Below are 57,671 nucleotides of genomic sequence, written 5' to 3'. Positions count from 1 at the left end.
CGACGTATGGCCTGGTGTTCAATCACACGCCGCGCGATCCGGAATATTTTCCGCTCGATGAGGACTACCCGGTCGATCCGCGCGACAGCTATGCCCTTTCCAAGATCTGCAACGAGAAGACCGCGCAGGCCTTCGCCGGTCGTACGGGGATGGATATTTATGCGATTCGCATCGGTAACGTCATCGAACCGCATGAGTACGCAGGTTTCCCCGGCTTCTTCGCCAAGCCCGATTTCCGCAAGCGCATCGCCTGGAGTTACATCGACGCCCGCGACCTCGGCCAGATCGTGGACCTCGGCATCCAGAAGGATGGCCTCGGCTTCCAGATCTTCAACGCCGCCAACAACGACGCCTCGTCCGATCTTCCGACCGCCGAACTGCTCCGCCGCTATTTTCCGAACGTGCCGGTCAAGGGCGAACTCGGCGAGTACGAGACGCTGCTCTCCAACCGCAAGACACGTGACGTGCTGGGTTTCCAGGAGGCGCACAACTGGCGCCGTTACGTGAAGCCCTGAATCCGACGGAGGATGAAACCATGCCTACTCAGACCACGCTCGTAATCGTCCATACCGGACCCGTCACCGTTCAGCCGTTGAGTTCGCTCGGGCCGGAGTTGTTGCCGGGTGTGCGTATCGTCAATCTCGTCGACGACAGCCTGCTCAAGGACACGATGGCGGCCGGCCACGTTACCCCGGCGGTAACCCGCCGCCTTGCCCAGTACATGATGATCGGGCAGGAAATGGGTGCGACCCTTATCCTCAATGCGTGCTCGTCCGTGGGTGAAGCGGCGGACACGGTGCGCCCGCTGCTCTCGGTGCCGATACTGAAGGTGGATCAGGCAATGGCTGAGCGTGCGGTCGCCAGCGCCACGCGCATCGGCGTCGCGGCGACGGTGCAGACCACGCTCGACCCCACGGCGCGGCTCATCGAGCGCGTGGCGCATGAAGCGGGCAAATCCGTACGTGTCACGCGAGCCCTGTGCGAGGGCGCGTTCGATGCCCTGCTTGCGGGTCGTGCCGATGAGCACGACATGATCGTCGAACGGGCGTTGCGTGAACTGGCTGCCGATGTCGATCTCATCGTGCTCGCGCAAGTATCGATGGGGCGCGTCGTCGACAAGCCGGGTGTCCGCTTCGATGTGCCGGTGCTGACCAGTCCGCGCCTTGGCATGGAGCGCGTCGCGGAGCTGCTGCGCGGCCAGCTGGAACGAGCGGCATGAGTCAGTGGGAGTGATCGTCATGCGGCGACACTGCGCCGGTCGTGCCGAACGCACGGGAGAGATCATCGACCTGGGAAGGCGAGAGGATGCGCGGATCGAGGCCGCGAAGGAGCATGTGCAGCTTCGCGGTTTCCTCCAGTTCCTCCATCGCGTTCACGGCCGCCGCGAGCGAGGTGCCCGCGACGACGGGCCCGTGGTTGGCCAGCAGGACGGAAGCGTAGCGCCCGGCCAGGCCGCGGATGGCGTCGGCCACGGCGGGATCGCCCGGGCGATGGTAAGGAATGAGAGCCGTATCGCCGACGCGCATCACGTAGTACGGCGTCAGCGGTGGCAACACGGACGATGGATCGAGGCCGGGAAGCATGGACAGCGCCACGGCGTGCGTGGAATGCAGATGGACCACGGCGCCCGAGCCTGTACGCGATTCGTACAGCGCCTTGTGCAGCGGCGCTTCCTTGGTGGGCTTGTCGCCATCGACGAAGCGGCCTTGCGCATCGAAACGCGAGAGGCGCGCAGGGTCGAGGAATCCCAGCGATGCATCGGTAGGCGTCATCAGCAGCCCGCCATCGTCAAGGACGGCACTGATGTTGCCGGACGACCCATGGGTAAGGCCGCGTTCGAACATCGATCGGGCGAAGAGGCAGATCTGCTCACGCAGGCGTGACTCGCTCATGGCACCGGCTCCTGTGGGTAACGCGATGGTAGCGCAATCAGTCCAACAATCTTCTGGAGAACCGTATGTCGATGAGCGGATCGGACACGATCCCCGGCGTTAATTCGACGAGTCCCCCCACGGCGGACCGATGGGCTGGCCTGAGCGTGGTCGTTGCGGGACTTGGCTCCATGGGGCTCGGTGTCGCTACGAGTCTGCTGCGTGCCGGCGCGCACGTCACGGGCTTCGATCCCGGCGAGGATCGGCGTAATGCCTTTGCCTCGCTCGGCGGACACGTCGCCACATCGGCGACAGCCGCCGCCGAGCTCGCTGACGTCGTTGTCAGCGTGGTCGTCAACGCTGATCAGACCGAAGCACTCCTCTTCGGCACCGACGGCATCGCGACGCGCATGGCGCCCGATGGCGTGTTCGTTTCATGTGCCACGATGGCACCGGGCAGGGCGCGCGACCTGGCGCGGCAGGTCGAAGCCAGTGGCCGCCATTACCTCGATGCACCCATCAGCGGAGGAGCAGGGCGCGCGGCCGATGGCAGCCTGACGGTCATGGCATCCGGAAGCGCCGCTGCCTTCGACCGTGCAGAGTGCGTACTCGACGCGATCGCCGGCAAGGTCTACCGGCTCGGCCATGTCGCGGGGCAGGGCGCAGCGTTCAAGATGGTCAACCAGCTACTGGCGGGCGTGCACATTGCGGCAGCCGCGGAGGCTATCGCCTTCGCTGCCAACGAAGGCCTCGATCTCCAGCAGGTGTACGAAGTGATCACGGCCTCGGCAGGTAACTCGTGGATGTTCGAGAACCGCGTCCCGCACATGATCGACGGTGACTACTCGCCGCGAAGCGCCGTCGACATCTTCGTGAAGGACCTCGGGATCGTCCTGGACATGGGCCGGACCAGCGTCTTCCCCGTACCGCTCGCCAGCGCCGCGCTGCAACTCTTCGTGATGACATCCGCGGCGGGAATGGGGCGCGACGACGATGCCTCGGTGGCCCGCCTGTACGCGCGCATCGCAGGCATCGGCCTGCCGGGTGAACCCGCCACATCCATCGACCGCCGCTAAGGGAATTGCCATGCCGCGCTTTGCTGCCAACCTCACGATGATGTTCAACGAGCACGACTTCCTCGACCGCTTCGATGCGGCGGCGGCGGCAGGTTTCGGTGCGGTCGAGTTCCTGTTTCCCTATGACCATCCGGTGGAGCACGTGGTCGACCGCGTAGAACGTAACGGCCTGGCCGTGGTGCTGATGAATCTTCCCGCCGGCGACTGGGCGGCCGGAGAACGCGGGATGGCGGCCATCCCCGCGCGCGCCGCCGACGTGCGCGCAGCCTTCGAACGCGCCACGCCTTACATCCGGGCGCTACGCGTGCCGCGTGTACACCTGATGGCAGGCATTGCCCCGAACGATGACCACCATTGGCGCGCCTACCGTGAATCGATCCGATGGTGCGCTGAGCGCGCGATGGGGCTTGGGATCGACGTACTGCTGGAGCCGGTCAACCGTCGTGACATGCCCGGCTACTTCATGAGCGACGTCGACGCCGCTCTCGCGCTTATCGAAGAACTGCGCCTGCCGAACCTGAAGCTTCAGCTCGACCTGTATCACGCGCAGATCATTCATGGGGACGTGACCATGCGCCTGCGCCGTGCGATGCCTGTACTTAGTCACATCCAGGTCGCGAGCGTACCGTCGCGCCACGAGCCCGACGGCGAGGAGCTGAACTATGCGTTCCTGTTCGCCGAACTGGACCGGCTCGGGTACATCGGGCATATCGGCTGTGAGTACCGTCCACGCGGACGTACCGAGGATGGCCTCGGCTGGCTGGCACCCTGGACGAACGGCGCAAAGGTGGCAGCATGAGTCTCTATCTCGGCGCCATTGCCGATGACTACACCGGCGCCTCGGACCTGGCCAGCACGCTGGCGGGCAATGGCCTGCGGGTGGTGCAGACGATCGGTGTACCGCCCGAGGGCATGGTGCTGCCCGACGTGGACGCCGTTGTCGTTGCGCTGAAAAGCCGTTCGGTTTCCGCCGACGTCGCCGTGCGACAGTCGCTCGCCGCGGACGCGTGGTTGAGGTCGCACGGCGCGGCACACGTGTTGTTCAAGATCTGCTCGACGTTCGATTCGACGGCCGAGGGCAACATCGGACCGGTGACCGAAGCCCTGGCTATGCCACATCGTGCCATGCCCATCGTTTGCCCGGCCTTTCCGCGCAATCGACGCACGGTCTACCAGGGGCATTTGTTCGTGGGCGGCGACCGCCTCGATGAGAGTCCCCTCAAGGACCATCCGATCACGCCCATGCGGGACTCCAGCCTGCTCCGCCTGATGACTGCCCAGAGCCGTCTGCCGGTAGGGCTGCTCTCGCTGGCGGTGATCCGCGCCGGTGACGACGTCGTGCGGACCGAGCTGTCACGGCTGCGACTAAGCGGCTGCGGTAGCGTGATCGCCGATGCCGTGACCGACAGTGACCTCGAGGTGTTGGGGCGTGTGGCGTTGGACGACCATGTGTCGACAGGCGCGTCGGGCTTGGGTCTTGGTTTGGCCCGAGCCATCGTCGTCGACCGGGAGAGCCTTGGTGATGTCGGCATGATGCGCGCCCCCGACGACTTGCGAGGATCGCTGGTGCTCGCTGGCAGCTGCTCGGCGGCCACCCTCGAGCAACTGGACATCGCCGAACACGAATGGCCAGTGCTGCGTCTTGGCGCCGAAGAGTTGATTGCGGGCACCGCGAGCGTGAAAGCCGCGGTCGACTGGGCCCGTCGGCATCTGGCGGAGGGTCCGGCCATCGTCGCGACCAGCGCCTCCCCCGATCGTGTCGCCGCCCTCCAGGCCTCGCACGGCGTGCAGTGTGTGTCGGCCCTGCTTGAGGGAGCGATCGCCGAGATCGCCTCCCAACTGGCGGACGAAGGGCTCTCGCGGCTGATCGTCGCGGGCGGTGAGACCTCGGGCGCGGTCGTCGACCGGCTCGGCATCGAAGCCTTCCTTATCGGCCGCGAGCTCGCGCCGGGTGTGCCGATGCTGCACGCGCTCGGGCGACGGCACGCGAACCTGCGCCTCGTGTTGAAGTCGGGTAACTTCGGTAGCCCGGGATTCTTCACCGAAGCGATCATCGCCGAGTGAGCGGGGTTCTGGCGGCAGCGCAGCCGTGGCCATGCGGTGAACCGGTGGCCTCAAGGCTTGCGAAGAACGCCCGTACCTTCCTAAGCTTCGCGGATACGCTTCGTGCCGCGTAAGGAAAGGGCACGCACTTCGCTCTTGCAGGTGATCAATGGAACAACGGCATCGCTCGGGCCTCACGTTGTTGGCAGCACTTCTTCTGTTTCCGGTGGCGCATGCCACCTCGACCGACACGCCCGCGGCACGCATGGCGGAACAGCTGAAGATCAATCAGCAGCGTTATGGCATTGCCGGGCAGGCGGTCATTGTCACCCACAACGACGAGGTGCTGTTCCGCGGGGCGAGCGGCAGCGCAAGCGTGGATAGCGTCTTCGAGATGTACTCCGTGGCCAAGCTGTTCACCAACACCCTGGTGATGCAGCTGATCGAACAAGGTGACGTGGAGGTCGACCAGCCGGCCAGTCGATACGTTCCGGATCTCCCCGCCAGCTGGAAGGCGATCACCGTCCGTAACTTCCTCGATCACACCTCGGGCATTCCGGATTATTTCGACAAGGACCATCCGTCCGGGCCGTATCCACCGACGGTGAAAGCGATGTTCGCCGCTCTGGCAGACAAACCGCTGCAGTTCCCCCCGGGAACCCAGACGCGTTACACGCAGGCCAACTACGTGGTCCTTGCAGCGCTGCTGGAGGCACACTACGGCAAGCCCTATCCACAGATCGTGGCCGAACGCATCGTGCGTCGGCTTGGGCTGCGTGGAACGTTTCTCGGTGCATCCGCCGTGCCCGCTGACCGGGCCGTCACGGAATACATCGGGAAGAACGGAAAACTGCAACGTGATCCGCCGATCGTGTGGCCCCTGTATGGTTACGGGCACGCATCGCTGTTCTCGACCGTGGACGACCTGCGCGTTTTCCTCGGTGCCATGGCACGAGGTGAGCTGGTCGACAAGGTGACGCTCAGCAAGCTGTGGCAGAAGTCGACGCTGCCAAACGGCCGAACCGGCGATTTCGCCACGGGCTGGGAATACGGTAACAGCGACCTCTATTGGAACGTCGGGCACGACGGGGGCACCAAGGTCAGGGTGCGCCTCCTCTTCAGAGGTGACCTCGGCGGCGACAGGTACACTGTCATCTACGTCACCAGCGGGAGCGCCAAAAACGTCTGGTCACGCGTACTGGTGGACAGCGCGATGGCCGCCGTTGCGCCCGACGATTTCCCAGCGGAAGCACTGCAGGAGCGCCTCATCGCTTTCGCAACAGGGCCATCCACCGACAGCACCATGGCCGCCATGGAGCGATTCCTTGGCAAGCAGTCCGCGCTCAAGGGGAAGGACCTCGAGCGGGCCGTCAATGCGAGTGGTTATACGATATGCGAGAACCTCGGTGTCGACGCATGCATTCGCGTATTCATCCTCAACACGCACCTGTTCGCGCAGTCGTCGAACGCGTGGGATAGCCTGGCCGAGGCGTACCAGAAGAAAGGCGATCGGGAAAAGGCGCAGTCGCTTTACGACAAGGCCCACCGGCTGGCGGCGGGACAACAGTAACGGCGGGAGACCCCAAGAATTGAGGACTCCAACCAACCTTCTACCAGGCAAGCCTGGCGTGATCCCGGAAGAACCCGCCGTTCGCGGCTTCGCGCTCCGAAAGGAGTGCGGCCCAGACGATCCCTTCGGCACTGTCGGCGACGGGGCGTCCGCCGCTACCTCCGAGCGAGGTGGCCGTCCAGCCCGGACACACCGCGTTCACGAGAATGCCACTGCCCTCAAGCTCGCGCGCCGCCACTTGTGTATAGGCATTGAGCGCTGCCTTGGAAATGCGATAGGCGGGAGCCGTTTCGCCACACATGTTGCTCACGGCGCACTCGCTCGAAACGTTGACCACGCGTCCATACCCATGACGCCGCATCAGCGGTACCGCTGCGGCGGTGAGGCACCACGCTCCGAGCAGGTTAGTTTCGAGTGCGCCGCGAATGAGTTCAAGATCAGGCTTCGACACGCGGGCATCGTGGTCGAAGTAACCACCCGCATTGTTGACGAGAATATCCAGTCGCCCGAAACGGCCATCGATGTTGGCGACGGCCGCCTCGATATCGGCTGCACGTGTCACGTCGAGCTTGATCGCGTACGCGTCACCGCCCATGTCTCGCACCGACTTCAGGGCCTTTTCGCCCTTGCCCGGCTGGCGCATGCCCATGAAGACGGTAACGCCGAGCGATGCAAGCTGCTTCGAAACCTCAAGTCCGATCCCGCGATTGGCGCCGCTCACCAGCGCGATGCGCTGGGTGAGCGGCGGTTCCGCGGCGGTCGGGTTCGATCGCTTCGTCTGCACGGGCAGGCGATGAACCTTCGCGGCGCTCATGGGGCTTTCGCAACCTCGCTACACGCGTTGTTGCCGCAGGCCTGCCAGCCGCCACCGAGCGCCTTGTAGAGCGACACGGCGCGGGTGTTGATGCCGGCTTCGGCTTCCGCCAGCTGATCTTCCGCCGAGAGCTGCGTACGCTCGGCGTCAAGCAGTTCCAGGTAATCCGTACGGCCCGCGTCATAGCGAAGCTTGGCAAGCTCCGCGGCACGGCGGCTTTCCTTGGCCTGCACGACCAGCTTTTCGACGCGGATACGCTGCTGGTTGAAGCCGACCAGTGAATTGTCGACGTCCTCCAGGGCGGTAAGCACCGTGCGGTCGTAGTTGGCCTGCGCCTCTTCGGCCCGTGCACGCGCACCTCTCACGCCAGAGGCCACGCGCTGCACATTGAGGCCCGACCAGGAGATGCTGGGCGCAAGCTGCCATGCGCGCGAATCCGCACCGCCGAAGTCATTGCTGCGGCCGGCAAGGAAGCCGACGAATCCGCCCAGCGTGATATGCGGAAAGTAATCCGCCTTGGCCACGCCGATACGGGCGTTCGCGGCGGCGAGCTCGCGCTCGGCGATGCGGATATCCGGGCGACGCTGCAGCACTTCATCGGCACCGCCGATGGCGAGGCTGACGTCGATCGGCTTGAAGGTAGCCGGCGAGAGATCGATGTCGAGCTCACCCGGGCGCGCGCCGAGCAGCACCGCGATGCGGAACTGGTCGGCCTGGGCCTGGGTTTCGAGCACGGGTAGCTGCGCTTCGACGGAAGCCAGGCGCGCCTTGGCCGAAGCGAGGTCCTGCTCGGCACCCGTCCCGACCTCCACACGCGCATTGATCACCTTCAGCGAGTCCTGCTGGTTGGTGATGTCGCGCTTGGCCACATCGATGCGCAGCTGGGTGCCGCGCAGGTCGAAATAGTTACGTGCGACTTCGGCGAACAGCGTGACCTGGGCGTCCTGCAGGGAGGCCTCACCGGCACCGGCATCGGCACGCGCGGCTTCGACCGAACGGCGGATGCCGCCGAACAGGTCGAGCTCCCACGACGCATCGAAACCGGCCTGATACGAGGTGATCGTCTGGCGCTGGTCGGTGAAGCCCGGTTGTTGTTCCCGGGCACGTGAATAGTCCACGCCGGTCTCGATATCCGGAATCTGCTGCGACTTCGCGGTACCGAGGGCGGCGCGCGCCTGTTTCAGGCGGGCTACCGCGATCCTCAGGTCCGGGCTGCCCTGGGCAGCCCGGACGATCAGGTTGTCGAGCGTCGGGTCACCGAATTGCTTCCACCACTGTGCCTGGAAGGCCGCGCTGGTCTGCTGCGCCGGGTCCACACCTTGCAGTGTGACCGGCGCTTCTTTCGGGGCGTGGTAATCGGGGCCCACGCTCGCGCAACCGGCGAGGACGAGGGCCGCGAACAGGGCCGTACTACGGAGAATGGTTTTCATGATCACGACTCCCGAGCCGCGTGTTCAAGGAGACGACGCTCACGACGTGCAGCACGGTTCGCTGCCGAGCGTTCGTTCCAACCGCGGATCAGCACATAGAAGAGCGGGGTGAAGATCAGGCCGAAGAAGGTGACACCGAGCATGCCGGCGAATACCGCCACGCCCATCGCATGACGCATCTCCGCACCGGCACCGTGCGAGGTCACCAGCGGCACCACACCCATGATGAAGGCGAACGAGGTCATCAGGATCGGACGCAGTCGCAGGCGGGCCGCTTCGAGCACGGCGTCCACACGGTTCATGCCTTCGATCTCGGCCTCGCGAGCGAACTCGACGATGAGGATGGCGTTCTTGCAGGCCAGGCCCACCAGCACGATCAGGCCGATCTGGGTGAAGATGTTGTTGTCGCCGCCAGTGACGATCACGCCGGCGATAGCGGACAGCAGCACCATCGGTACGATCAGGATGACCGCCAGTGGCAAGCTCAGGCTCTCGTACAACGATGCCAGCACCAGGAAGACGAGCAGTACCGACAGCGGGAACACCAGTACCGCAGTGTTACCGGCAAGGATCTGCTGGTAGGTCAGCTCCGTCCACTCGTAGCTCATGCCGTTGGGCAGGCTCGTGTTGACCAGCTTCTCCATCGCTTCCTGCGCCTGTCCCGTGCTGTATCCCGGTGCCGCGCCGCCGTTGATCTCGGCGGTCGGGTAGCCGTTGTAGTGCTGCACGCGATCCGGGCCGTTGGTCTGGCGCATCGTCAGGAACGAGCCGAGCGGCACGAGGTCACCGGCGGCATTGCGGGTCTTGAGGCCGACCACATCGGACGGTTCGTGACGGAACGACGGCTCTGCCGACACGTTCACCTGGTAGGTGCGACCGAAGCGGTTGAAGTCGTTGACGTAGAGCGAGCCCAGGTACGCCTGCATGGTCTGGAACACGTCGCCCAGATCGATACCTTCGGACTTGGCCTTCTCACGATCGATGTCGGCGTCGAACTGCGGCACGTTCACCTGGAAGCTGCTGAACAGATGAGCGAGCTCCGGCGTTTTCTGGCTGGCCCCGATGATGCCCTGGGTCTGCTTGTACAACTCGTCGAAGCCGAGGTCACCACGATCCTCGAGCTGGATGCGGAAACCACCGATCGTACCGAGGCCGTTTACCGGCGGCGGCGGGAAGATCGCGATGTACGCACCCTGGATCGAAGCGAACTTCGCGTTGAGGCGTGCAACGATGGCGTCCGCGGAGAGATCCTTGTCGCGGCGCTCCTCGAATGGCTTCAGCGTAACGAAGACGATGCCCGAGTTGGTGCTGTTAGTGAAACCGTTGATCGACAGTCCCGGGAACTGCACGGCGTTCGCAGCGCCCGGGTCTTTCAGGGCGATGTCGCCCATTTCGCGGATGACGGTTTCGGTGCGGTCGAGCGAGGCGGCATCCGGTAGCTGCGCGAACGCGACCAGGTACTGCTTGTCCTGCGGCGGGACGAAACCGGTCGGGGTCTTCGCGAAGCCGAGCACACCCAGGCCAACCAGGCCGGCATACAGCACCAGCATCACCACCGCGAAACGCAGGATCTTCTTCACGCCGCCGACGTACGAGTTCGAGGCACGCTCGAAAACGCGATTGAACGGACGGAAGACCCAGCCGAGGCTGCGGTCCATCAGTACGGTGAGCTTATCCTTCGGCTCATCACGGCCCTTCAGCAGCAGCGCGGCGAGTGCCGGGCTCAGGGTCAGCGAGTTGAAGGCGGAGATCACGGTCGAGATAGCGATCGTCAGGGCGAACTGGCGATAGAACTGGCCGGTCAGACCACTGATGAAGGCGGCGGGGACGAACACGGCACACAGCACCAGCGCCGTGGCGACAATCGGGCCGGTCACTTCGGTCATGGCCTGGCGCGTGGCCATTTTCGGATCGAGACCATGCTCGATATGTCGTTCGACGTTCTCCACGACGACGATCGCATCGTCGACGACGATACCGATGGCCAGCACCAGCCCGAACAGCGACAGTGCATTGAGGGAAAAGCCGACCAGGTACATCACCGCGAACGTGCCGATCAGTGAAACCGGCACGGCGACGAGCGGAATGATCGATGCGCGCCAGGTCTGCAGGAACAGGATCACCACGAGCACGACGAGGATGATCGCTTCGAACAATGTGTGCACGACCGCTTCGATCGAGCCACGCACGAACACGGTCGGATCGTAGACGATGGTGTAGTCGACGCCTTGCGGGAAGTCCTTCTTCAGCGTTGCCATCTCCGCGCGCACTTCATCGGAAATCGCGATGGCGTTCGAGCCCGGGCGCTGGAAGATCGGAATCGCCACGGCTTCGCGGTTATTCAGCAGGCTGCGCAGGGCATAGCTGCTGGAGCCCAGTTCCACGCGAGCGACGTCGCGCAGGTGGGTGACCGAACCGGTGGGGTCGCTACGCACGATGATATTGAGGAAGTCGTCCTCGGTGACGAGGCGGCCTTGCGTGTTGATGTTGACCTGGAAGGCATTCGAGTTCGGGCCGGGAGGCGCGTTGAGTGCACCGGCAGCCACTTCGATGTTCTGCTCGCGCACCGCCTTGATCACGTCACCCGTGGTCAGGTTGCGGATGGCCAGCTTCTCCGGGTTCATCCACACGCGCATGCTGTACTCGCCCGCGCCGAACAGCTGAACATCGCCCACGCCGTCGAGACGGGCAAGCTGGTCCTTGATGCGCGTACGGGCATAGTTCGACAGGTACAGCATGTCGTAACGGTTATCCGGCGAGGTCAGATGCACGACCATGGTCAGGTCGGGCGAGCTCTTGGTCGTCGTGACACCGAGACGCTGCACTTCCTCGGGCAGTCGGGGCAGGGCCTGCGCGACGCGGTTCTGCGTCTGCACCTGCGCGTTGTCGAGGTCGGTGCCGAGGGCAAAGGTGACCGTCAGGGTCATCTGGCCATCGCTGGTGGACTGCGACGAGGTGTAGAGCATGCCTTCCACGCCGTTGATCTGTTCTTCGAGCGGCGTGGCGACGGTTTCGGCGATGACCTTCGGGTTGGCGCCGGGATAGCTCGCCTTGACCACGACGGTCGGTGGGACGACCTCCGGGTATTCGCTGATGGGCAGCTTGAACACGGCGATACCGCCCGCGATCAGGAACAGCACCGACAGCACGCCCGCCAGGATGGGGCGTTCAACAAAATATTGCGCGATTTTCATGAGGAATCAGTCCTGGGTCTTCGCCACGCTGTCGACGCCGGCGGGACGGGCGGCGGCGACGTTACGCGCGCTTTCCGGCACCAGCGAGGCCATCGCCACGCGCTTCGCATTCACTTCCACGCCCGGGCGCACGCGCTGCAGGCCGTTCACGACCACGACGTCCTCGGCGTTGAGGCCGGAGTCGACCACGCGCAAGCCATCCACAAGGGCACCGGTCGATACGCGGCGGTATTCCACCTTCTTGTCCTTGCCGACGACGTAGACGAACTTGTTACCGAGGTCGGTACCCACAGCCTTGTCGTCGATCAGGGCGCGCGGCTGGGTGTTGCCGCTACGCAGTTCGACGCGCGCGAACAGGCCGGCGGTGTACTCGCCGTCGGTGTTCGGGAACACGGCGCGCAGACGGATCGTGCCGGCACCGGCGCGAATCTGGTTGTCGACGAAGTCGATCTTGCCGATGTGCGGATAGCCCTGTTCGTCGGCCAGACCCATTTCCACGTCGGGCGCATGGCCACTGGCGCGGCGCAGGCGATCGAGCTTGAGGAAGGTCTGCTCGTCCACGTCGAAGTAGACATACATCGGGTCGACGGTGACGACGCTGGTCAGCGTGTCGGTCGGGGTGACGAGGTTGCCGGCGGTGATCTGGGCATTGCTGACCTTGCCGTCCACGGGGGCGCGAACCTCGGTGAAGGAAAGATTGAGGCGGGCGTTATCCAGCGCTGCCTGTACCGAAGCGACCTGCGCCTTGGCGCTGGCGGCGGCGGTATCGAGACGGTCGGCTTCTTCCTGAGACACGGCGTGCTGCTGGACCAGCTTGCTGCCGCGGGCCGCATTGGCGTCCGCATTCTTCGCTTCCGCCCTGGCCTGGGCGAGGTTGGCGGCAAGGCGGTCAGTCTCGGCGCGGTACGGGCGGGGGTCGATGGTGAAGAGCAGGTCGCCCTTCTTCACGGCGGCGCCCTCGCGGAAATGCACCGAGTCGACGTAGCCGCTGACACGCGGCTTGATCTGGATCGTATCCACCGCCTGGATGCGGCCGGTGAACGCGTTGGCATCGGAGACGGGACGCAGCAACACCTGGGCCACGGTGACTTCCGGTGCGGGCTTGGCGGCGGCGGGCTCGGCGGCGTGCGTCGGCGAGCTGCCGGCGCTGAGCCAGAGCGCCGAAGCGATCGCGACCGCGAGCGCGGACGAACCGAACAGGAGTTTCTTCTTCATGACGATGTCCTGAGAGCTTGATAAGTAGGCGGGAAAGTCGTGCGGCGGTGCAGGATGCAACCTCAACCTTGGTTGAGATCAAGCCGGTCCGTCTCAGGGGGCGTAATCTAAGTCTTGCTCGTCAAGGCTTAAATGGGTCTACAATCATCGCGCCTGTGATTCACAGTCACGAATGAAGACCCCCGGAGTCCGCGATGGAAGACTTTTCCGCTATCAGCGTTTTTGTGCGCGTGGTTGAGGCCAAGAGCTTTTCTTCCGCAGCGCAGCATCTTGAGATGACGCCGTCGGGTGTCAGTCGGGCGATTTCCCGCCTGGAGGAAAGCCTCGGTGCCCGGCTCTTTTTTCGCTCGACGCGTTCACTGCGTTTGACCGACGATGGCTCCGCGTTCTACGCACGTTGCAAGGAGATCCTCGCCGATCTGACCGAGGCCACCGAAGCCTTGGGGTATGCGAAAACGAAGCCTGCGGGCAAGCTCAGGGTGGCGGCGTCGTCCGCTGTCGGGCGTGCGGCGCTCATCCCGAACCTCGCCGAATTCGAGGCAAAGTTTCCCGATATCCGCCTCGAGCTGACCATGTGCGACTTCCCGTTCGACCTGAACGAGGAAGGATTCGATTGCGCCATTCGCATGGGTGAGCTGGCCGATTCCAGCCTGATCGCGCGCAAGATCGGTCATTTCAGCAACGTACTCTGTGCCTCGCCGGCCTACCTGGCCCGCCACGGCGTGCCGACGACCATCGAACACCTGAAGACCCATCGCACGGTCAATTTCGTCCACCCGAGCACGGGCAAGCCGTCCCAGTGGCAGTTCGACTCCCCGAGTGGTCGCGTCGCCGTGGACGTGGATGCCCACATGATGATCAACGACGGCGAATCGGTGATCCAGGCGGCCATTGCCGGTCTGGGCATCATCCAGGCACCCCATTGCCTCGCTGCGAGCGCGCTCGACAAGGGCCTGCTCGAGATCATCATGACGGACACGATCTCCACCGGCTCCAACCTCTGGATCGTCTACCCGCAGAAGCGCCACCTCTCGGCGCGCGTGCAGGCCTTCATCGAGTGGACCAGTGAGCTGTTCCAGCGCACCAGCACGCCGCAATGCCAGATCGTGCAGCAGCAGATGGCCGAGCTGGAAAGGATCCGCAGGGGCGAGCCGGCGCGTATCGCGGCGGTGGCGTAAGCGAGACTTCACAAAACTTCACCCGGACGTCAGGCGCTTCATGACGCAAGGCAGTCCACTCGGGGCTCTTCCCAAGGAGCCCCACCATGCGCCGCACCTTTGCCGCCCTGATCCTCGTCGCCGCCTTCCCGGTCGCGGCCAGCCAATACCAGCCGCCCGTAGCCTCCCCTGACGGCTGGTCAGTCGCCGACGCCGCGAAGCTTGGCTGGGACACCGCCACGCTCGCCAGCCTCGACGACAAGATGGTCGACGGCAGCTTCAAGCAGATCACCAGCGTGCTGGTGGTCGACCACGGCCAGCTGGTCTACGAGCACTATTTCAACGACGGCTCGGCCGACCTGCTCAACGACGTCCGCTCGGCCAGCAAGAGCCTGACGGCCATGCTCGTCGGCGCCGCCATCCAGCGCGGGGCGATCCGTGACGTGTCGGCCCCCGTGTACGCATACTTTCCCGAGATTTCCATCGCTCATCCGGACCCGCGCCGGGCGGCGATCACCCTCGAAGACCTCATCACGATGAGCTCGATCCTCGAGTGTGATGACGAGAATGAATTCTCCGCCGGTAACGAGGAGCGCATGTACGTCTCCGAACGCTGGCTGGACTTCGCCCTGAACATCCCGATTCGCGGTTACGCGCCCTGGGTCACCCGTCCGAAGGATTCGCCGTATGGGCGCACATTCTCCTACTGCACCGCCGGTGCCTTCCTGGCCGGCGCCGTGGTGGAGCGGGCGACGAAGATGCCGCTGGCCCGGTTCGCGCACGAAGCGCTGGAACAGCCGCTGGGCATCACCCAGGTGAAGTGGAATACCTCGAGTGAGGGCGTCGGCATGGGCGGAGGCGGCACGCGATACCGGTCCCGCGACCTCGCCAGAATCGGCCTGCTCGCTGCCGATGGCGGTCGGTGGCATGGCAAGCAGGTGCTGCCGAAGGCGTGGGTGACCACCATGCTGACGCCCCATGCCCAGGCTCGCGACGATGCGGACTATGGCTACCTGTGGTGGCAGTTCCGCTTCCCGATAAGCGGTGTGGAAACGAAGGTCTGGGCCATGAGCGGCAACGGCGGCAACTATGTGTTCGTCCTGCCCGAACGCGGCCTGGTCACCGTCGTCACCAGCAAGGCTTACAACAAGAGCTTCGCCCACCCCCAGTCCCAGGCCATCTTCCGCGATTACATTCTTAAGTCCCTGCCGCGCTGATTGCTTTCCTGCATAAGCTGCCGGGTTTTCAGGTCGGCGGGGCACCAGGGCGCCGCAAGCACCCTTTCCCGTTCCGCCGTGACCCGGCGATCGATAGCAGCGAGCACCGCCTCGAAAGCCGGATCCCCGGCGATGGAGGCGAACAAGGGCGAGGCGCGGAGGTAGCCCGCGTCTCGCCACCCCTTGTCCACCGCGTCGGAAAGGGCGGCAATCGCACCGCGCCGATCGCCGGTTGCCTGCAGCAGGACCGCCAGTTCGAGCCGGCTGGATGGCCATGGGTCGTCAACCAGGCTGGAGCGGGTCTGCGCAATACGATCGGCGAGCCACGCCGGGCTGGCAGGAACGCGCCCATAGACGGCCGCGAGTGTCGTCTGGAGCCTTGAGTCGGGGCGAATCGCATGGGCTTCGGCGAACGCGTTGGCCGCGGCGACCGGGTCATTGCGACGCAGGGCGAGTTCGCCATCCAGCTGCGCCAGCTCAGCGCGCGGCGTACCCCGCGCCCGGGCCTGGTCCAGCGCCGCGCGCGCTTCGTCGAAGCGACCGTGCGCGAAAAGGAAGGCGGGCCAGGCAAGGTTGGAGAAAACGTTGTCTGGCGACAGTTCGAAGACGCGTCGATAACGGACCTCGGCCGCCGCGCCGAAACCGAGCAGTTCGTACTCGCGCGCGACCTGGACGTCGCGGAAACGTACGCGTGCCGGGTCGCCGTGCAGGTCGAGATTGGCTCGCAAGGCATCCGCCAGACGCCCTTGCTCCTGATACAGGTAGGCGGCCGACGAGCGGCTGGCGTCGTCGGAAGGTTCCAGTCGCACGGCTTGTTCGTATCCGGCGATAGCGCCGGAGATATCGCCAAGGCAATCGCGCGCATAGCCCAGTGCGGACCACGCGTCGGCGAGATCGGGCCGCAATGCGACGGCGCGCCCCGCCAGCCGTAACGCATCGCGCGCGTCATCCGCCCCGGTGTTGTAGAGACAGGTGCGTGCCGACCGCGTCCGACTCGCACCGGTCAGCGCGTCGGCATCGTCGGGGGCCTCGTGCAAGGCACCGTCGTAGAGGGCGAGCGCGCGTTCGTTGTTTTCGCGCTGGCCCATGGCGGCATACCAATGGGCGCGCTGGAGAAGTTCCTCTTGCGCGGTCGGTACTGGCTTCTGTTCGCGGCCAAGGAAACCGGCACCCAGCGCGACGGCGGCCAGTACGCCAACGGCGGCGAGTGCCGGCCAGATCGCATGCCGTCGCGGCGCGATTTCCTCGGCGAGAGGTTCGGGCGGCGCACCCAGCTGGTATCCGCGTCCGCGCACGGTGCGGATATAGCGTGGCTGGCGCGCATCGTCACCCAGCGCCTGACGCAGCAGGCGAACGCGCTGGGTCACGGTTTCCTCGTTCACCACGGCGGGCGCCCAGACGACCTCCATCAGCTCGTCGAAGCCAACGACGCGATCGCCGCGTTCGATCAGGCACGCCAATAGCTGGAAACTGAGTCCGGCCACATCGAGCGCGATGTCACCGCGCTCCACCCGCTGGCGCGCGAGGTCGATCGTCAGATCGAGCAGCCGGTAGCGGGTGTTCATGGCCGGGCCGGTGACTCAACCACCCGCAGGAAGCAGAAGCAACAGCGCGATGCCGAGGATGATGCGATACACGGCGAACACGGTGAACTTGTGCGAGCGGATGTAACCGAGCAGCCACTTCACCGCGACGAAGGCGACGAGCGTGGAGACGACGAAAGCGACGCCGAGTCCGGTCCAGTCTTCGCCGGCGGCACCGCCCTGCCTGAAGGTCTTCAGCAACTCGTAGCCCGTGGCGGCGTACATGGTCGGAATGCCGACAAGGAAGGCGAACTCGGTGGCGGCCGCGCGGTTACTGGTGCCCGCAAGCATGGCGACGAAGATCGTCGACGCGGAGCGCGATGTACCCGGGAAGATGCCCGCAACAATTTGCGCCAGGCCAACCAGGATCGCCACGCGCCACGTGATCGCCACCTGGTCGGGACGGTGCATCGCGACCTTCTCGGCCGCAATCATCCAGATGCCGCCGATGATCAACGCCCAGGCAATCGGGGTGATCGTCTCCGGCAGTTTGAAACCGAGTTTGGTCACGACCAGGCCGAGGGCTGCCGTGATGAGGAACGCCACGGCGAGCTTCATGACGTAGTCGCGCGTCTCCGGGCGCCGCCAGTTCTGGACCATGCTCCACAGGGTGCGCCAGTAAATGAAGGTCACCGCGAGGATGGCGCCCGCCTGGATCGCTACGTTGAACAGGTCCGAGCGCGCGCCGAGCCAGCGCTCTGCGATGAGCAGGTGACCGGTGCTGGAGACGGGAAGGAACTCGGTGATCCCTTCGACGATGCCGAGGAGGATGGCGCTGATCAGGTCGTTCACTGGCTAAGCATTCCGGGCGAGGGGACGGCGCATAGCTTAGCCGCTGACGGCCACCGTCACGCGGTGCGCACGCGGTGCGCTGATATTTTTCACCGTCGTAAGCAGCCTTCACCTGGAATGCCATGGCGTCCTCCCCAAGCCGGTTCCGTCGCCGATGCGGCGGTGTCCGTATCGCCGTTCTCGGCACCGCCCTGTTCGTCGCCGCCTGCGCGCCAGCGGTGCGCCCGCCTGCCTTCGCGCCTCGGGAGGAGGTGCCGATCGCCGGCTTGCCTACGACCCAGGCCGGTTGGCCGCAGCCGGAGTGGTGGAAGCGTTACGGCGACGCACAGCTCGATCGGATCGTCGATATCGCCATGCGTGGCTCGCCGGACCTGGAGCAGGCCGAGGCACGCTATCGCACGGCGACGCGCGCGGTGGATTCCGCGCGGGCCGATCTGAACCCGCAGGTGCGCGGCTTGCTCAGTGGGACCCACGGATACAGCGATGTCGCCGTCAAAGGCGACGTGCCGGGTGCAGCCGGCAGCGCCCAGAGCTTCCAGCTCAACCCTGGCAAGAGCTGGAGCAACAGCGGGGCAGCCGGCGCGCTGGCCACCTGGGATCTCGACATCTGGGGCAAGCAGAAGGACGCCGTATCCGCTGCCGTCGGCCAGGCCCGTGCCGCTGAAGCAGAGCGCGCGTCGGCGGCGACGTCGCTGCAGTACAACGTGGTCAACACCTATTACGACTGGCAGGCGCAGCAGGCGCGGCTCCAGGTCGCCCGGCACGCGGCGGACAGCTCGGCGCAATACCGCGAGCTGGTCGAGCTACGTGTGCACGCCGGCCTCGACGATCCCACCTCGCTCGACCAGGCCGATGGCCAGCTCGCCCAGCAGCGACGCGCTGTGGCCCAGCTCGAAGGCGCGGCGAGCCTCGACCTCGTGCAGTTGGCCGCGCTTGCCGGCGTCTCGCCCAAGGATCTCGGCACGCTCACGCCGTCTCCCCTGCCGACGCCCGACACCACGCTGCCCGCCGACGCGCGGTTGGGCTTGCTGGCGCGGCGTCCCGATATCACCGCCGCCCGTTGGCAGATCGAGGCCTCCTCGAAGAACATCGACCAGACCCGTAAGGCTTACTACCCCGACGTGAGTCTCACGGGACTGGCGGCCTTCCTGCGGACCTATCCGGATCTTGGGTCGGGCACGCGTACCGACCTGAAGCTCGCAAACATCGGTCCGTCCATCCAGCTACCAATCTTCAGCGGTGGACGCCTTCGCGCCCAGTTCGAGAGCGCCCAGGCGCAGCTCGACACCGCCGTGGCGCAATACGACGGTGCCGTCGTGCAGGCGGCCGGCCAGATTGCCCAGAGCGTCACGACCCTGCAGATGCTCGACGACCAGCGCGTGCAGGTAGACCGGCAGTACGACGCCAGCGCGGCCCAGCGGACCAAGGCGGCCGACCGTCGCTCGAAAGGTCTGATCGACGATCGCACCTGGCTCAACGCCGACATGCAGCTCGACCAGCAGCGCGACGCGCGCCTGCAGCTCACCAGCCAGATGCTTTCGGCAAACCTTTCCCTCATCCACGCGCTCGGCGGCGGTTACTACGCTGACGACGCTCCCGCTCTTCCGGCTGGCAACACCGGCAAGGACTCCCCGCGATGACCCCAGAAAACGACGAGCCGCGCGACGACGGCGAAACCGGCACCGCGCCGCTGCCTTTCAAGTATCGCTACAAGTACCTGCACAAGTACGGTGACGAGTCGCCGCGCGGCGAGCGTGACGAGGAGAAGCACGACGAGAAGGAGGGCGACGACGACGGGGAAGACAAGGACGGCAAGGACAAGGAGAAAGACGGCAAGGACAAGGATGGTAAAGACAAGGACGGCAAGGACGACGACAAAAAAGAAGACCCGAAAGCCAAGCGCAAGAAGGTCATCGTCCTCTCCATCATTGCCGCGGTCTTCATCCTCGCCGCCCTGGGCTGGTTGCTGTTCTATATCTTCGTGCTCTCCAAACGCGAGACCACCGATGACGCTTACGTACAAGGCGACATGGTGACGATCTCATCGCGTGTTGCCGGTACCGTCATCGAGGTGGACGCCGAGGAAACCGAGCGTGTCCATGCAGGCCAGGTGCTGATCAAGCTCGACCCCGTGGATGCCAACGTTGCCCTGATGAACGCGGAGGGCCAGCTCGCGCAGGCCGTACGCGAGGCCCAGGCAAAGATGCAGCAGGCCAACCAGGCCGACGCCGCGATCCCGCAGCGGCGTGCCCAGTACGAGCAGGCGCGCGACGAATACAACCGTCGCCATCCGCTGCTTGAGCGCCGTGCCGTATCCGCCGAGGAAGTCGATAGCGGCAAGCGCCAGATGGAACAGGCGAAGGCCGCACTGGACGCCTCCGAGCGCGAAGCGGCAGCGGCGCATGCGCAGGTCGACGGCACCACCGTCGATACCTATCCGGCGGTGATCCAGGCGCGTTCCCAGTTCCGTAACGCGTGGGTCAACAACGGCCGCAACGCCATCGTTTCGCCGATCGAAGGTTATGCCGCGCGCCGCCAGGTGCAGGTGGGCCAGCGCATCCAGGCAGGCCAGGATCTGCTCACCGTCGTGCCGTTGTCGGACCTGTGGGTGGACGCGAACTTCAAGGAGACGCAGCTCGAGCACATCCGCATCGGTCAGCCGGTAAAGATCACCACGGACATGTATTCCGACGTGGAATATCACGGCAAGGTGATCGGCCTTAACGCCGGCACGGGCAGTGCGTTCTCATTGCTCCCGGCCGAGAACGCCACCGGTAACTGGATCAAGGTGGTTCAGCGCCTGCCGGTACGCATTGCGATCGATGCCGAGGACCTGCGCAAGCATCCGCTGCGCATCGGCCTGTCCACCGACGTCAACGTCGATACGCACGACCGCGATGGTCGCGTGTTGTCCGATACCGCTCGCGGCAAGCCGTTGGCAAGCACGAATGTCTATGAGCAGGAGATGGGCGAAGCTGACCAGCACGCCGAGGAAATCATCCGCGCCAACACCGTGGATGCGACCCCGAAGCCGGTCCCGGCCAAGCGCGGCGGTTGATCGATGGCAGGGCAGAACGGCAACGGCGCATCGAGACCACCGCTGACCGGTGGTGCGCTCGTGTTGCTCACCGCGGGCGTGGCACTGGCCACCTTCATGGAGGTGCTCGATATCTCCATCGTCAATGTGTCGGTGCGAACCATCGCCGGCAATGTCGGCGTGAGCAGCAACGAAGGCACCATGGCCATCAGTGCCTACTCGATGGCAAGCGCGGTCATGCAGCCCCTGACCGGTTGGGTCGCGCGTCGCTTCGGTGAAGTGCGTACGTTCATGATCTCGGTCACACTGTTCGTCGTGTTCTCGGCGCTTTGCGGGTTCTCGACGAGCATGCCGATGCTGATCGTCTTTCGCCTGTTGCAGGGCGCTGTCTCGGGCCCCATGGTGCCGCTGTCGCAGACCCTGTTGCTCAACAATTATCCCGTGGCGAGACGACCCATCGCGTTGGCGCTATGGGCCATGACCGTCGTTGTCGCGCCGGTGTTCGGACCCATCCTCGGCGGTTGGATCACCGATAACTATCATTGGTCGTGGATTTTCTTCATCAACATCCCGGTCGGCATCTTCGCTGTTGTCGTCACTTATGCGCTGCTGCGTGATCGCGAGTCGAAAGTGGTCAAGATGCCGATCGACGCGATCGGACTGTTCCTTCTGGCCGTGGGTGTGGGCTGCCTGCAGTTCATGCTCGATAACGGCAACGACGACGACTGGTTCACTTCGAAGACCATCGTCGTGTTGGCCATCGTATCGCTGGTCTGCATCACCTTTCTCATCGCCTGGGAGCTCATGCACAAGCACCCCGTGGTGGAACTGCGACTACTGGGAAGACGAAACTTCTTCGTCGGTGTGCTCTGTCTTTCGCTGGGCATGTTCGCCTTCTTCGGCGGTACCGTCGTCATGCCGATGTGGGTGCAGGAGGTCCTTGGTTACACGGCGACCTGGGCCGGCTTCGTCGTCGCGCCCATCGGCATCCTTGCGATCGTGCTGTCGCCCATCGTCGGCGTGTTCCAGAGCAAGTTCGATCTGCGTCTGCTGAACACCATCGGCTTTGCGGTGTTCGCGGGTGCATCGTTCTACATGTCCGCGCTGAGTACGAATGCCGCCTACAGCGACATGGCCCTGCCGCGTCTTTGCATGGGTGCGGGCATCGCCCTGTTCTTCGTGCCGGTGAACCAGATCATCCTTTCGGGCATGCCGGACGACGAAGTGGCCAGTGCGTCAGGCCTGTCGAATTTCTTCCGGACGCTGGCGGGCAGCATCGCTACGGCAGTGAGCACCACGATGTACTCGCATCGAACGACTTACCACCACGCCGTGCTAGCGGAAAATGTCAGCGCCGGAAGCCGAACGACGACCGAATACCTGGACCGGTTCCAGGCGCTGGGTGTGCAGGGGCCGACCGCGAACGCCGCGCTCAACCGTATCGTCGACCTGCAGGCTGCGACGCTGGCGGTGAACGATGTGTTCTTCGGGTTCGCGCTGATTTTTCTGGTCGCGATGGTGGCGATCTGGTTTGCGAAGCCGCCGTTTGCATCGGGTGGTACGCCGGGGCATTGAGGGGCGTGCCTGGCGCTGAGGGGTCGGGTTATCGCCGCTGAAGCGGCTCCCACAACGAGCTAAGCGCCTCCTGTGGGAGCCGATTCATCGGCGATGCTCTAACCGACCGCCGGAAAATCCAGCGTCTCCGTAAGATCACCCGCCGCCGGTCCACCCGCCGCAACCATCGCATCCTCTCGCATCTTCAACCCCGGCAACTTCTCCAGCTTGAACCGCCGCGTCAGCAACCGCGCAATCGAGCCCGTGTCGTAGATCGTATGCTCGACATGCCCCTTCTTCGCATACGGCGAGACCACCAACGCCGGAATACGCGTACCCGGTCCCCAACGATCGCCCTTCGGCGGAGCGACGTGGTCCCACCAGCCACCGTTCTCGTCGAATGTGACGATGACGAGCATGTCCTTCCACTGTGGACTCGAGCGCAGCGCATGCACGACGCCCGCGATATGGCGGTCGCCAGCTTCGACGTCCGAATACCCGGCATGCATGTTGAGATCGCCCTGCGGTTTATAGAACGTCACGGGTGGCAGCTTGCCGGCGGCGACGTCGGCAAGGAACAGATTGGTCTTCGCCGTCTCACCCAGGCCACCGTCGCGCAGGTGCCGTTTGCGCGCCTCGGTACCCGGCGCGAGCGTGACGAAATAATTGAGCGGTTGGTGGTGCGGCTGGAAATTCGGCGTCTGCGGGAACTGCTTGTCGTCGCTATCGCCCTCGCCCTTGCCGTCCAGAGCGGCCTGGAAGCCACCGCCATACCAGGCCCAGTCCACGCCCTTCTCCGAGAGCACGTCACCGATGTGCTTGTGCTTCTGCGGAACCAGCGTGTTCGCACTCGTGGCGTCGGCGAGCAACGGATTCTTCGGATCGACGTTGAAGCCCGGCGAATAGGGCGGCCCGATGGTATTGACGGCGAAGAAGTCGGGCGTGAGCTGGCTGTGGTGAGCGAATTTCGGCTTGCCCTGCATGGCGCTGGCCGGGGACTCCTCCGCCATCTTCAGGCGATAGTCGAGCGGATCACCGCTCTCGGTCACCGCGATACCGAACTGCGAGGGACTCTTGTCTGCATCCGGATAGAACGGCGGCTGCGCGGCGACGAGATACTGGTGGTTGAGGAACGAGCCGCCGAAGGCACCCATGAAGAAGTTGTCGCACAGGGTGTACTGCTCGGCGAGGCGCCACAGGCGCAGATGCACCGGCGAGGACGCGTAGTGACCCATCGTCATCGCGCCGTTGTCGCCCCAGGCGACGAATCCGTCGTTCTTGCCGCCGTTGATCTGCAGCTGGTTGTTGTAGAAGGCGTGCACGAGATCGCGGGTGACCACGCCGTGCGGCAGCGGCGTGCCGTCTCCCGTGTGCAGGGCCCACGGCGCGTTCGGAAGGCCGGTGATGTCTTGCTCGCCGACCTTGTAAGGCTTGTGGTCGACCACCTGCTGGTGCGGTACAAGGCCGCCCCATATCGGCGGCAGCGTCGTCAGCGGCTTTCCATCGCGGTCGCGCTGCAGGTAACGCTCCGGAGGCACGGCACCCAGCGGCTGCTGAAGTCCCGGGAACTCGGCAAACAGGTTATTGAAGCTACGATTTTCCGCGTAAATCACGACAACGTGCTGTACGTGCTTTTCCAGCAGCGCGTCGAGTTCCTTGCCGCCCGGCGCAGGCGCAAGTCCTTTCGATTCGCCAGCGGCGACCTCGGCCACCCCACCCAGCGCAAGCACCGCGCCGGTCGTGGCAATGCCGCCCAGCAGGCGGCGTCGGCCGGCATCCGGCGTGTCGTTCTCGGTTTTCTTCGTCATGGATGGATTCGCGATGGCAGGGGTGGGCGCGAGCTCCTGAGGGGGAGAGCTCGATTACGGCTGTACCGGCAGGGTAATCGATGTGTGTTTCAGGCAAAACCTTTCCCTGGGCAGCCGCGGGGCGATGCGATCAGCCCGTCGAGGGCTCCGGGTTCGCCGCAAGCCACGCACGGATCTCCGATGCGGGACCCTGCTGGTCAGCATCGTTCCCGAAGCGAGTGAGGAAGTCCTTGGCCGAGCGATAGCGATTAGGGCTGTTCGTGTCCTTGTCCACGCACGCGCGAATGACGTAACCGTCGGGGTTGGCGGGATTGTGTTGGATCAATTCGTCGGCGATCGCGCCGGCCTTCGCGTAGTTCCTGCCTTCGTGCGAATAGAAATCGCCGAGCGTCGCCAGGACCCAGTCATCGGCGCCATGTTCCGTCGCATACACCAGAAGAGGCTCCGCCAACGCCGGCTCGTGGAGGCGACGCAGCGCGACGCCCGCACTTCCGGTGACCTCAACGGAGCGCGGATGTTCGTGTGTGGCGCGGATGAGTTCCGCCTTCGCCCATTCTCGGTAGTAGCCTTTGCTACCCAGGTTGCCGACGACGTAGAGTGCGTCGTCCTGCGAGTTATCGAATCTCAGCGCCTCCACCGCCAGCACGAAGGCTTCTTCGCGCTGCCCGGCGCGGTTGGCGTCTGCGGCAAGCTGGCTGAAGTCGTGGCCCGTGGCTACGTCACTAGCCAGCGAAAGATATCCGTCGTCAGCCGGTGGGGTGAGGTTCCCGTCCGTCGCGGCCTGAATACGCGCATGGCTTGCCGCGACCCAGAGCAGAGGCGTGTGCTCGGCAGCGGCGGCTGCCTCCTTGGCTTGTTGGTCGACCCAGGCCGCGCTGCCACCCCACTTCCTGCCGGTGAAACTGGCCTGGTCGAGGCGTAGGACGAAATTGTTCGGTTGCACGACATGCCCGCGTTCGATAGCCGCCGTCGCATAGCGACGATCGCCGACCAGTACGCCCATGCGAAGCATGTCGGCGTAGATCGTCGGAACGACCGGCGACATGGCCGCCGCACGATCCAGGTCGCGACGTGCGAACGCCGCCAGCTGTCGTGCTGCGCGCCATTGTTCCTCGCGGGTTTTCGATGCGAGATCGGCGCCGCGCGCCTCAAAGGCCGCCCGCTGGTACTGCATGCCGCTGGCTGCCACGGCGAAGACGCTATCTGGCCGCTGGTGCATCCAGGCATCGATGGCTGCGCGCATTTCCGGGTCGGCATCATCAAAGCCCGCACGGTTTACTGCCTGATCGAAGATGGCCGGATACCGGGCGTCGTGCATCTGCATTTGCAGGTAGCCGGCCAGGATGCGGTCGACTTCGGCGCCTTTGCCGGCGGCGATAAGCGAACGGAATCCCTTGATATCCGCCATTTCGGTAAGGCGGTATCGGCAATACGCGGCCACGCCGTCCGCATGCCAATGCGAGCCGGGCGGGTCGGGCATGTGCAGACAGCGCTCGATCGGGTCGGCGATCTTCGAGGCCGATTGCACCTGCGTCATAAACGCCTCGAAAGCCGACGAGGCCGTGGCCTGGCCCTGACCACTCGCGCGCGTCGCCGCCGGTGGCTGCCAGACCTTTGAAGCGGCAAGCGCTGCGACGGCCAGCAATAGCCCGCCCAACAGAAGAGCGCGTCGATTTCCCTGCTTGATCATATCCATCCCTTTGTCGCCTTTAAAATTCGCGTAGCCACTTCGCCGAGACGCGAGCGACATCGTCCGCTCCAGGGTGCTCGGCCGTTGCGCGTTTCAGCGCGGCCTTTGACCACTCGGCGTAACCGTTATGCCTGCCAACGGCACCGATGACCTCGAGGGCTTCCTCCTGTCCGCTATCGAACCGCAGGGCCTCGACGGCGAGAATCATGGCGGCGTCGCCGTCGCCTCCTAACCGACCCCAACTGGCAAGGTGGCCAAGGTCGCTTGCGGGGGCAACTTCGGGCAGATCGAATAGCGGTTTGCCGTCGTTCGGCGCACCACCGGCGTCTTCCTTGTCGATCGCGATGGACAGGCGACCGGCGACCACCCACATGAGTGGAAAGTGGTCGGCCAGCGCCGCGGCCTCCGCTCGCTGCTGTATCTGCGACTCGCGGCTGCCGCCTTGCTCCCCGCTCGCTACGCTGGCCTGGAGCAGCCGAAGGGAAAGGTTGCCGGGTTGCATCGCGAGTCCGCGCTGCGAGGCAGCTTGCGCGTAGGTCGTGTCCCCGGTCATGGCGCCGACGAGAAACATGTCTGCGTAGATCGAAGGTATGGCCGGCGTCATGGTGGCAGCACGGTCGAAGTCCGCGCGCGCGTTATCTACCGGTGGCGGGGTCGCCGTGCCGCCTCCGCGTTCCGCCTCCGCCCGGTACTGCATGCCGCTTGCGGCAAACGCGAAGGCGCTGTCCGGTCGCTGTCGCTTCCAGGCATCGATGGCCGACCGGGTCTTTTCACCGGCATCGTGGAAGCCTGCCGCGTACATCGCATGGTCGAGGCGCCCAGCAGCGGCCGGGTCATCCATCTGCGCGCGAAGGTAGCCGGCGAACTCGCGGTCCACGGTCGCGGCCTTGCCCTGCGCCATCAGTGCCTGGAACCGTGCCGGGGTCATCGTAGTTACGGCGTGGTAACGGCAGTAGGCAGCCACACCTGCGGCGTTCCAGTGGGTTCCCGGTGGATCCGGCATCTTCAGGCAGCGCTCCAGCGGATCGGCAATCGCCGAGGCCGTCGCGACGTGCTGCATGAAAGCTGCCAGAGGTGACGCGTCCTTGGGCAACCAGGGCGCCGCATGCGCCGCCCCGAAAGCCAGTGCGACCATTACGAACGCGCGTCGATATCCCTGCGATGCCATATCCATCCCCTGTCATGGTGTGCGTTGCCGCCTGATGATAGCCGTAGCCGGCGGGCAGGGGATGCGACACAATCCGCCGAAACCGAAGGGGCAGGGATGGACGCCATGACTCGATCGAAAGGAGGTCGCCGTTTCGCGGCTGTGCCATGGCGTCTCGCGACGACGGCGTCCATCGCCATCGTCGCCTACGCGGCGATGGACATGTGCCATGAAGTCCTTGGACACGGTGTGGCTACGTTGCTCGTGGTCGACGTGACCCCGGTATCGCTGACCACCGTCGCACTTAATTCGAGCGGCGCCATCAGCCGTTGGGTCGCTCTGGCCGGCCCACTGGCGAACGTTGTCCTGGGTGTGCTCGCGATTGCCTGGTTTCGTCGTCTCACGACATTCGGAACGGGAGCGTTCTTCCTCTGGCTATTCGCGACGGTCAACCTGCTCAATGGCACTGGCTACCCGATGTACTCGGGCATGCTCGATTTCGGCGATATGGCTGTCGTAATCGGAGGATGGGAGCCACGCGTGGTCTGGCGTGTCGGACTCGCCATATTGGGTGCTGCTGGCTATTACCTGTCGCTGCGCATCGCTTCGGTGTCGTTGGCCCTCCGGCTCGATGTCGGCGGCATGGCGCGTGAGGCCATCCCTCGCCTCACCTGGCCGTCCTACGTGGCCGGCAGCCTGCTGCTGGTTGCCGGTGCCGCGATGAACCCGATACCGAGCCTCGTTCTTCTGGCCGGAGTGAGCGGCGGTTTCGGCTGCATGCTCGGGCTGCTGTTCGTTCCGGCGCTGACCGACCCGGCGGCAGTCGGCGCGACTGGCGAAGAACCGTGGGGGGCGTCGTGGCCATGGATCATTGGCGCCGTGGTGGTTGCCGCGGCTTTCGTTTTCGGCATCGGGCCGGGCATCGCGCTGCATGCCTGAGCTGGTGCTTCTGCCCGGCATGGATGGCACCGGGACGCTCTTCGGGCCCTTCCTCGCAGCACTGGGCGACGTCACCCCGGCGCGCGTCATCCCATACCCGGCGAGCGGCACGACCAGCTACACGGAACTCACGGCCTGGGTTCGTGACCGTTTGCCTCATCGTGATTTCGTCTTGCTTGGCGAGTCGTTTGCCGGACCCGTAGCCGCGAGTCTGGCCGCGGAGCGGCCGGAGGGTCTTCGAGGACTCATCCTCTGTTCGACGTTTCTGCGTAACCCACGCCCGGTGGCACGTTATCTGTCGCCACTGATCGGCCTGCTCGGCGTCTCACGGGGATTCGCGCGGCTAGCCTCCCCCGCGCTTCTTGGACGGCGGCCCGGTGCCGATATCCGTAAGCAGTTCATCGAAGCGGTCGGTGACATGAACGCACCAACCCTGCGCGGGCGTTTACGGTCTGTTCTCTCGGCGGACGCGGGCACGACGCTTTCCGGCATCGACGTGCCGGTGCTCTGTCTGCGCGCCACACGAGACGTGCTCGTCCCGGCCTCCTCGGCCGAGTGGATGCGGCACGTCCTGCCTGGGGCGCGAATCGTTGATGTGGAAGGGCCGCACGGACTGCTGCAGGCCTCGCCTCAGGCCTGCGCCCGGCACGTGAGTGAATTCATCGACGGCTTGCCAGCGGGGACCTGACCAGGGGAATCCATGGTGCAAGCCATGTGCAAATGCACCACATTGGTGCATTTGCACATGGCCCTCGCCGCCGTTCTATGATGCGAAAGCTTGGTCCTGGCCGGTCCGTCGATGGCGGCTGCGCTGGCATAGCGATTGCTAAATGGACTCCGCCCACCTACCCGAGGTTTTTATGTCCGCCGCTTCGAAAGTGCTGAACCTGATCCAGGACGAGGAAATCGAGTTCGTTGATTTTCGCTTTGCCGACATCCTCGGCAAGCACCATCACACGACGTTTCCCGCTCACGCCATCGACGAGAGCACCTTCGAAGACGGCAAGATGTTCGACGGTTCGTCGATCGCCGGCTGGAAGGGCATCAATGAATCCGACATGGTGCTCATGCCGGATCCGGAAACCGCTCACCTCGATCCGTTCAGCGCCCACAAGCAGCTGATCCTGCATTGCGACGTGCTCGAGCCGAGCACCATGCAGGCGTACGGCCGCGATCCGCGCTCGATCGCCAAGCGCGCCGAGGCCTACCTGAAGTCGACCGGCATCGCCGATACCGCTTTCTTCGGTCCCGAGCCCGAGTTCTTCATCTTCGACTCGGTCCGCTGGCAGAACGACATGGGCCGCGTGTTCTACGAAATCGGCTCCGAAGAAGCCGCCTGGTCGTCGCGCTACAAGTACGACGGCACCAACACCGGCCACCGTCCGGGCGTGAAGGGCGGTTACTTCCCGGTTGCGCCTGTGGACAGCCTGGGCGACCTGCGCGCCGATATGTGCAAGGTGCTCGAGTCGCTCGGCCAGGTGGTTGAAGTGCACCACCATGAAGTCGCCAACGCGGGCCAGTGCGAAATCGGTACGCGCTTCAACACCCTGGTGAAGAAGGCCGACGAACTGATGACGATGAAGTACGTCATCAAGAACGTCGCCCACCAGGCCGGCAAGACCGTGACCTTCATGCCGAAGCCGATCGTCGGCGATAACGGCTCGGGTATGCACGTGCACCAGTCGCTGTCGAAGAATGGCGAGAACCTGTTTGCCGGCGACCTCTACGGTGGCCTGTCGCAGACGGCGCTGTGGTACATCGGCGGCATCTTCAAGCACGCCCGGGCCATCAACGCCTTCGCCAACTCGACGACGAACAGCTACAAGCGCCTGGTTCCGGGCTTCGAAGCGCCGGTGATGCTCGCCTACTCGGCGCGCAACCGCTCGGCCTCCTGCCGTATCCCGTACGTGTCGAGCCCGAAGGGCCGTCGTATCGAAATCCGCTTCCCGGATCCGATGCAGTCGGGCTACCTGACCTTCACCGTGCTGATGATGGCTGGCCTCGACGGCATCCTGAACAAGATCGACCCGGGTGCACCGGCCGACAAGGATCTCTACGACCTGCCGCCGGAAGAGGAGAAGAACATCCCGCAGGTCTGCGCCAGCCTCGATGAGGCGCTCGTCGCCCTCGACAAGGATCGCGAGTTCCTGAAGGCGGGCGGCGTGTTTACCGACGACTTCATCGACGGCTACATCGCGCTGAAGATGCAGGAAGTGACCCGCTATCGCGCAAGCACCCACCCGCTCGAGTTCCAGATGTACTACGCGATCTGATCGCGATCCAACTCGGGGTGAGGGAAGAGGGGCGCTTCGGCGCCCCTTTTTTTGCGCTCGATTCGAAGGGTTTAGCGAATTCCTGCGTGCGCGGTATAGTTCCCTACGAACTCTCAGCTGGTGCCGCCGGCTGATCCCTGGGAGGGGTACCTGCATGAAGAAGATCGTCCTCAGCGCCCTGGCGCTGATCGCGCCCGTGTTTGCGTCGGCTGCCGATGCGCCGGGCAATAACTACGACTGGCGCACTAATTGGCCGACACACTACGTATTCGCCGATGGCACGGACCTTGGCCTGTCCGTGAAGTACCAGTATGACGTCGATCGCTTCTCGCACGATGACGGTCTGTATGAGAACGCGCAGACGAATAGGCGCAAGGAATTCGGCTTCTTCATTCGCAAGAAAGGGGTATACGACGCCACTGTCGTATTCGACTTCCAGGCGAAGACCTGGCTCGACACATTCTTCCGCTTGCAGACCAAGGCGCTCTTCAACGACGACTACGGCGCGGTCCGCGTCGGCTTCATGAAGACGCCGGTCGGCTTCGAAGGCAATACCAGCACGGGCACCACATCGTTCCTGGAACAGTCGCTGCCGATGCAGGCGGTCTATGCGAATCGTCGCATCGGTATCGACTGGGCGCTGACCCGGAAGGCCTACCTCGTGCAGCTGGGTTACTACAACGGCGGCAACCTTCAAGGTGATGTCGACGGCCGGATGGTCGCCGGACGCGCGGCGTGGACCCCGTTGAACGATCCGGGCAACGTGCTCCATCTCGGCGGTTCGGTGTCGCGCGAAACGCCCTATGGCACGACCGACGGCCGCGACCGTTACACGCCACCTAACGTGCGCCTTCGCGCCTTGCCGGAAGCCGGGCTCACTACCCAGCGCCTGATCGACTCCGGCGTTCTGAGCGTGGCGGATCATGTCGACCGGCGTGGTCTCGAAGGGCTTTGGATCAACGGACCCTGGTCGGTGCAGAGCGAGTATCTGGACGCCAAAGTGAAGCTCGAGAACAAGCCGGCCTATGAGGCGCACGGCTGGTACGCCTTCGGAAGCTGGGTAGCCACCGGCGAATCGAGGACCTATAGCGGCGGCAACGTCTCCGACGTTTTGCCGAAGGGCCCCTGGGGCGCCCTGGAGTTCCTGATCCGTTACAGCACGCTCAATCTCGACGACGGCCCCACGTTGGGCGGCACGGAACACGACTGGACGTTCGGCACGAACTGGTACCTCACGAAGTACCTCAAGCTTCAAGGCAACTACGTCCGTGCGATCAGCGACCATCGCGACCTTCGTGTCGATCCCCATATCGTCGAGGTTCGCGCTCAGATCATGTTCTGACCAGCGTTAGCTCGTTCGAAGGCGACGCACGAGTTCATCGCGGACGACGCCTTCGTCCAGAGGTGTTTCGACGCCACGGGCATGCCGCGACGGCGGCGTCGGCACGAACTCGCAGCCGGATAGGCGTTGCCGCGGTAGCTCTCCTTCGAGGAGGAAGCGACCGACGGCTCGCTCGACGCAGGGCGTGGCCGAGCTGCCGAATACCCCGTGCCCAGTCATGCCACGTGCAAGCACCAGGTAAGCATTCGGCGAAGCGTTGAAGGCACGAATCGCCCCCGTCAGCGGCGTCGCTGGGTCGAACTCCGCTTGAACCATGAGCATGGGCGGCGCCTTGGCGAGGCCCGCCAATGAAGGGCGCGACCGCGGGGCCGTGGGCCAGTACAGGCACGTCAGACCGACGGTGACAGGAACGCCGTTGGAAGCCGGATACCTGGCCCCGATGTTGTTGGCCATCCCACGCAACGACGTCAGGTTTTTCTGCCATGGCGTATCGCCACAAACGACCGCGTGATAGACCGAGAAGTCGACCAGGCGCTCGGCCTCGGAATCGAAAGCCAGGCCCTGCTCGGCCGTCGCAGCAAATCTGATCGCGGCACGACGGATATCGTTATCCACGGCGCTATCGCGGCTGAAACGGTGGCCTTTCATGCGCGCGAGAAGATGAGCCTGCGTGCCTTTCCCGTCAGCCAGAATCCAGTCGGCCATCGTCAATGCGGCAACCAGCTCCTCGGGGGTGTCGATCGTCGACGCCCAGGCTTCGTGTGCCCGATGAGGCATGTTGCGAAAACGCGCCATGACCTCGTCGGCATCGCTGCCGACGCCATAAAGTGCCGGCGCGGCAAGGGCAGGGCGCAATGCGGTTCGCGCAAACGACGACTGGCGCTCGTAAGGATCGTCCGCCAGCTGGTCTTCGAAGGTGCCGGCATGATTCATCGCCGAGTCGAGAACGATGCGGCCCGCATGGTCGGGGTACGCGGAGGCGTAGAACGCGCCGACCCACGTGCCGTACGAGATGCCGACAAAGTTCAGTACGTTCTCGTGCAGGGCAAGTCGAGCCTGTTCCATATCCCGAACGTGCTGAAGGGTTCCCACATGCGGATGGAGTGGGTCCGCAGCGCAACCTGCGGCATAGGCTTTTGCATCCTTCGCGAAGCCGTCCCAGTTCCAGTCGGCGAGGTCGACCGTGGGGTCGTGTCCATCGCTCGCCTCGGGATGACGACAGGTGAAGCGCGTACCACCGCGTAACCCGCGGGGAATGACGGCGATCAGGTCGTAACGGTCGGTCAGGCGTCGCTTGTCGCCATCGAGTGGGTGGTCGAGGGAGCGGGTCGACCACAAGTAGCCAAAGCCCGGCAGGAAATCCAGGGGATTGCCACCGGGTCCGCCGAAGTTGAAGAAGATCGAGCCTTCGCGGCGCGCGGGATCGCCGGCCCTTAATCGTACGAGGCCCACGGTGAGTGACCCGAGCGCGGGGGTGTCCGCATCGAGCCACGCCAGCATGGTCCCGCACTCGAGGCGCGCGCCAAGCGCGGCGATCCACCCCGCTTCGAGAAGCTCCGGCGTGCACGCCCGCCAGGTGATCGCTGTCGTGGTGGCCGTTGCGCGGAGGTCGATGGGAAAGATGAAGCAAACTGCGGCGAAAGAGGCGCACAGAAGTGCGTTTGCGTACGACCGACGTGCGAGCGCTAGGTTCACAGATGGGTCCCTCCCACGGGGATCAAGGTGGAACGCATGCCCGAAAGTTCCACGCGAAGTGCAGCGGCGCGTCCCGGATGTGTGAATCCGCGTTCGGGACCACCATGTGCTGCCGGAGTTGCTGCGCAACGGTATTTGCGTCCCGCCGGCAGGATGCCGGTGAGCAGGTAGCGACCGACGGTATCCTCAATGCACGCGGAATCCGTGAAGCCAAAGACGCCATGCTCGTCGATACCTTCAGCCACGAGAAGGTGAGTCGTGGCACTGCGCTCGAACGCGGCGTTGGCACTCTCGAGCGGTGTCGTCGGGTCCAATGCGGCGTGGACCATGAGGATGTCGCCGGCAGCACTCATGCGGCTCAGCGGAGGACGCATGGCCCGCGATCCTCCCCAGTACACGCAGTGGTATTGCAGCCCCAGCCCGTTCACGGTGGGAAGGGCCCGGGCGAGCGTCGCAATCCTGGCTTGATGATGAGCGGTATCACCGTTGTAAGGCATGTCATTGCACATGACAGCCGAGAACACGGAGTCGACCGCGTCGAGCGCAAACGGTTCGGGCTGATGTGTCCCCGGAAAGAGCCGCCATGGCTGGTCTATGACCGCGTTGCGTATCGCCGTGTCGACGGCGTCCTCATGATGGAATCGATAGGCCTGCGCACGCGCGATGAGCGTTTCAATGCTGATGTCAGGCTCGACGCGCAGCCAGTCCGACACGATCAGCGCCCCAAGGAGATCCTCGGGCGTTTTCCAGAATCCGCCCCAGGCCTGCCGGACCCGAAAGGTAAGGCCCTCGACCTGGGCGACAACCGTCGCGACATCCGCTCCGAGTCGATAGCGATCAGTGTCATTTGCAGCGGGTTCGCCGACAAGGCGATCGAATCTTGCCTGCGATGCCTCCTTGCTGCGGGTGACGTTGGTATCCCAATCGGCCGTCCAGTCCATGCTGGAATCGAGCACCATGCGTCCCACTCGTTCGGGGAAGGTGGCCGCATACCAGCTGCCGAGCCACGCGCCGTAGGAAAAACCCAGGTAGTGCAGTCGCGGTTCACCCAATGACTGGCGCGCGACCTCCATGTCATACGCCGTCTGCTCGGTATTGATGAACCGATGGAGCGGATTGGCGCGACACGCGGCAGCGGTCGCACGCATGTAGCTTTCCATCCGCTGGACATTCGCCGGCGAAGAATCGGCGACGATGTCGTTGTAGTCGGTCGACTGGGCGTCGGATGTACACGTAAAGCGAGTGCCGCCTTCGAGCCCGCGTGGAACGACGCCGATCAGGTCGAATTGCGCGGAGAGATGTTTCTTCGTCCCGTGCACGGGGTGTTCGGCATACGCGTCGTCCCAGTACTGTGCCAATGATGGCAGGTAGTGCATCGGGGTTTCGCCCGGCCCGCCCGGGTTGAAGAAGATGGCACCCTGCCGATGCGCCGGATCGCTCGCGGCGACGCGGATGAGGGCGACGTCTATATTTCCGGCCTGGGGATGATGATCCAGCGGAACGGACATCGTGCCGCAGCGCAAGCGCTCACCCAGCCGAAAGGCGCTTGCTCGTACGAGCGTCGGCGAGCATGGAGCCCACGTGATCGTCGTGGCTTGCAACGCGGGGAGCTGCCAGTTCGGTGTTTCCTGTGCGGAACTCGTGCCGTGACATAGCAACATGCCCCACATGGCCAGGGTGACTTGCTTCTTCATAAGGGCAGCGCCTTGTAAGGGCCGCCTACGTTAGGAGGCGGCGCACTCCGTCGGCATCAGCGCACGCACCGGATCAGTGTCAGAATTCGTCGTGATCCGCTGGCACGAGCGGCCCCTCCATGGGCGTGGGTTCGGTCGCAGTCTGGGATGGCCCGCCCGGCATTGCATCGACGGGATTATCGAACACCTCGTTGCACGCGAACGCGCGCGATCGTGTGGCCGGCAGGTCACCGGTGAGCAGGTAGCGTGACGCCGTTCGCTCGATGCATGGGGACGTCGTGAAGTTGAACACGCCGTGCAGGCTCGAGTTACGCACGAGTAGCATCCGCGCGTTGGCGAAGGCATGGAGCACGTGACTGGCGCCTGCCAGCGGCGTGGACGTGTCTTTCTCGGACTGGATCAGAAGGAATGGCGATGCGCTTCCCAGTACGGTGAGATTCGGCTGGCGAGCACCAGGGCCGCCCCAGCGCGAGCATGTGAGCTCCTCCATCGTTGCGTCACCCGTGAAGTTGAAATACCGCGCGGCATAACGTCGCGCGGATTCGCGTATCTCGGCTTCACTCCGCGGCCACGCAACGTCGTTGCAGCCCATGAGGATGCGCACGACGCCGCCGTCCGGTTCCGTGTCCGTGGAGGGATCCGTGGCAGACGCGGAATACAGCGTGCGAGCCAGCTGGCCGGCTTCCCAGCGCAGGCGTCTGTCCAGCGCCTGGTCGTTGCTGAAGATGGTGCGGCCAATGAAGCGCGTCATGGCCTCCAGGGTCGGCGGATCGCCGCTGGCCATCCACTCCACCAGCTTCAGGGCGGCAGCGAGGCGTACCGGCGTATCGAGGCGTCCCGCCCAGGCCTCACGGGCACGCGCTGGAAAGTCGTCGATGGCTGAGGCGACCGTGTCGCGGCTTGTGCCCAGTCCGAAACGGGTGGGGTCACGCAGCACCGGCGCGACGACGTCCTCGCTGAAGGCGCGCTGCTGCGCCGCCAGGGCCATAAGCGCGGCGGCGCGGTACCCGTGCATGAGATCCATGGTCGAATCCAGGAGCAAGCGGCCGGTGTGCGTCGGATACATGGATGCATACCAGGCACCCACCATGCCGCCGTAGGAAATGCCATAGAAATGGAGACGTTCGTCGCCAAGGACGCGGCGAACCATGTCCATGTCGTGCGCGTGCTGTTCGGTGTTGATGTGGCGGGCGCCTGCTGGTGTCGAGCACGCGTCCACCGTCGCCTGGGCGCTCTCGACCACGAGTCGCCAGTTGGCATCGCCCAGATGGGTCGGCAGGAACGCATACGCCGGCGGGGCCGGCGCGTCCACGGCGCAACGGAAGCTGCCACTTCCGACGAGGCCGCGCGGAATGACGGCGATGAGATCGTAGCGGTCCGCGAGCCGCCGCTTGTCGCCTTCGTCCGGGTCGTCGGTACGCATACTCGACCAGCCTTCGCCTATCGATCGGAGCAACTTCCCCGGATGAATGCCCGGACCACCCGGATTGAAGAAAATGGCGCCTTCTCGTCCTGCCGGATCGCCCGCGCGTACCCGGATGACACCGACATCGATCTGTCGTCCGTCGGGGGTCACATGGTCAAGTGGCGCCTTCAGGTTGCCGCACTGCAGACGCGTGCCAAGTACGACGGATGTCCTGCCCACCCAGCTGTCCGGGCAAGCGCCCCACGCTATGTGCGGGGTCGGGATCGAGGTGGCGCCGCAAACGGCGGGCAGGCTGGCTAGCACGACCGCCGCGACAACGGGACGATGAGGAGAATGCATGCTTGGTGGTTCTCTCGTATCGAGGGGACCACGAAGCTACGCGCGGGGGAGCGCTGCCCATATCGGTCATCGGCGCGGTGATTTGCACCATTCGCCGAGGCGCACGTAGGGTTGTCCCGGCTCGCTGGCCGCGACCGATCGTTACTGAATGTGCCAGCCGTGCGTCACGACAAGCGACTGGCCTGTGAGCGCATTCGATTCGAAGCCCGCGAGGAAAAGTGCGGTGTCGGCGATGTCCGTGAGCGTGGTGAACTCGCCGTCCACCGTGTCACGCAGCATGACGTTACGCACGACGTCGTCTTCGCTGATGCCAAGCTCGCGCGCCTGCTCGGGAATCTGCTTCTCGACCAACGGCGTGCGCACGAAACCCGGGCAGATCACGTTGGAGCGGATGTTGTCCTTTGCGCCTTCCTTTGCGATTACCCGCGCAAGACCCAGCAGTCCATGTTTCGCCGCCACGTAAGGCGCCTTGAACTTCGACGCCACATGCGAATGCGCCGAGCCCATCAGGATGATCGAGCCACCGCGCCCGGACGCGATCATCTGACGCATGGCGGCGCGGGACGTGAGGAAGGCGCCATCCATGTGGATGGCGAGCATGCGCTTCCAGTCCGCGAACGGAAAATCCACCAGCGGCGAGATGATCTGCACACCGGCGTTGCTGACCAGAATGTCGACGGGGCCGAGTTCGCGCCCGATGCGCGCGAAGCCTTCGTCCACCTGCGTCTCGTCCGTCACATCCATGGCAAGTGTGACGGCACCGTGCCCCATCGCCGCGGCGGCTTCGCTCGCCCTGTCGACCGCGATATCGGCGACGACCACCCGCGCGCCGGCGCGCGCATAGGCTTCGGCAATCGCGCGGCCAATGCCGCTCGCTGCGCCGGTGACGAGAGCGACTTTGCCCGTCAGGTCGTGCATGTTTCAGGGCCTCCCAAGGACGAAGGTCGCTGCGTCACCCTGCGCGGACGATCCGGCGATCCACACCTGGAAGTCGCCCGGTTCGGCTTCGAACGTCTTGCCGTCACGGTGCGTGAATGCGAGATCCTCGCGGGTCAGTTCGAACGACACTTTGTCGGAAGTGCCCGGTGCGAGGAGGATCTTGCGAAACGCCTTCAGTTCGCGAACCGGCCGCACACGACTCGCGACGCGGTCGTGAATGTACAACTGCACGACTTCCTCGCCCGTGATGTCCCCGGTGTTGGTTACCGTCGCGCTGACCACGATGGCGTCGTTCCAGCCGACCTGCGCCTTCACTTCGGGCGCCGTGTAGGCGAACGTGGTGTAGCTGAGGCCATGGCCAAAGGGATACAACGCGTCGAAGGGTATCTCGCGATAGCGCGATTTGAACGCGGGCGGCTGCTCGGCGAGTTCCGGGCGGCCGGTGCGCAGATGGTTGTAGTAATAGGGCTGTTGGCCAGCGTCCTGCGGGAAACTGACCGGCAAGCGTCCGGCCGGGTTGTAGTCGCCGAAGACGACGTCGGCAATGGCGGGGCCGGTCTGGCTGCCGAGGAACCAGGTGACGAGGATGGCGTTGGCGTCGCGCACCGCCCCGGTGAGAGCGAGCGCACGTCCGTTCTTCAAGAGCACCACGACCGGCGTACCTGTGGCGGCGACCGCTTCGGCCAGGGCCTGCTGGGCTGGCGGTACGATGATCTGCGTGCGCGACTGGGCCTCTCCGGAATAAACCTGGGGCTCACCGATGGCGAGCAGCACGACGTCGGCTCGCTGGGCAGCCGCCACGGCGGCCTCGATACCACCCGCGATCGCGTCCTCGATGCCGCTGCCGGCGATGACCTCGAGCTCGGTGTTCATGTCCAGCGCATCGCGCAGACCAGTCTCGATGTTCACGTGACGCGTCTTGTCGCCGAAAAGGGTCCAGCAACCTTCGAGATTGTCGACGTCCGCGCCAAACGGCCCGATCAAGGCAATCTTCTGGCCGCGCTTGCGCAGCGGCAGGACGCCGTCGTTCTTCAGCATGACGATGGAACGCCGCGAGCCGTCGCGTGCCAGCGCCGCGTGCTCTGCATTCTTCGAGGTGTCGGCTTCCACGGCGGGGTCGAGGGAGCGGTAGGGATTGTCCAGCAGGCCAATCGCGTTCTTTACGCGGAGGACGCGGCGCACGCCTTCGTCCAGCACGTCCATGGGTACGTCGCCCTTCGCGACGAGGTCGGGCAGGTGAGCGGCGTAGAAACCGCTCTGCATACTCATGTCCACGCCGGCGAGGAAGGCAAGGCGCGAGGCATCGCGTTCGTCTTCCGCGAAGCCGTGGGCGATGAGTTCCATGTCGGCGGTGTAATCAGAGACGACGAAACCCTCGAAGCCCCATTCGCCGCGCAGGATATCGGTCATCAGTTCGCGATTGGCGGAGGCTGGCACGCCGTTGATATCGTTGAACGCGCTCATGAACGTCAGCGCGCCAGCTTCGAGAGCCGCCTTGAAGGGTGGGAGGTGAACGTCACGCAGCGTCTGCGGCGCGATCTCCACCGAGTTGTATTCCATGCCGCCGGCCACGGCGCCATAGGCGGCGAAGTGCTTCGGGGTGGCGAGCAGCGAGTCGTCGGCCGTGAGGTCGGTGCCCTGGAAGCCGCGCACGCGCGCCGCGGCGAACGCAGAACCCAACACCACGTCTTCACCGGCGCCCTCGGCCACGCGCCCCCAACGCTGGTCGCGCGCGATGTCGACCGCCGGCGCGTAGGTCCAGTGAATGCCTGCGGCGGTGGCTTCGACCGCCGTCGCGCGTGCGGTGCGCTCGGCGAGGTCCGGCTCGAAAGTGGACGCTTCGCCCAGCGGGATAGGGAAAACAGTGCGCATGCCGTGGATCACGTCGGCGCCGAGCAACAAGGGAATGCCCAGCCGGCTCTCTTCCACGGCTACTCGCTGCGCCTCGCGACCCTCCGTCGCGCCGACGCCGTTGAACAACGCGCCCACGCGCCCGGCGCGCACCTGCTCGAGTACCTCGGCGGCACCACGGGCGTTGGCCTCGGGATTGATATCGGGTGCGAACGGGCGCACGGCATCGGCAAACACGCCCAACTGGCCGACCTTCTCTTCGACGGTCATGCGGGCGATCAGGTCTTCGATGCGGGGGTCACGGATCATGGTGGTCTTGCCCTGGGAACGGTCGGCGCGCGTTCCGGCGCCGTAAGCGGGCAAGGATACCGGCATCGGCACCCCGAGTGGGCACGTAAATAGCGTTACATGTAAACGATTACATCGTTGGGGCACAAAGCATTCGTCGTGGCCGAATTGACCGTCTTCGGCCGCCTCGCGTTTCGGCGAATCCCTTGGGTCGCCTCACGGCAGCGGCTGCCCGGCAGACCGGCATCGTCTAGTTAACGTAAGTCGTAACGTAGATGCGGAAAACGATTGAGTGGAAAGCGCTGATCACAAAGCGTTTCCGGCAAAAGATAGCGACGCGATCCACGAGAGCTTGAGTGCCGGGTCACAATCCATCGACGGGGGTCAATGGGGCGAGGTGGCTACGGTGCAATCGGCTCGCGCTCCCGCGGTGATCGAGATGCGAGGCATCGGCAAGGTCTTCGACATCGGCGCGATGGAAGTCCACGTCCTCAGCGACATCCATCTCGATATTCGTCGGGGAGAGTTCGTCTCGATCGCGGGGCCTTCCGGTTGCGGGAAAACCACGCTGCTGTCCCTGATGGGTGTCCTCGACATACCCACCTACGGGACATTTCGCTTTCTGGGACAGTCGATGTCCGGTCTGGGCAGGCGTGCCCGGGCGCGCCTGCGGAACCAGCACATCGGCTTCGTTTTTCAGGCTTTCAACCTGATCGGCGACATGACGGTCGCCGAGAACGTCGAATTGCCGCTGTCGTTTCGCGATGGCATGAGTCGCCGCGAGCGCGCGGATCGCGCAGCCAGCGCGTTGGCCGATGTCGGCATGGCGCACCGCATGCGCCACTATCCCGACCAGCTTTCCGGGGGACAGCAGCAGCGTGTGGCCGTGGCCCGGGCGCTCGCTGGCGAGCCGTCCATCCTCCTTGCCGACGAGCCAACGGGCAATCTCGACCTGCGCAATGGTGAGACTGTGATGGCACTTCTCAGCCGTCTGCACGCGTCGGGTCGGACCATCTGCATGGTCACGCACGACGAGCGGTTCAGAGGGGTGGCGGACCGCACGATACGGTTGCTGGACGGCTGTGTCATCGATGAGACGACGTTTCGTCAGCGACAGCGTGAGGCCGAAGCGGGTCTGGACGAGCGCCGCAGCACGGAGTCGTTTCCATGAACGTGCCACTGAATGCCCTGGATCGCACCTGGCGGGCACTCTGGCGCCCGCGCGGGTTCCTGCCGCTAGCGGCGTTGACCCTGGGGATCGGCCTGGCTGCCTTCACCAGTGCCCTGACCATGGTCGAATCCCTTCTGACCTCGCCGCCATTCCCCTACCACGACCGCGTCGTCATCTACGGCGAGGCAGGACGCGACCCCGTTGGCCTTGCGGCTTCGCCGAAGGCATACGACGCCATTGGCCGGCCCCCGGGCGTACTTTCGACCGGCGCCGCACATATGGCTGAATCGGTGAATGTTCGTGTGGGTATCCGGCAGGCTCTCGCGCGTGCTCAGCGCGTCGATGCCGGATTCCTACCCACCCTGGGTGTCAGGTCGGTACTGCCGGATGATTCGTCGATCACCGCCGAAAGCAGCGTCATGCTTTCGCACGCGTTCTGGTTGAGCTGGCTCGCCGGTGATACGGGTGTGGTGGGGCGCGGCATCGCGGTAAACGGAGCGGTAATGACGGTGCGCGGTGTACTTCCGCCGGACTACCGCCTGTTCGCCGACATGGACCTGCTCCTTCCGCTTCCGTCGATGCACCTGTCCGGCGACAGTGCGGCGAACCTCGTCGCCATCGCACGGCTTGCTCCCGGCGTATCCGGCGACAGCGTTGCACGATGGCTGCAGGCGCAGACACCGACCCTCCCGTATGGAACGATGCCGCTCGATACCGTCCTGACCAGCAAGGCCAGGCCCGCTGTGCTCACCTTCTTCATGTGTTCATTGTTGGTCCTTGCCATTGCCGGGGTGAATCTGTCCAACCTCCTCTTGTCGCGCGCACTGCGGCGCACGCATGAGACCTGCCTTGCGATAGCCTTCGGCGGACTGGGGTGGCGGCCCAGGCTTCCACTGATCGCGGATGTCGCCGCCATCAGTGTGGGTGGACTGGTCGTGGGACTGCCGCTCGCACATGCCATCGTGACGGCGGTGCGTTCTTTTGTCCCTCCGTCCTGGCTCATCTCGTCGCTGCCGATCGATCTGGACTTACCGGTTTGCCTTGCGACGGTAGTCGCGGCTATCTCTTCGACGACCGCCGCCGCGATACCCGCCGCGATGCACGCCAGCCCGGAACGGGTCTTGCGTGCGCAGTTCACACTGGGAGGAACATCGCCGGGTCCGGCCCGGCGTGCCCGGCACCTGATCGTGCTGATCCAGACGGCACTCGCGACGATGCTGCTGGTCCTGGGTGTGGCGACCGTGACCCGGATGTGGCGCGTGATACAGATACCCCTCGGTTTTCAGGCGGAAGGGGCGAGCTTCGTCGAAATCAGCCCGGACAGCCTGCAGTTCCCTACGCTTGCCAGCGTGGTCCGTGCCGGCGAAGCGCTGCGAATCGGCGCCCTGCGACTGCCAGGCGTCGACGCGGTGGGGTTGACCACCCTGCTTCCGGTGGGCACCGGATTTTTCAGACCGTTTCGGTCGCCGAATGGAGAAATCTCTTACCTTCGGTACGTCATGGTTTCCCCCGGCGCGATGGACTCGATGGGAATCGACCGGGCAGCAGGCCGGGACATCGACGCGGACGACCGGGCCACAGCCCCGCACGTGGCCATGGTCAACCAGGCGTATGTCGACCAGATCGATCGACGCGGCATCGGCGCCTCGGTGATGCCCGCTTCGCAACTCGGTACAACCCGGGCACTTCGCATCGTGGGGGTCGTGGCGGATACGCGAGCTGCCGGCGCGGAGCGATCAACGGAGCCCACGATCTACGTGCCGTTTGCCCAGGTCGACCCGGGTACCTATGCCTTCATCAGACGCTTCGTATCGACATTCGTCGTCGTTCGCGGTCCGGGTAGCAAGCCCGTGGACGCTCAGGTCTTGCAGACGATGGTCGAACGAGCCGCACCGGGTCTGGTAGCGGGGCCGCTGCAACCCCTTCAACGACTCGTTCGCGACGCGACCGCGGAGACGCGACGTAACGCCGCCCTGGCTGCAGCCTTCTCTGGCATGGCGCTGTCCCTCGCCTGCATCGGTCTCTATGCGGTGCAAACGCTGGACGTGATCAGCCGCCGACGTGACATCGCCCTTCGCGACGCACTGGGGGCGACGCCTCTGGACCTGTTTGGCCATGCCGTTTCACGCGGCATGGCCATGGCCATGCCTGGTGTCGCGCTAGGTTTGGTCGCTTCCGTCGTCATGGGGCAGGCATTTCGGCATTCGGCGCTCGAGACCGGCGGGATCGACGCCAGCGTGGCTGCCGCCGTCGCCCTGATGATGATTTTCGCGGCGCTTTGCGCCGTGGCTTTGCCGTCGCTACGCGCCTCCACCCTTCGATCCGTCACCATACTTCGCGGCGAGCTGACGATATCGCCTCGGGGGTCCCGCCGAGAGAGGAGCTTCCGGTCATGACCATGCTCTGCGCGCCCCCACTCCCCGTGCTTATCGTCGACGACCAGGCCGACGTACTGGTTTCACTACGCCTGCTTTTCCGCTCCGCGGACATTCCGTCTGTGGAAGTCACTTCACCTGCGGCGGCCCTTGACGCGGTATCGCGCGTCGAATTCTCCTGTGCCGTCCTTGACCTCAACTACACCGCCGACACAACGTCCGGTCGGGAAGGCATGGAACTGATCGCCCGCCTCCGCGAAGAAGTACCCGATCTCCCGCTCGTGGCGATGACCGCCTGGGGCAGCGTCGATCTTGCCGTCCATGCCATGCGGCTTGGCGCAGCAGACTTCATCGAGAAGCCCTGGATCAACGAACGAGTCGTCCATACCGTGCGCAGCCAGATCGCGTTGCGCACGATTCGCGAGGAGAACCGACGCCTTCGTGCCGAGAACGCGCTGGGCAGGGAGATGACCGACGTGTGGCGGGCATGGGAGTCGACGGCGATGCGCGAGGTGATGAAGCTGGCATCCCGTATCGCTCCGGGCGACTCGAATGTCCTTGTCCTCGGCGAGAATGGGACGGGGAAATCCCTATTGGCCCGCGAGATTCACACCATGTCGTCGCGCGCGGAAGGACCCGTGATCCGCGTCGATATGGGTAGCCTCCCCGAATCCCGCTTCGTCGACGAAATGTTCGGCGACGATGATCCGAGGCCGCGGCCCGGGCGCTTCGAGTTGGCCTGTGGGGGCAGCCTGATCATGGAGGAGATCGGCAATATACCGATGAGCCAGCAGGTGAAGCTGCTGCGGGTGCTCGAAGAAGGTGAACTGGAGCATTCCGGGTCGGCTCGCACGCACCGGGTGAATGTGCGGGTGATCTCTGTCACCAACGCCGACCTGGGCGAGGCGGTTCGTGCCGATCGATTCCGACGCGATCTCCTCTATCGTCTCAACGCGATGCAGATACGTCTGCCCCCGTTGCGCGAACGATTCGAAGACATCGTTCCGCTGGCCCGACACTTCCTCCTGCGCGAATGTCGCCGTCGCCAGCGGGACTGCATGTTCATGGCGCCGTCGGCTGAACGTCTCTTGCGCACCTACGACTGGCCGGGAAATGTCCGCGAGTTGGAGCATGCGGTGGAGCGGGCAGTCTTACTGGCCGATCGCGATGAGATCGATGTGGAGGGCCTGAATCTGAGTAAGCAGACGGGATCGCCTCTGTTGCTGGACCGACTCACACTTCCCGAAGCCGAAGATATGCTCATACGGCAGGCTATGGATCGCAACGATCACAACCTTCAGCGTGCCGCCGATGCACTGGGCATTTCACGACAGTCGTTGTATCGCCGCCTCGACAAGCGCCGTCTCCGAAGCAGCTTCGAGCCTGTGGACTGAGAGGCCGACAGACATGGCCCCGGCTCGTCCCCCGCGCCCTGCCAAGGCGGTGCGCGATCGCTCCACGGTACTGCGCATCGAGGCGACACTCTGGGTCGGGGTCCTCCTGACACCGCTCATCGTGAGCGGCGCGCTGCTTGCCACCCTCGATGGACTCTCCGGGGCCTTGCGGGCCGTTCTGTTTGGCACCGGACTTCTGCTGAGTGTCCTCGTCGGCTGGATACGTGGCAATCGCCTGGTTGCCACGTTGGGGACGGTCTTCGACCTGCTGCTCGCCGTACGTGAAGGCGACTACAGCATGCGCGGAAGGGTTCGTCCCGGCCGCGATCCCCTGCAAGGCATGATTGCGGACGTGAACGTGCTGACCGACGACCTGCGCGCGGGGAGGCGCAAGCGTACTGAGGCTTCCCGCTTCCTGGGCAAGACCCTGGTTGCACTGCATAGCGCGGTTTTCGTCGTCGACGACAAGACTCGCGTGACGTTTATCAACCCGGCCGCCAGGCGGCTGATTGGTGGCGAGCGCGCGTCTATCGTTGGACATGACACGGACTCACTCGGCTTGTCCGTCCCGCTTGGGGCTGCTGACGGAGCCATTCTCACCCACCGGTTTCCTGCGGCCAACGGTCGCTGGGCGGTGCGCCGGGCGGTCTGGTACAGCGAGGGAACGGAGCACACGATGGTGATGCTTCACGACTTGAGTGCCGCATTGAGTGAGGAGGAGCGACGCGCGTGGCAGCGACTGATTCGCGTGCTCAGTCACGAGCTGAACAACTCACTCGCCCCGATCGGCTCTCTGGCGGGCAGTCTCTCAACCCTGCTCGACGCGGGCGATCGCGCAACAACCGTTGACGAGCTCCGCCTCGGTCTCGAAGTGATCGGCCGGCGCGCCCACTCCCTGACACGCTTCCTCGCCGGCTATGGCCGCCTGGCGCGTCTGCCTCCCCTGCAACGTCGCCCCTTCCGCCTCGACGTCGCGTTGCTGCGCTTCGCACGGCTCGAACAGCGGAAGATCATCGACGTCCATGGCGCTTCGGCGGTGACCATCGACGGTGACGAAGACCAGCTGGGCCAGGCTTTCATCAACCTCATGCGAAACGCGGTCGAGGCCACGCTGGCGACGGGCGGCGGCGTTCGCGTCGACTGGCGCATCGAAGAGGACTACGCGCGTGTGACGATCGAGGATGAGGGCAGCGGGCTGCCCGCCAGCGACGGTCTCTTCGTGCCTTTCTTCACCACGAAGCCCGAGGGGTCGGGCATCGGCCTCACGCTGACGCGCCTGATCGTCGAAGCGCACGGTGGAACAGTCGACCTCGCCGCGCGCAGCGATGCGAAGGGCGTCGTGGCCACCGTGCGGCTGCCGTTGTGTCCGGCTGCGGACCGCGCTGTCCGGTTCCGGACAGCGAAGGCACTCAAAAGCGGTCACGCCCGATAGAAATCCATCGAATGCGCAGGTTCATCCCCTGAACGATCGCCCCGGGCACTGGCTGGGGCACTGAACGCACCCTAGATTCGGCTCGAACACATCGCGGAACTAAAGGAATAGTCATGCCACACGTACTCGATCTGCAGAACCTCGCAACCCATCCTGGTTGGGATCACAACGAGGGTGGCGAGGGTGTGACGTCGTGCAGCGACACTCATTGCTCCATCTACCAAATGGACGGCTTCGCGGAGTAACACGGGCAAGCGAAGGCACGCGGGACGGCGTCCGGGCCGCCCCGCGTGCCGGGTTGCATCCGAACAGGGAGGATTGGCTCGCTATGGAACGACGCGCCCAGTTGTTGCAGTACACCGCGGTCGATCGCGAGTTTTTCGAACCTTATGCACGTCGCGCTGTGCAGGAGGCCGACTTCATCTCCCCGGCCAGGCGCGTGCTTCCCGCGCACTGGTCGATCCAGCGGTCGGGTATATGGGTGCACTGTCGGCCCGCGAACGCCGTGCTGCCGACACAAGGTTGGAAGATCCACATCTCCTCGATCGCTTCTACCGCACACATCGTGCTGTCCGTCGCCACGGCGGTTCTCGCCGAGTCCGGTACCGCATTCAAGTTCGCCGCGGATCAGGGCATGCTCGCCGCTATCAACGGCAAACGCTGGCCGCGAAGTGGATCGGGCAAGTTCATTACGGTGTACCCGCGCAATGTGGACGACTTCCGTCAGGTCATGGCCAATCTTCATGCGGCGCTGTCGGGGTATATCGGGCCGTACGTCCTTACCGATCGCCGCTACGATGACTCGCGCGTACTCCACTACCGCTATGGCGGCATCGTCTCGGATTTTCGTGTGTCGCCGGGCGGGCGCCACGAATGGTTGCTGCGGCGCCCCGATGACGCCGTGGAACCCGATGATCGCCTGCCGCGGTTTCGACTTTCCGACTGGCTACGCGACCCCTTTGGCACCGCCGCTCCCACCGAGCCGGCGCCTTCTGTCCTGCTGGGAGGTGGCCGCTACCGGGTGCACGAGGCCCTGGCATTTTCCTCCGCGGGTGGGGTTTACCTCGCCGACGATTTGCACGAAGGGCGTCGCGTCGTCATCAAGGAGGCCCGCCCGTATGTCGGCTATGGCGAAACAGCCAAGGACAACCTACGCAAGGAGTTCCGCCTGCTTCGACGCCTGGCGTCCCTCGGCATCGCGCCGCAGCCGATCGCATGCTTCGAGGAAGGCGAACATGGTTTCCTGGTCGAGGAGTACCTGCGAGGGCCTACGCTTCGATCCTGGCTGGGCAAGCGCTACCCCTGGCTGAAAACACGGGCTACCAGGGACGACGTGGCCGGTTTCCTCACCGATGTCGTCGCGGTATTCGGTCGCCTCGCCGATGCGATCCAGCGGGTCCACGCGGTCGGCGTGTCACTGGGTGACCTCTCATTCCATAACATCATCGTGGATGCCACGGGCGAGATACGGCTGATCGATCTGGAGGCGGCCGTTGAGCACGGGCTCGACGCGCCCATGCCTTTTCGGACACCGGGGTTCGCCTCGGGCGATCCGCTACCCAAGGATCACGAGGCGGCGGTGAGCGAAGATCGCTATGCCTTCGGCGCGAACCTGTTGGCAGCCATGATTCCCGTGAACGCGATGCTGCCCCTGGACCGGAGCGTCGCGCTGCGCTTCGCCCGCCGGCTGAGCGCAGACATGGGATACCCCGACGCGCTGGCCGAAGCGATTGGCCAGTTACTGGATACGAGACCAACGGCACGGCCGTCACCGACGACAGTGATGACCGCCTTACGGGCCAGCCTTGCATGCGTGGAGGCGGGTACCGCACCGGTGCCCCATCGCAATCGTCTTACTCCGCCCTTGGCGGAGCATGCAGATAAGCTGTTCGGCTACGTCACGGCGCAGGCGGTGCACGCAAGACCGGATCGATTCGTGCCCGCTGCCCCCGATGTCTTCGAGACTCACCCCTGGGGTGTCGCCCATGGTGCCGCCGGCATCCTGCATGCCTATCTACGCGGTGCGCGTGTGCCGCCGGACGGGCTGCGCGACTATCTGCTTTCCGGCGTCGATGAGCCCCGGCAGCGTGGCGTGAGCCTGATGTCTGGGGACGCCGGTATCGCATGGGTCCTCTTCGAGGCCGGTGACGCCGAACGTGCGGTGGCGCTGCTGCGCCCGGACTCGCTCGAGGGCGGTATCCGGGAATGCCCCGGGCTGTACGAGGGCATCGCCGGTTGGGGGTTTGCCCGTATCAAGGCATGGCACGAAACAGCGGATGGCGGCTTTCTCACAGCAGCCGCGCGAGCAGGTGACGAACTTTTGTCCGCCGCGATCACCGAGGACGACGAAACGCTGCGCTGGCCCGATGGCGATCAGCAACCGATCGGCCTCGCGCATGGTGCGGCGGGAATCGCCTTGTTCCTTCTCCACCTGCACGTAGCCACCGGTGAACCACGTTTCCTCCGGGGCGCAACGGCCGGCCTCGCCTACGACCTCGCGCAGCGGCGCAGCAATGCGGATGGTGCCTGGACATGGCCGATGTCCCGGGGGCCCTTCCCTTCAGTGCCCTACCTGAGGAGGGGAACGGCTGGAGTCACGGCCGTGGTTGCCCGTTTTCTAGCGTTCACAGGTGAGGCGCACTACCGGGATGTATTGCTCGCCAGCGAGGAAGACTTGCTACGCAGCCACGCGATCAGCCCGGGCCTTTTTGAGGGGCTCGCTGGTATCGGCGAGACGCTTCTGGACCTTGCGCACTTCATGCCCGAACGCGCTTCGATCTATCGCGAAGGCGCCCTTCGCGTGGCGCACGGCATCGAGCCCTTCCTCATCCAGCGCGAGGAGGGGCTCGCCGTGCCTGGTACCGAATTGCTGCGCATCAGTTGCGACCTGGCCACGGGCGGCGTGGGCGTCGGTTCGTTCTTCGACCGACTGCGGCGCGATGCACCGGCGGCCTTCATGCTCGACGAACACCTGCCGACACCGATACGTCAGAGCCGGAACTTGGCCTCCACCAGGTAGCTCCGCGACGGGTACGGGTAATACACGTAATAGCGGCGGTTGGTGAGGTTGTCGACGCCCGCGCCGAGTTCCACGTGGTCACTGACTTTCCACGTCAGCTTGGCATCGAATGTAAGGAAGGCGCTGGCACCGCCGAACGTGTCCGGGTCGATGTCGCTGTGATCGAGGGTGTTGTACTGGCGCCCGGAATAGCGCCCGGCGAGAGTCATGGCGACATGCTCGCTGGCGTGATACGTGCCGATCACGTTCGCCCGCCAGCGCGGAATGCGATAGAACTGCTTGCCTTCGGACGCGGGATTACGCGCATTGGTCACCGTCGTCGCCTGCGTATATGCCGCGTTGGCACTGAGGTCGAACATCGGCCACCAGACGCCGGTGCCGTCGTAGCTCGCCTCGGCGCCGCGTGTGCGTACGAGGCCGACGTTCTGCACGCTGGTGACATTCGGGAATACCGTGGTGTCGGTCTGGCTGAACAGAGTATTGCGCGTATCGCTGCGGTAAATCGTGAAGCGGGCCACACCGTTGGGCTGGTACCACTCCGTGGAAAATTCACGCGAGAGGTCGTTCTCGGGCTTCAGGTTGGGATCGTTGTTGATCAGCGCGATGCCGTTGAACGTGCCCTGGAACAACTCGTTCACCGTGGGGAAGCGATAGGCCCGTGCGCCGGACAGGCGAAGGGTTACCGTGTCACTGGCGTCGTACGCCAGCGAGGCCTTGGGCGAGGTATGTGATTCCTTTCGCTCTGGGTAGCCGACCGTGGCCGTCGACGTCGAGCGCGATCCGTCGAACGCACGCCACTGTTCGTAGCGCGCGCCCACGGTAAGCCGCCAGCGGTCGATCAGCTGCCACGCGTCTTGCAGATAGACCGCCTGCGTTTGCGTGCTGCCGCCGTTAGCGCTCGTCAGGGCACCCGCGTCACCGTTGCGCCAATTGGCAAGGTTGTACGTGGCGTTGTCCAGCGCATAGCCATCAAAGTGATAGCCGAAGCTCACCGAATGTGTGTTGGCCTCGAGGCTGTCGGGCGTATGACTGGCGCGCAGGTCGAGCGTGCGCCAGCGGCTGCCGTCGCCAGCGGTGAGCAGCCCCGCGCCATTGTCGGTCACCGCATTGGCGACGCGGTCGCGGTTCCGGTCCATGTCGAAGTAAGACGCGTCGCCTTCGACGTTCCATCCGCTGTCACGATGGGTTCCCAGTGACACGCCGTACAGATAATTCCGGCTCTGCCGTGTGCTCGGGGCAAAGAAGTTGGCGGGCACGGTGTACTGCTGCCCGCCTATCGTCACCGGTCCGGACAACACGGGCTGGCCGTTCGCATCGCGCAGGAAGGACGCCGTGCGGTGCGACAGGTCCTGCTTCCAATAGCCCGCGGTGACCGCCGCGGTGAGTTCGGGCGTGATGTCATAGGTCAGGCGCGCGTGCGCTTCGTCCTGGCTACTCGCCTCCTGACCCTCGCTATTGATCCCGAGTACCTCTCGCGGCAGGCCGTTGGCGCCCGTGTCGCCGATGGCCCCGGTGACCGGATTGCGCGTGCCCGGCACGGTAGATCGATTCTGCGTGGCGTAGACCAGTGGCTGGCCGTTGGCCTGAAGATGCGACACCCCGATCAGGAAGGCAAAGCGACCATCGCGGTCGCCGAGGGTCGCCGTCTGCCGGCTGCCGCCGTAGTCGCGATCGACACCGTACGTGTGTACGTGCTGGGTGAATGCCTGCACATCCCCCGTGACCTCGAGCTTCTCCGGCATGCGCGTGGTCATCAGCACGGTCGCGCCGATGGCGTTGCCCGGGTAAAGCGCGGAGTAAGCGCCGTAGATCACATCGACGCGCGAGAGGTTCTCGGGGAAGGCCATCGACCATCGCGGCGGATTTGCCCAGTTGTTGCCTAGCAGGTTGGAAAGTAGCAGGCCATCGAGGTAGACCAGCCCGCGCGCACTCTGCTGGTTGCTGGTGCCGCGCACGGAGAAGGTGGCATTTTCGTCGCCGGTGAAGCGCTTGCGGATGCCGAAGGAAGGCAGGTACTTCAGCGCATCCTCGGCGTTGATCACGTTGAGATGGTCCAGCTGTTCGGCGGTGATCGTCTCGACGGCGGCGGGTAGGTCGGGATCCACCGGCGCGCCATGGCTGGCGGCTGAGACACGCACTTCACGCAGGGTGGTCGCGTGTTGCGGGTCATCGGGGCCGTCGGCGGCGTGGACAGGCAGGCAGGCCGCGCCAAGGGCGCAGGCGACGGCACGCGCAAGGGCGCGTCCATCCGTGGGGAACAGGGTCATGGCGATAAGTCCGTGGGTCGGTGGCGTACGGCGGGATCGGGTGCGATCAGGCGTGCGCGGCGACCGGCGGACCTCGTGGCGGTGCGTGCAGGATGGCCACCGGCACGTGCGCGCGTGTGGCCGGAAGGGCGGCGGCAACGTAGCCGGGCGACGGGAGGACATGGCCGATGTGGAAAGCGGTACCCAGCGCGGGCATCTGTGCGAACAGCGTGCAGTAGCCGCACGCCGCGCCGTCACCGGGAGCATCCATGTCATGGCCGGTCGTGGCGCCATGGTGGTCGGACGGCGAGGTTTCACACCACGCCCCGAGGTCCGGGAACACGAAGGCCGCCGATACGGTCCGCGAGACCGACGGCGCCAGCACGGTGAGCCAGACGGCGACCAGCGCCATCCATCCCAACCAGCGGTTTCGTGCCAGACCACGACGCACGTCGGCGTCCCCTATGTTTCAACCCTGGACGTGGGTCCAGGGATGATGTCACGAAGTGGAGTGAACGGGATGCGACACGGTGTCACGTTCTTCAGGGGGTAGCGGCGGCACAGCGGCGGGAGTGACCAGGACGGGGGGCTCGCGCAGGCACATCACCAGTACGACGGCCAACGTGCCGACCACGGCGGCGAGAAGAAATCCATCGAGTATCGACAAGGTGTAAGCCTGACCACGGACGGCACCGAGCAGGAGGCCCGCGCCGCGGGCTTCAGGTGCGCCGGTACCTTGGGTCGATGAACCAAAAATCTGCGTGTAAGCAAGGAGACGTTCGTTCGTCATCGGCTCGCCGGCGACGACGTGCTGGCCGATGAGGTTGGAGTGCAACTGTTCGGCCTTCCGCGTGAAGGTCACCAGCACGGAGGTTCCCAGTTGTCCGCCGAACAGGCGGGCCGTCTGGATGATCGCCCCGAAGGTGATGCCATCCGCCGGCCCGACATGGTGGCCGAAGAAGTAGATGACCGCCGTCAGTTCCAGCGTCTCCCCGATCGCTTGCAGCAGGAGGGCAAGACTGAAGTTCGATTCTGTCCATTCGGAGGTAATGCCCGTGGCCAGAAGAAAACCCGTGGCGGCGATGGCGAAACCCGTGCCGATCGCAAAGCGTGCATCCACGCGGTTGAGCAGCCACGCGACGGTCGGCGCGATGATCAACTGAGGCAGCGCCACCCATAAGGCCGCATTCCCCACTTCTTCCGGACGCAGGCCGCGCACCTGGATCAGGTAATTCGCGACCAGCGTGTTGCTGGCGGTGACCATGAAGCGTGTTGCCAGGACCAGCACGATCAGCAGGAACACATTGCGCCGCATGAGCAACCGGAAGTCCACGCTGGGTGTATCGAGTGTCGATTCATGGAGAAGAAACAGACCCATGCATATGACGCCCAGCGCGAGCAGGGTGACGATCAGCGTGGAGGAGAACCAGTCGAGGCGATCGCCCTGGTCGAGCGCAACGAAGATAAACGTGAATCCTGCCGCACCCGTGAGCATGCCGCGAAAGTCGCCGTTTCGCAGGTAGTCGCGATCGATGGGCAGTCGTCGTAACCCGAACCAATAGAGTAGGAAAAGAGGCACGGCCACGACGGTGTTCTGCCAGAAAATCCAATCCCAGGTCACGTGTTCCACGTACCAGCCTTCGAGCGTCGAGGCCAGGTTGAGGCCGAGCACGATGTTCATCGCGTACGCAGCCAGGCCCCATGGCCAGAGTCTCTTCGGTAGCGCGGTGAGGATGAAAGCGGCGGTCAGCGGAATGAACGTGCCGGACCCGAGCCCCGCCAGGCACTGGAGCACGAGCAGCGCGCGCAGATCCGGTGCGAACGGAACGAGGAACAACGCCACACCGTAGACGACGCAGCCGACCAGGAGCACGCGGCGCGGCGTGAATGCGCGGCCGAGGAAGATCGACAGCGGTCCGATCATCATCTGCGAGGCGGTGAACGCGGTGGGAATCCATGCCCCTTCGTCGAAGCCGGCACTGACGGCGCCGCGCACGTCGGCGAGACCGATCGACGTGAGTCGCGACGTCAGCGTGGTTGCCAGCGCACCGACCAGCACGGCGACGATACCCAGCCAGGGAAGGTTGGCGGGCGGCGCGGGCGCCGTTGTGGCTACGGGAGTGACCGTGTTCATGGCAACGTCGGCGTCGTGCTGCCGGGTTGTCTTGGCACCGTGTCGCCCTCTTTCCATCCACCGCCGAGGGCTTTGATCAGCGAGACCGCGGCAAGCAGCCGTTGCTGGTCGTTCTGGATGACGGCGCGCTGGCTCCCCAGAGCCTGGCGCTCGGAATCGACCACTTCGAAGTAGCCGGCGAGGCCGCGGTCATAGCGCGAGCGCGAGAGTTTTGCCGCCGCTGTCGACGCGTCGACTGTCGCATCCAATGCGCTGCCACGCTCGCGTAGCCATGTGGTGTCTGCAAGGGCGTCCTGCACTTCCCGGAAAGCCGTGATGCCGGTCTGGCGCCATTTTGCTTCCGCACCGCGATACGCCGCTTCAGCCGCTTCCAGGCGCGAGCGATTGCGCCCCCCCTCGAAGATCGGCAGATGCACCGACGGGCCGATCGACCAGATCTGGCTTTCGTTATCGGTGAGGTCGCCCAGGCGTGGACTGGCGAACCCCCCCGATGCGGTGAGGCTCACGGTAGGAAAGAACGCGGCCCTCGCCACGCCGATGCGCGCGCTGGCCGCTGCCAGGGCGCGCTCGTCGCTGGCGACATCGGGGCGGCGCTCGAGCAGCGTCGAGGGAAGACCGGCGGGCACATCGGGCACGTGGGGCGTCCACGGCACCGGCGCCACGCTGAAGTCCGCGGCGTTACGCGCTTCGAGAACTGCCAGGGCGTGTTCGAGATTGTCACGGCGACGGCGAGCATCGGACAGGTCGGCGCGTGTCTGGCTGAGTTCGGCACGCGCACGCAACACGTCCAGGTCGCTGACCACACCCGCCCGGGCGCGTCGGTCGGCAAGGCTGAGCTCGTCCTCGCGCAGGCCGACGGTGCGCGAAAGCACGTCGATCTCCCGATCGCTACTACGCAGGGAAAGATAGGTCGACACGGTAGACGCCGCGAGGCTCAAGCGAACCTGCGCGATCGCGTCGGCACTCCCTTGTAGGTCAGCCCCGGCAGCTTCCACGCTCCGTCGCACGCGTCCCCACAGATCCACTTCGTAAGCGACATCGACCGGCGCCTCCCACACTGTGGTCTCGAGAACGGGAAACCGGTTGGCGATCGTCCCGGAGGTCCGGGCGCGCGAGTAGGCAGGATCGAAGCTCACATCGGGAAATTCATCCGCGCGGGCGACACCGAGCAGGGCGCGGCTTTGGTCGAAGCGTGCCAGGGCGCTGGCCAGATCCTGGTTGGCGGCAAGCGTCGCCGCCACATGCCGATTCAGTTCGTCGTCGCCAAACAGGTTCCACCAGGCGTCCGGCAGTGGCGCGCTCACGGAGGGCGCCTGCTTCCAGGCCGCGGGCACCGGGGTCTCCGGACGCTGGTAGTCGGGGCCCACGACGCAACCGCCAAGGCCGGCGACACACAGCGCCAGCACAAGTGCCCGGGAGGTCATAGGCCGGTTCCGCCTTCCGGTACGCGTATTTTCACGATGGTCGACAAACCGGGCGCCAGCCGCTCCCGATAGCGACGCAGGTCGTCGTCGGAGAAGAGGATTTTCACCGGAACACGCTGGACCACCTTGGTGAAGTTGCCGGTGGCGTTATCCGGCGGCAGGAGCGCGAACTGCGAGCCCGACGCTGGCGAGAGGCTGTCCACGCGACCGATGAAGGTAAGGTCGGGAAGGGCGTCGATGGTCATCCTGGCCTCGGTGCCCCGTTTCATGCCGTGAAGCTGGGTCTCCTTGAAGTTGGCCACCACCCAGACCTGATCGGAGACAATCGACAGCAGGGTCTGCCCGGCATTGACCCGCGCGCCCACCTCGACCGAGCGCCGGCCCACGTAGCCGCTGACCGGGGCGAGCACCTTGGTGTAGCCGTAGGCCAGGTTGGCGTCGTGTAGCGAGGCCTCCGCGGTGGCGACCTGTGCCCGCGCCGATTCACTTGCCGCCGTTGCGGCGACCTTGCGCGCCTCCGCGCTCGCCTTGTTTGCCCGCGCGGAGTCGGACGCCGCTTTGGCCGCGTCGTATTCCTGCCGGGATACGCCCCGGGGCGTTTCGTTGACCAGTTCGCTGGCACGCTTCAGGTCGAGGACGGTCTTCTCCACGCTGGCCTGGGCGGCCACGATCGAGGCGTTGGCCTCGACGATCTGGGCGTCGGCGCTGGCCACCTGGCCCTTGGCCCGGTCGATCTCGGCACGCGCCTGTTCCACCCGGACGTCGAAGTCGCGGGTGTCCAGTTCCAGCAGCACCTCGCCGGCCTTCACGTGTTGGTTGTCGTCCACATGCAGGCTCACGACGGTCCCGGTGACCCGCGGCGCGATGGGGTGGAGACGCCCGGTGACATAGGCATCCGTCGTGGTTTCGGTCCGGTCGAGCCAGAAGAAAATGACGATGACGAGCGTGCCGACCACCAGCAGGCCCCCGATGATCCGTAACGCGTGTTTCATTCCCGCCATTCCTCCATGGGCACGGCGCCACGCTGCCACCGCCCCGGTCAACTTGCTTGGCGAATCCTGCGGGTGCGGACACGATCCGTGTGAGTCCTCACGTTTTCCTTTCGCCCCGATGGCCATGCTACGGGGCCGCTTACGAGGTCGCCGCCATGCCTGATGCCCGATACGATGCCGCCTCGCCGGTGCGCGAAGGTTCCCCCTTTCCGCGCGGCGCCACGTGGGACGGCAAGGGCACGAACTTCTCGCTGTTCACCGCTCATGGCACCCGTGTGGAAGTGTGCTTCTACGACGAGGGCGGCAACGAGACCGGGCGGATCGATCTGCCTGAATACACCGACGAGGTCTGGCACGGCTACGTCCCGGGCGTCGGGCCAGGCCAGCTGTATGGCTACCGTGTCCACGGTCCTTACGAGCCGGAAAACGGTCACCGCTTCAACCCCAATAAGCTCCTGCTCGATCCCTACGCTAAGCAGATCGTCGGCGACCTGACCTGGGCCGACGAACTCTACGGCTACACGGTCGGCCACGCCGACGGCGACCTGAGTTTCGATGAGCGCGACAGCGCGCCGTTCATGCCCAAGGCGATGGTGATCGACCCGTCGTACAAGTGGGTGGAGCACGGCAAGCCGTCGGTGCCGTGGACCCGCACGGCCATCTACGAAGCGCACGTGCGTGGATTCACCATGCGCCACCCCGATGTCCCCGAGCACCTGCGCGGTACCTTCGCCGGCATGGCCACGCCGGAAGTCATCGACTACATCCGCGGCTTGGGCGTGACCTCCGTCGAGCTTCTCCCCGTTCATGCCTATCTCGACGACCACTACCTGCAGGAAAAGGACCTGCGCAACTATTGGGGCTACAACAGCATCGGCTTCTTCGCGCTGAAGACGCGCTATATGTCCGGTGGCGATCCCCGCGAATTCAAGGACATGGTTGCCGCGTTCCATCGCGCCGGTCTCGAGGTGATCCTCGACGTGGTTTACAACCACACGGCCGAAGGCAACGAGATGGGTCCGACGCTCTCCTTCAAGGGCATCGACAACGCCAGCTATTACCGCCTCGCGGAAGACAAGCGGTACTACATCAACGACACCGGCACCGGTAACACGGTGAACCTCAGCAACGCGCGCGTCCTGCAGCTGGTGAACGACTCGCTGCGCTACTGGGCCACCGAAATGAATGTCGACGGCTTTCGTTTCGATCTGGCCACGATCCTTGGCCGCGAACCCTATGGTTTCGACGAGAACGGTGGCTTCCTCGACTCCTGCACGCAGGATCCGGTGCTCAACCAGGTAAAGCTGATTGCCGAGCCGTGGGATTGCGGTCCCGGGGGCTATCAGGTTGGCGAGTTCCCACCGGGCTGGGTGGAGTGGAACGACAAGTTTCGTGACACCGTGCGCGCTTTCTGGAAGGGTGAGGGCGGCAAGCTGGCAGAGTTCGCACGCCGCTTCACGGGCTCGGCGGACCTCTTCGACAAGCGTGGCCGCCGCCCGT

General features: G+C 64.8%; 41 protein-coding genes (2 of these 41 only partly in view). 21 read left to right on the top strand and 20 right to left on the bottom strand.

Annotated features, from left to right (window positions below):
- Together HB634_RS14230 and HB634_RS14225 are read left to right on the top strand one after the other, a co-directional pair.
- On the top strand, positions 1-515 hold the 3' portion of the coding sequence (locus tag HB634_RS14230) for an NAD(P)-dependent oxidoreductase (RefSeq protein WP_213949019.1). It extends 376 nt beyond the left edge of the window; only the last 515 of its 891 coding nucleotides appear in the window; the start codon falls outside the window, past its left edge; it ends in the stop codon at positions 513-515.
- A gap of 20 nt (positions 516-535) precedes the next feature.
- Entirely contained in the window at positions 536-1,219 is a 684-nt protein-coding gene (locus HB634_RS14225) for an aspartate/glutamate racemase family protein (RefSeq protein ID WP_063570482.1), read from the top strand.
- 1 nt (position 1,220) lies between these two features.
- Here HB634_RS14225 and HB634_RS14220 read toward each other — a convergent pair whose 3' ends face one another.
- Positions 1,221-1,892 carry an aldolase gene (locus HB634_RS14220; protein ID WP_213949018.1) on the bottom strand — a complete coding sequence of 224 codons (672 nt, stop codon included), beginning with the start codon at positions 1,890-1,892 and terminating at the stop codon, positions 1,221-1,223.
- 65 nt (positions 1,893-1,957) lie between these two features.
- On the opposite strand from HB634_RS14220, the gene ltnD reads away from it, so the two are divergent.
- The 4 genes from ltnD to HB634_RS14200 all read left to right on the top strand — a co-directional run bounded on the left by ltnD (position 1,958) and on the right by HB634_RS14200 (position 6,560).
- Positions 1,958-2,947 carry an L-threonate dehydrogenase gene (ltnD, locus tag HB634_RS14215; protein ID WP_255548589.1) on the top strand — a complete coding sequence of 330 codons (990 nt, stop codon included), beginning with the start codon at positions 1,958-1,960 and terminating at the stop codon, positions 2,945-2,947.
- A gap of 10 nt (positions 2,948-2,957) precedes the next feature.
- The gene (gene otnI, locus HB634_RS14210) at positions 2,958-3,746 is read left to right on the top strand and encodes a 2-oxo-tetronate isomerase (protein ID WP_213949017.1); all 789 of its coding nucleotides are present in this window, start codon (positions 2,958-2,960) and stop codon (positions 3,744-3,746) included.
- The gene (gene otnK, locus HB634_RS14205; RefSeq protein WP_213949016.1) at positions 3,743-5,011 is read left to right on the top strand and encodes a 3-oxo-tetronate kinase; all 1,269 of its coding nucleotides are present in this window, start codon (positions 3,743-3,745) and stop codon (positions 5,009-5,011) included. Before otnI ends, otnK begins: the two co-directional genes overlap by 4 nt.
- Before the next feature lie 148 nt (positions 5,012-5,159).
- On the top strand, positions 5,160-6,560 hold the full coding sequence (locus tag HB634_RS14200; RefSeq protein WP_213949015.1) for a serine hydrolase: 1,401 nt from the start codon (positions 5,160-5,162) through the stop codon (positions 6,558-6,560).
- A 40-nt stretch (positions 6,561-6,600) separates the two neighbouring features.
- Here HB634_RS14200 and HB634_RS14195 read toward each other — a convergent pair whose 3' ends face one another.
- The 4 genes from HB634_RS14195 to HB634_RS14180 are packed head-to-tail and all read right to left on the bottom strand — an operon-like array spanning position 6,601 to position 13,213.
- Positions 6,601-7,374 carry an SDR family NAD(P)-dependent oxidoreductase gene (locus HB634_RS14195; RefSeq protein ID WP_063571338.1) on the bottom strand — a complete coding sequence of 258 codons (774 nt, stop codon included), beginning with the start codon at positions 7,372-7,374 and terminating at the stop codon, positions 6,601-6,603.
- The gene (locus HB634_RS14190; protein ID WP_063571337.1) at positions 7,371-8,804 is read right to left on the bottom strand and encodes a TolC family protein; all 1,434 of its coding nucleotides are present in this window, start codon (positions 8,802-8,804) and stop codon (positions 7,371-7,373) included. The genes HB634_RS14195 and HB634_RS14190 overlap by 4 nt, the downstream gene beginning before the upstream one ends.
- A gap of 2 nt (positions 8,805-8,806) precedes the next feature.
- Entirely contained in the window at positions 8,807-11,998 is a 3,192-nt protein-coding gene (locus HB634_RS14185; protein WP_213949014.1) for a multidrug efflux RND transporter permease subunit, read from the bottom strand.
- A gap of 6 nt (positions 11,999-12,004) precedes the next feature.
- A complete protein-coding gene (locus tag HB634_RS14180) occupies positions 12,005-13,213 on the bottom strand; it encodes an efflux RND transporter periplasmic adaptor subunit (RefSeq protein ID WP_063571335.1) in 1,209 nt (402 codons plus the stop codon).
- A 194-nt stretch (positions 13,214-13,407) separates the two neighbouring features.
- On the opposite strand from HB634_RS14180, the gene HB634_RS14175 reads away from it, so the two are divergent.
- Both HB634_RS14175 and HB634_RS14170 read left to right on the top strand, forming a co-directional pair.
- Complete coding sequence (locus HB634_RS14175; protein ID WP_213949013.1) at positions 13,408-14,391, top strand: LysR family transcriptional regulator; 984 nt, start codon at positions 13,408-13,410, stop codon at positions 14,389-14,391.
- Positions 14,392-14,477: 86 nt separating this feature from the next.
- Positions 14,478-15,587, top strand: a complete 1,110-nt coding sequence (locus HB634_RS14170) for a serine hydrolase (RefSeq protein ID WP_213949012.1) — start codon at positions 14,478-14,480, stop codon at positions 15,585-15,587.
- On the opposite strand, the gene HB634_RS14165 is transcribed toward HB634_RS14170, so the two are convergent.
- On the bottom strand, positions 15,560-17,152 hold the full coding sequence (locus HB634_RS14165; protein ID WP_213949011.1) for a winged helix-turn-helix domain-containing protein: 1,593 nt from the start codon (positions 17,150-17,152) through the stop codon (positions 15,560-15,562). The genes HB634_RS14170 and HB634_RS14165 overlap by 28 nt on opposite strands.
- Positions 17,153-17,167: 15 nt before the next feature.
- Positions 17,168-17,962: an undecaprenyl-diphosphate phosphatase gene (locus HB634_RS14160; RefSeq protein WP_063571868.1), complete on the bottom strand. Its 795-nt coding sequence runs from the start codon at positions 17,960-17,962 to the stop codon at positions 17,168-17,170.
- 122 nt (positions 17,963-18,084) lie between these two features.
- Here HB634_RS14160 and HB634_RS14155 point away from each other — a divergent pair, with 122 nt between their 5' ends.
- The 3 genes from HB634_RS14155 to HB634_RS14145 are packed head-to-tail and all read left to right on the top strand — an operon-like array spanning position 18,085 to position 22,574.
- Positions 18,085-19,602, top strand: coding sequence for an efflux transporter outer membrane subunit (locus HB634_RS14155; protein WP_063571869.1), 1,518 nt, complete (start codon positions 18,085-18,087; stop codon positions 19,600-19,602).
- Positions 19,599-21,020, top strand: coding sequence for an HlyD family efflux transporter periplasmic adaptor subunit (locus HB634_RS14150; RefSeq protein WP_213949010.1), 1,422 nt, complete (start codon positions 19,599-19,601; stop codon positions 21,018-21,020). Before HB634_RS14155 ends, HB634_RS14150 begins: the two co-directional genes overlap by 4 nt.
- A 3-nt stretch (positions 21,021-21,023) precedes the next feature.
- Complete coding sequence (locus HB634_RS14145; RefSeq protein WP_213949009.1) at positions 21,024-22,574, top strand: DHA2 family efflux MFS transporter permease subunit; 1,551 nt, start codon at positions 21,024-21,026, stop codon at positions 22,572-22,574.
- Positions 22,575-22,672: 98 nt separating this feature from the next.
- Here the strand turns inward: HB634_RS14145 and acpA are convergent, their stop codons facing one another.
- The 3 genes from acpA to HB634_RS14130 all read right to left on the bottom strand — a co-directional run bounded on the left by acpA (position 22,673) and on the right by HB634_RS14130 (position 27,219).
- Positions 22,673-24,361, bottom strand: a complete 1,689-nt coding sequence (gene acpA, locus HB634_RS14140) for an acid phosphatase (protein ID WP_213949008.1) — start codon at positions 24,359-24,361, stop codon at positions 22,673-22,675.
- A 130-nt stretch (positions 24,362-24,491) separates the two neighbouring features.
- Positions 24,492-26,051 carry a DUF4034 domain-containing protein gene (locus tag HB634_RS14135; RefSeq protein ID WP_213949007.1) on the bottom strand — a complete coding sequence of 520 codons (1,560 nt, stop codon included), beginning with the start codon at positions 26,049-26,051 and terminating at the stop codon, positions 24,492-24,494.
- A 19-nt stretch (positions 26,052-26,070) separates the two neighbouring features.
- Positions 26,071-27,219 carry a hypothetical protein gene (locus HB634_RS14130; protein WP_213949006.1) on the bottom strand — a complete coding sequence of 383 codons (1,149 nt, stop codon included), beginning with the start codon at positions 27,217-27,219 and terminating at the stop codon, positions 26,071-26,073.
- A gap of 105 nt (positions 27,220-27,324) precedes the next feature.
- Here HB634_RS14130 and HB634_RS14125 point away from each other — a divergent pair, with 105 nt between their 5' ends.
- The 4 genes from HB634_RS14125 to HB634_RS14110 all read left to right on the top strand — a co-directional run bounded on the left by HB634_RS14125 (position 27,325) and on the right by HB634_RS14110 (position 31,752).
- Positions 27,325-28,137 carry a hypothetical protein gene (locus tag HB634_RS14125; RefSeq protein WP_213949005.1) on the top strand — a complete coding sequence of 271 codons (813 nt, stop codon included), beginning with the start codon at positions 27,325-27,327 and terminating at the stop codon, positions 28,135-28,137.
- A complete protein-coding gene (locus tag HB634_RS14120; protein WP_213949004.1) occupies positions 28,130-28,825 on the top strand; it encodes an alpha/beta hydrolase in 696 nt (231 codons plus the stop codon). Before HB634_RS14125 ends, HB634_RS14120 begins: the two co-directional genes overlap by 8 nt.
- A gap of 172 nt (positions 28,826-28,997) precedes the next feature.
- Positions 28,998-30,410: a type I glutamate--ammonia ligase gene (glnA, locus tag HB634_RS14115; RefSeq protein WP_046965754.1), complete on the top strand. Its 1,413-nt coding sequence runs from the start codon at positions 28,998-29,000 to the stop codon at positions 30,408-30,410.
- Between the two features lie 154 nt (positions 30,411-30,564).
- A complete protein-coding gene (locus HB634_RS14110; protein ID WP_213949003.1) occupies positions 30,565-31,752 on the top strand; it encodes a porin in 1,188 nt (395 codons plus the stop codon).
- Positions 31,753-31,758: 6 nt separating this feature from the next.
- Here HB634_RS14110 and HB634_RS14105 read toward each other — a convergent pair whose 3' ends face one another.
- From HB634_RS14105 to HB634_RS14085, 5 genes are all read right to left on the bottom strand, one after another.
- Entirely contained in the window at positions 31,759-33,447 is a 1,689-nt protein-coding gene (locus tag HB634_RS14105; protein WP_213949002.1) for an alpha/beta hydrolase, read from the bottom strand.
- Positions 33,444-35,141, bottom strand: a complete 1,698-nt coding sequence (locus HB634_RS14100) for an alpha/beta fold hydrolase (RefSeq protein ID WP_213949001.1) — start codon at positions 35,139-35,141, stop codon at positions 33,444-33,446. The genes HB634_RS14105 and HB634_RS14100 overlap by 4 nt, the downstream gene beginning before the upstream one ends.
- A 79-nt stretch (positions 35,142-35,220) precedes the next feature.
- Positions 35,221-36,906, bottom strand: coding sequence for an alpha/beta fold hydrolase (locus tag HB634_RS14095; RefSeq protein WP_213949000.1), 1,686 nt, complete (start codon positions 36,904-36,906; stop codon positions 35,221-35,223).
- A gap of 141 nt (positions 36,907-37,047) precedes the next feature.
- On the bottom strand, positions 37,048-37,824 hold the full coding sequence (locus HB634_RS14090) for a 3-hydroxybutyrate dehydrogenase (protein ID WP_213948999.1): 777 nt from the start codon (positions 37,822-37,824) through the stop codon (positions 37,048-37,050).
- A gap of 3 nt (positions 37,825-37,827) precedes the next feature.
- The gene (locus HB634_RS14085) at positions 37,828-40,005 is read right to left on the bottom strand and encodes a glycoside hydrolase family 3 N-terminal domain-containing protein (RefSeq protein WP_213949132.1); all 2,178 of its coding nucleotides are present in this window, start codon (positions 40,003-40,005) and stop codon (positions 37,828-37,830) included.
- A 418-nt stretch (positions 40,006-40,423) separates the two neighbouring features.
- Here HB634_RS14085 and HB634_RS14080 point away from each other — a divergent pair, with 418 nt between their 5' ends.
- The 5 genes from HB634_RS14080 (at position 40,424) to lanKC (ending at position 49,375) form a co-directional block, all read left to right on the top strand.
- Positions 40,424-41,155 carry an ABC transporter ATP-binding protein gene (locus HB634_RS14080; protein WP_063570653.1) on the top strand — a complete coding sequence of 244 codons (732 nt, stop codon included), beginning with the start codon at positions 40,424-40,426 and terminating at the stop codon, positions 41,153-41,155.
- Entirely contained in the window at positions 41,152-43,551 is a 2,400-nt protein-coding gene (locus tag HB634_RS14075; protein WP_213948998.1) for an FtsX-like permease family protein, read from the top strand. The genes HB634_RS14080 and HB634_RS14075 overlap by 4 nt, the downstream gene beginning before the upstream one ends.
- On the top strand, positions 43,548-44,924 hold the full coding sequence (locus HB634_RS14070) for a sigma-54 dependent transcriptional regulator (RefSeq protein WP_063570645.1): 1,377 nt from the start codon (positions 43,548-43,550) through the stop codon (positions 44,922-44,924). The genes HB634_RS14075 and HB634_RS14070 overlap by 4 nt, the downstream gene beginning before the upstream one ends.
- Positions 44,925-44,937: 13 nt before the next feature.
- Positions 44,938-46,356 carry an ATP-binding protein gene (locus HB634_RS14065; RefSeq protein ID WP_213948997.1) on the top strand — a complete coding sequence of 473 codons (1,419 nt, stop codon included), beginning with the start codon at positions 44,938-44,940 and terminating at the stop codon, positions 46,354-46,356.
- A 328-nt stretch (positions 46,357-46,684) separates the two neighbouring features.
- Positions 46,685-49,375 carry a class III lanthionine synthetase LanKC gene (gene lanKC, locus HB634_RS14060; RefSeq protein WP_213948996.1) on the top strand — a complete coding sequence of 897 codons (2,691 nt, stop codon included), beginning with the start codon at positions 46,685-46,687 and terminating at the stop codon, positions 49,373-49,375.
- Here lanKC and HB634_RS14055 read toward each other — a convergent pair.
- From HB634_RS14055 to HB634_RS14035, 5 genes are read right to left on the bottom strand one after another with little or no spacing between them, the layout of a single operon-like run.
- Positions 49,345-51,642: a TonB-dependent receptor gene (locus HB634_RS14055; RefSeq protein ID WP_213948995.1), complete on the bottom strand. Its 2,298-nt coding sequence runs from the start codon at positions 51,640-51,642 to the stop codon at positions 49,345-49,347. The two genes, lanKC and HB634_RS14055, sit on opposite strands and share 31 nt — an antisense overlap.
- Positions 51,643-51,688: 46 nt before the next feature.
- Positions 51,689-52,072: a DUF2946 domain-containing protein gene (locus tag HB634_RS14050; RefSeq protein WP_213948994.1), complete on the bottom strand. Its 384-nt coding sequence runs from the start codon at positions 52,070-52,072 to the stop codon at positions 51,689-51,691.
- A 48-nt stretch (positions 52,073-52,120) separates the two neighbouring features.
- The gene (locus HB634_RS14045) at positions 52,121-53,755 is read right to left on the bottom strand and encodes an MFS transporter (protein WP_213948993.1); all 1,635 of its coding nucleotides are present in this window, start codon (positions 53,753-53,755) and stop codon (positions 52,121-52,123) included.
- Entirely contained in the window at positions 53,752-55,179 is a 1,428-nt protein-coding gene (locus HB634_RS14040) for an efflux transporter outer membrane subunit (protein ID WP_213948992.1), read from the bottom strand. The genes HB634_RS14045 and HB634_RS14040 overlap by 4 nt, the downstream gene beginning before the upstream one ends.
- The gene (locus HB634_RS14035) at positions 55,176-56,171 is read right to left on the bottom strand and encodes an HlyD family secretion protein (protein WP_213948991.1); all 996 of its coding nucleotides are present in this window, start codon (positions 56,169-56,171) and stop codon (positions 55,176-55,178) included. The genes HB634_RS14040 and HB634_RS14035 overlap by 4 nt, the downstream gene beginning before the upstream one ends.
- Before the next feature lie 155 nt (positions 56,172-56,326).
- Here HB634_RS14035 and glgX point away from each other — a divergent pair, with 155 nt between their 5' ends.
- Positions 56,327-57,671, top strand: partial view of a glycogen debranching protein GlgX gene (gene glgX / locus HB634_RS14030; protein WP_213948990.1) — the 5' portion only. 758 nt of this gene lie beyond the right edge of the window; only the first 1,345 of its 2,103 coding nucleotides appear in the window; the start codon lies at positions 56,327-56,329; its stop codon lies beyond the right edge, outside the window.

It is taken from the genome of Luteibacter sp. dw_328 (genome assembly GCF_018449605.1).
Lineage (GTDB): Bacteria > Pseudomonadota > Gammaproteobacteria > Xanthomonadales > Rhodanobacteraceae > Luteibacter.
This window is presented reverse-complemented; position numbering and strand designations above follow the sequence as displayed.

Coding starts and splice junctions, on each gene's coding strand:
- HB634_RS14150 (WP_213949010.1), top strand. CDS start 19,599: ATGACCCCAGAAAACGACGAGCCGCGCGACGACGGCGAAACCGGCACC.
- HB634_RS14180 (WP_063571335.1), bottom strand. CDS start 13,213: ATGAAGAAGAAACTCCTGTTCGGTTCGTCCGCGCTCGCGGTCGCGATC.
- HB634_RS14145 (WP_213949009.1), top strand. CDS start 21,024: ATGGCAGGGCAGAACGGCAACGGCGCATCGAGACCACCGCTGACCGGT.
- HB634_RS14170 (WP_213949012.1), top strand. CDS start 14,478: ATGCGCCGCACCTTTGCCGCCCTGATCCTCGTCGCCGCCTTCCCGGTC.
- HB634_RS14075 (WP_213948998.1), top strand. CDS start 41,152: ATGAACGTGCCACTGAATGCCCTGGATCGCACCTGGCGGGCACTCTGG.
- HB634_RS14130 (WP_213949006.1), bottom strand. CDS start 27,219: ATGGCATCGCAGGGATATCGACGCGCGTTCGTAATGGTCGCACTGGCT.
- HB634_RS14185 (WP_213949014.1), bottom strand. CDS start 11,998: ATGAAAATCGCGCAATATTTTGTTGAACGCCCCATCCTGGCGGGCGTG.
- glnA (WP_046965754.1), top strand. CDS start 28,998: ATGTCCGCCGCTTCGAAAGTGCTGAACCTGATCCAGGACGAGGAAATC.
- HB634_RS14110 (WP_213949003.1), top strand. CDS start 30,565: ATGAAGAAGATCGTCCTCAGCGCCCTGGCGCTGATCGCGCCCGTGTTT.
- HB634_RS14120 (WP_213949004.1), top strand. CDS start 28,130: ATGCCTGAGCTGGTGCTTCTGCCCGGCATGGATGGCACCGGGACGCTC.
- HB634_RS14125 (WP_213949005.1), top strand. CDS start 27,325: ATGACTCGATCGAAAGGAGGTCGCCGTTTCGCGGCTGTGCCATGGCGT.
- HB634_RS14090 (WP_213948999.1), bottom strand. CDS start 37,824: ATGCACGACCTGACGGGCAAAGTCGCTCTCGTCACCGGCGCAGCGAGC.
- HB634_RS14080 (WP_063570653.1), top strand. CDS start 40,424: ATGCGAGGCATCGGCAAGGTCTTCGACATCGGCGCGATGGAAGTCCAC.
- HB634_RS14065 (WP_213948997.1), top strand. CDS start 44,938: ATGGCCCCGGCTCGTCCCCCGCGCCCTGCCAAGGCGGTGCGCGATCGC.
- HB634_RS14070 (WP_063570645.1), top strand. CDS start 43,548: ATGACCATGCTCTGCGCGCCCCCACTCCCCGTGCTTATCGTCGACGAC.
- HB634_RS14085 (WP_213949132.1), bottom strand. CDS start 40,005: ATGATCCGTGACCCCCGCATCGAAGACCTGATCGCCCGCATGACCGTC.
- lanKC (WP_213948996.1), top strand. CDS start 46,685: ATGGAACGACGCGCCCAGTTGTTGCAGTACACCGCGGTCGATCGCGAG.
- HB634_RS14225 (WP_063570482.1), top strand. CDS start 536: ATGCCTACTCAGACCACGCTCGTAATCGTCCATACCGGACCCGTCACC.
- HB634_RS14040 (WP_213948992.1), bottom strand. CDS start 55,179: ATGACCTCCCGGGCACTTGTGCTGGCGCTGTGTGTCGCCGGCCTTGGC.
- HB634_RS14195 (WP_063571338.1), bottom strand. CDS start 7,374: ATGAGCGCCGCGAAGGTTCATCGCCTGCCCGTGCAGACGAAGCGATCG.
- HB634_RS14100 (WP_213949001.1), bottom strand. CDS start 35,141: ATGAAGAAGCAAGTCACCCTGGCCATGTGGGGCATGTTGCTATGTCAC.
- HB634_RS14035 (WP_213948991.1), bottom strand. CDS start 56,171: ATGAAACACGCGTTACGGATCATCGGGGGCCTGCTGGTGGTCGGCACG.
- HB634_RS14200 (WP_213949015.1), top strand. CDS start 5,160: ATGGAACAACGGCATCGCTCGGGCCTCACGTTGTTGGCAGCACTTCTT.
- HB634_RS14220 (WP_213949018.1), bottom strand. CDS start 1,892: ATGAGCGAGTCACGCCTGCGTGAGCAGATCTGCCTCTTCGCCCGATCG.
- HB634_RS14135 (WP_213949007.1), bottom strand. CDS start 26,051: ATGATCAAGCAGGGAAATCGACGCGCTCTTCTGTTGGGCGGGCTATTG.
- otnI (WP_213949017.1), top strand. CDS start 2,958: ATGCCGCGCTTTGCTGCCAACCTCACGATGATGTTCAACGAGCACGAC.
- HB634_RS14190 (WP_063571337.1), bottom strand. CDS start 8,804: ATGAAAACCATTCTCCGTAGTACGGCCCTGTTCGCGGCCCTCGTCCTC.
- acpA (WP_213949008.1), bottom strand. CDS start 24,361: ATGACGAAGAAAACCGAGAACGACACGCCGGATGCCGGCCGACGCCGC.
- HB634_RS14045 (WP_213948993.1), bottom strand. CDS start 53,755: ATGAACACGGTCACTCCCGTAGCCACAACGGCGCCCGCGCCGCCCGCC.
- HB634_RS14055 (WP_213948995.1), bottom strand. CDS start 51,642: ATGACCCTGTTCCCCACGGATGGACGCGCCCTTGCGCGTGCCGTCGCC.
- HB634_RS14095 (WP_213949000.1), bottom strand. CDS start 36,906: ATGCATTCTCCTCATCGTCCCGTTGTCGCGGCGGTCGTGCTAGCCAGC.
- HB634_RS14165 (WP_213949011.1), bottom strand. CDS start 17,152: ATGAACACCCGCTACCGGCTGCTCGATCTGACGATCGACCTCGCGCGC.
- HB634_RS14155 (WP_063571869.1), top strand. CDS start 18,085: ATGGCGTCCTCCCCAAGCCGGTTCCGTCGCCGATGCGGCGGTGTCCGT.
- otnK (WP_213949016.1), top strand. CDS start 3,743: ATGAGTCTCTATCTCGGCGCCATTGCCGATGACTACACCGGCGCCTCG.
- HB634_RS14175 (WP_213949013.1), top strand. CDS start 13,408: ATGGAAGACTTTTCCGCTATCAGCGTTTTTGTGCGCGTGGTTGAGGCC.
- ltnD (WP_255548589.1), top strand. CDS start 1,958: ATGTCGATGAGCGGATCGGACACGATCCCCGGCGTTAATTCGACGAGT.